47 protein-coding genes and 1 pseudogene (1 of these 48 only partly in view) are annotated in these 57,671 nt (G+C 46.5%); 22 read left to right on the top strand and 26 right to left on the bottom strand.

The window, feature by feature from the left end; genetic code table 11:
- A protein-coding gene (locus L5M38_RS08220) for an amidase (RefSeq protein WP_263178760.1) crosses the window boundary here: on the top strand, nucleotides 1-336 show its final stretch. 1,371 nt of this gene lie to the left of the window's left edge; only the last 336 of its 1,707 coding nucleotides appear in the window; the start codon falls outside the window, past its left edge; it ends in the stop codon at nucleotides 334-336.
- A gap of 180 nt (nucleotides 337-516) precedes the next feature.
- Here the strand turns inward: L5M38_RS08220 and L5M38_RS08215 are convergent, their stop codons facing one another.
- The 3 genes from L5M38_RS08215 to L5M38_RS08205 all read right to left on the bottom strand — a co-directional run bounded on the left by L5M38_RS08215 (nucleotide 517) and on the right by L5M38_RS08205 (nucleotide 3,970).
- On the bottom strand, nucleotides 517-1,581 hold the full coding sequence (locus L5M38_RS08215; protein ID WP_263167095.1) for a methionine synthase: 1,065 nt from the start codon (nucleotides 1,579-1,581) through the stop codon (nucleotides 517-519).
- 70 nt (nucleotides 1,582-1,651) lie between these two features.
- A complete protein-coding gene (locus L5M38_RS08210) occupies nucleotides 1,652-2,611 on the bottom strand; it encodes a DUF1852 domain-containing protein (protein WP_263178759.1) in 960 nt (319 codons plus the stop codon).
- Nucleotides 2,612-3,358: 747 nt separating this feature from the next.
- Complete coding sequence (locus L5M38_RS08205; RefSeq protein WP_198572905.1) at nucleotides 3,359-3,970, bottom strand: LysE family translocator; 612 nt, start codon at nucleotides 3,968-3,970, stop codon at nucleotides 3,359-3,361.
- Nucleotides 3,971-4,069: 99 nt separating this feature from the next.
- Between L5M38_RS08205 and L5M38_RS08200 the strand changes: the two genes are divergently transcribed.
- Nucleotides 4,070-4,942 carry a LysR family transcriptional regulator gene (locus tag L5M38_RS08200; RefSeq protein WP_198572906.1) on the top strand — a complete coding sequence of 291 codons (873 nt, stop codon included), beginning with the start codon at nucleotides 4,070-4,072 and terminating at the stop codon, nucleotides 4,940-4,942.
- Nucleotides 4,943-5,376: 434 nt separating this feature from the next.
- Here L5M38_RS08200 and relA read toward each other — a convergent pair whose 3' ends face one another.
- Both relA and rlmD read right to left on the bottom strand, forming a co-directional pair.
- The gene (relA, locus tag L5M38_RS08195; protein ID WP_263167089.1) at nucleotides 5,377-7,584 is read right to left on the bottom strand and encodes a GTP diphosphokinase; all 2,208 of its coding nucleotides are present in this window, start codon (nucleotides 7,582-7,584) and stop codon (nucleotides 5,377-5,379) included.
- A gap of 152 nt (nucleotides 7,585-7,736) precedes the next feature.
- Nucleotides 7,737-9,089: a 23S rRNA (uracil(1939)-C(5))-methyltransferase RlmD gene (rlmD, locus tag L5M38_RS08190; RefSeq protein ID WP_173243474.1), complete on the bottom strand. Its 1,353-nt coding sequence runs from the start codon at nucleotides 9,087-9,089 to the stop codon at nucleotides 7,737-7,739.
- A gap of 100 nt (nucleotides 9,090-9,189) precedes the next feature.
- Here rlmD and barA point away from each other — a divergent pair, with 100 nt between their 5' ends.
- The 3 genes from barA (at nucleotide 9,190) to L5M38_RS08175 (ending at nucleotide 12,941) form a co-directional block, all read left to right on the top strand.
- Nucleotides 9,190-11,991, top strand: coding sequence for a two-component sensor histidine kinase BarA (gene barA / locus L5M38_RS08185; protein WP_263167085.1), 2,802 nt, complete (start codon nucleotides 9,190-9,192; stop codon nucleotides 11,989-11,991).
- Nucleotides 11,966-12,565: a YjaG family protein gene (locus L5M38_RS08180; RefSeq protein WP_028761381.1), complete on the top strand. Its 600-nt coding sequence runs from the start codon at nucleotides 11,966-11,968 to the stop codon at nucleotides 12,563-12,565. Before barA ends, L5M38_RS08180 begins: the two co-directional genes overlap by 26 nt.
- Nucleotides 12,566-12,707: 142 nt before the next feature.
- The gene (locus tag L5M38_RS08175) at nucleotides 12,708-12,941 is read left to right on the top strand and encodes a DUF3319 domain-containing protein (RefSeq protein ID WP_131523583.1); all 234 of its coding nucleotides are present in this window, start codon (nucleotides 12,708-12,710) and stop codon (nucleotides 12,939-12,941) included.
- Between the two features lie 36 nt (nucleotides 12,942-12,977).
- Here L5M38_RS08175 and lldR read toward each other — a convergent pair whose 3' ends face one another.
- Nucleotides 12,978-13,877 (bottom strand): LysR family transcriptional regulator LldR, encoded by a 900-nt coding sequence (gene lldR, locus L5M38_RS08170; RefSeq protein ID WP_105251752.1) that lies wholly within the window; start codon nucleotides 13,875-13,877, stop codon nucleotides 12,978-12,980.
- Nucleotides 13,878-14,167: 290 nt separating this feature from the next.
- On the opposite strand from lldR, the gene L5M38_RS08165 reads away from it, so the two are divergent.
- Together L5M38_RS08165 and recN are read left to right on the top strand one after the other, a co-directional pair.
- Complete coding sequence (locus L5M38_RS08165) at nucleotides 14,168-15,130, top strand: AEC family transporter (protein WP_263178758.1); 963 nt, start codon at nucleotides 14,168-14,170, stop codon at nucleotides 15,128-15,130.
- Nucleotides 15,131-15,258: 128 nt separating this feature from the next.
- Nucleotides 15,259-16,917: a DNA repair protein RecN gene (gene recN, locus L5M38_RS08160; protein WP_263167082.1), complete on the top strand. Its 1,659-nt coding sequence runs from the start codon at nucleotides 15,259-15,261 to the stop codon at nucleotides 16,915-16,917.
- 143 nt (nucleotides 16,918-17,060) lie between these two features.
- Here recN and L5M38_RS08155 read toward each other — a convergent pair whose 3' ends face one another.
- From L5M38_RS08155 to glyA, 9 genes are all read right to left on the bottom strand, one after another.
- Nucleotides 17,061-17,555: a phosphatidylglycerophosphatase A gene (locus L5M38_RS08155; protein WP_263167081.1), complete on the bottom strand. Its 495-nt coding sequence runs from the start codon at nucleotides 17,553-17,555 to the stop codon at nucleotides 17,061-17,063.
- A gap of 15 nt (nucleotides 17,556-17,570) precedes the next feature.
- Nucleotides 17,571-18,527 carry a thiamine-phosphate kinase gene (gene thiL / locus L5M38_RS08150; protein WP_263167211.1) on the bottom strand — a complete coding sequence of 319 codons (957 nt, stop codon included), beginning with the start codon at nucleotides 18,525-18,527 and terminating at the stop codon, nucleotides 17,571-17,573.
- 78 nt (nucleotides 18,528-18,605) lie between these two features.
- Complete coding sequence (gene nusB / locus L5M38_RS08145) at nucleotides 18,606-19,010, bottom strand: transcription antitermination factor NusB (RefSeq protein WP_006082638.1); 405 nt, start codon at nucleotides 19,008-19,010, stop codon at nucleotides 18,606-18,608.
- An 11-nt stretch (nucleotides 19,011-19,021) separates the two neighbouring features.
- A complete protein-coding gene (gene ribE, locus L5M38_RS08140) occupies nucleotides 19,022-19,501 on the bottom strand; it encodes a 6,7-dimethyl-8-ribityllumazine synthase (RefSeq protein ID WP_006082639.1) in 480 nt (159 codons plus the stop codon).
- A 130-nt stretch (nucleotides 19,502-19,631) separates the two neighbouring features.
- On the bottom strand, nucleotides 19,632-20,735 hold the full coding sequence (gene ribBA / locus L5M38_RS08135) for a bifunctional 3,4-dihydroxy-2-butanone-4-phosphate synthase/GTP cyclohydrolase II (RefSeq protein ID WP_028761388.1): 1,104 nt from the start codon (nucleotides 20,733-20,735) through the stop codon (nucleotides 19,632-19,634).
- A 95-nt stretch (nucleotides 20,736-20,830) separates the two neighbouring features.
- Entirely contained in the window at nucleotides 20,831-21,487 is a 657-nt protein-coding gene (locus L5M38_RS08130; RefSeq protein WP_263167079.1) for a riboflavin synthase, read from the bottom strand.
- 50 nt (nucleotides 21,488-21,537) lie between these two features.
- Entirely contained in the window at nucleotides 21,538-22,716 is a 1,179-nt protein-coding gene (gene ribD / locus L5M38_RS08125; RefSeq protein ID WP_263167077.1) for a bifunctional diaminohydroxyphosphoribosylaminopyrimidine deaminase/5-amino-6-(5-phosphoribosylamino)uracil reductase RibD, read from the bottom strand.
- 145 nt (nucleotides 22,717-22,861) lie between these two features.
- Nucleotides 22,862-23,311, bottom strand: a complete 450-nt coding sequence (gene nrdR, locus L5M38_RS08120) for a transcriptional regulator NrdR (protein ID WP_006082643.1) — start codon at nucleotides 23,309-23,311, stop codon at nucleotides 22,862-22,864.
- Nucleotides 23,312-23,600: 289 nt separating this feature from the next.
- Nucleotides 23,601-24,854 carry a serine hydroxymethyltransferase gene (glyA, locus tag L5M38_RS08115; protein ID WP_105251747.1) on the bottom strand — a complete coding sequence of 418 codons (1,254 nt, stop codon included), beginning with the start codon at nucleotides 24,852-24,854 and terminating at the stop codon, nucleotides 23,601-23,603.
- Between the two features lie 189 nt (nucleotides 24,855-25,043).
- Here glyA and ettA point away from each other — a divergent pair, with 189 nt between their 5' ends.
- Nucleotides 25,044-26,711: an energy-dependent translational throttle protein EttA gene (ettA, locus tag L5M38_RS08110; protein ID WP_028761391.1), complete on the top strand. Its 1,668-nt coding sequence runs from the start codon at nucleotides 25,044-25,046 to the stop codon at nucleotides 26,709-26,711.
- A 184-nt stretch (nucleotides 26,712-26,895) separates the two neighbouring features.
- Here the strand turns inward: ettA and L5M38_RS08105 are convergent, their stop codons facing one another.
- Nucleotides 26,896-27,837 carry a LysR family transcriptional regulator gene (locus tag L5M38_RS08105; protein ID WP_263178757.1) on the bottom strand — a complete coding sequence of 314 codons (942 nt, stop codon included), beginning with the start codon at nucleotides 27,835-27,837 and terminating at the stop codon, nucleotides 26,896-26,898.
- Between the two features lie 275 nt (nucleotides 27,838-28,112).
- Here L5M38_RS08105 and L5M38_RS08100 point away from each other — a divergent pair, with 275 nt between their 5' ends.
- The 7 genes from L5M38_RS08100 to L5M38_RS08070 all read left to right on the top strand — a co-directional run bounded on the left by L5M38_RS08100 (nucleotide 28,113) and on the right by L5M38_RS08070 (nucleotide 37,446).
- A complete protein-coding gene (locus tag L5M38_RS08100) occupies nucleotides 28,113-29,036 on the top strand; it encodes an MBL fold metallo-hydrolase (RefSeq protein WP_113939346.1) in 924 nt (307 codons plus the stop codon).
- A 219-nt stretch (nucleotides 29,037-29,255) separates the two neighbouring features.
- Nucleotides 29,256-29,957 (top strand): DsbA family protein, encoded by a 702-nt coding sequence (locus tag L5M38_RS08095; protein WP_263178756.1) that lies wholly within the window; start codon nucleotides 29,256-29,258, stop codon nucleotides 29,955-29,957.
- A gap of 2 nt (nucleotides 29,958-29,959) precedes the next feature.
- A complete protein-coding gene (locus tag L5M38_RS08090; RefSeq protein WP_263178755.1) occupies nucleotides 29,960-30,430 on the top strand; it encodes a nuclear transport factor 2 family protein in 471 nt (156 codons plus the stop codon).
- Between the two features lie 293 nt (nucleotides 30,431-30,723).
- Nucleotides 30,724-31,926: a metallophosphoesterase gene (locus L5M38_RS08085; protein WP_263178754.1), complete on the top strand. Its 1,203-nt coding sequence runs from the start codon at nucleotides 30,724-30,726 to the stop codon at nucleotides 31,924-31,926.
- 262 nt (nucleotides 31,927-32,188) lie between these two features.
- Nucleotides 32,189-32,983: a substrate-binding periplasmic protein gene (locus L5M38_RS08080; RefSeq protein WP_263178753.1), complete on the top strand. Its 795-nt coding sequence runs from the start codon at nucleotides 32,189-32,191 to the stop codon at nucleotides 32,981-32,983.
- 210 nt (nucleotides 32,984-33,193) lie between these two features.
- Nucleotides 33,194-34,303: an efflux RND transporter periplasmic adaptor subunit gene (locus L5M38_RS08075; RefSeq protein WP_263178752.1), complete on the top strand. Its 1,110-nt coding sequence runs from the start codon at nucleotides 33,194-33,196 to the stop codon at nucleotides 34,301-34,303.
- Nucleotides 34,303-37,446 (top strand): multidrug efflux RND transporter permease subunit, encoded by a 3,144-nt coding sequence (locus tag L5M38_RS08070; RefSeq protein ID WP_263178751.1) that lies wholly within the window; start codon nucleotides 34,303-34,305, stop codon nucleotides 37,444-37,446. Before L5M38_RS08075 ends, L5M38_RS08070 begins: the two co-directional genes overlap by 1 nt.
- A 76-nt stretch (nucleotides 37,447-37,522) precedes the next feature.
- Here the strand turns inward: L5M38_RS08070 and L5M38_RS08065 are convergent, their stop codons facing one another.
- Nucleotides 37,523-38,686, bottom strand: coding sequence for a multidrug effflux MFS transporter (locus L5M38_RS08065; RefSeq protein WP_263178750.1), 1,164 nt, complete (start codon nucleotides 38,684-38,686; stop codon nucleotides 37,523-37,525).
- A 142-nt stretch (nucleotides 38,687-38,828) separates the two neighbouring features.
- On the opposite strand from L5M38_RS08065, the gene L5M38_RS08060 reads away from it, so the two are divergent.
- Nucleotides 38,829-39,596, top strand: a complete 768-nt coding sequence (locus L5M38_RS08060) for an AraC family transcriptional regulator (protein ID WP_263178749.1) — start codon at nucleotides 38,829-38,831, stop codon at nucleotides 39,594-39,596.
- A gap of 75 nt (nucleotides 39,597-39,671) precedes the next feature.
- On the opposite strand, the gene L5M38_RS08055 is transcribed toward L5M38_RS08060, so the two are convergent.
- Nucleotides 39,672-40,583, bottom strand: a complete 912-nt coding sequence (locus L5M38_RS08055) for a DMT family transporter (protein ID WP_263178748.1) — start codon at nucleotides 40,581-40,583, stop codon at nucleotides 39,672-39,674.
- A gap of 192 nt (nucleotides 40,584-40,775) precedes the next feature.
- On the opposite strand from L5M38_RS08055, the pseudogene L5M38_RS08050 reads away from it, so the two are divergent.
- Nucleotides 40,776-41,635, top strand: a pseudogene (locus L5M38_RS08050) (helix-turn-helix transcriptional regulator).
- Between the two features lie 115 nt (nucleotides 41,636-41,750).
- Entirely contained in the window at nucleotides 41,751-42,224 is a 474-nt protein-coding gene (locus tag L5M38_RS08045) for an NYN domain-containing protein (RefSeq protein ID WP_006082658.1), read from the top strand.
- Nucleotides 42,225-42,318: 94 nt separating this feature from the next.
- On the opposite strand, the gene L5M38_RS08040 is transcribed toward L5M38_RS08045, so the two are convergent.
- The 6 genes from L5M38_RS08040 to L5M38_RS08015 form a co-directional block, all read right to left on the bottom strand.
- Nucleotides 42,319-42,795 carry a group I truncated hemoglobin gene (locus tag L5M38_RS08040; RefSeq protein WP_263178747.1) on the bottom strand — a complete coding sequence of 159 codons (477 nt, stop codon included), beginning with the start codon at nucleotides 42,793-42,795 and terminating at the stop codon, nucleotides 42,319-42,321.
- Nucleotides 42,792-43,673 (bottom strand): DUF3034 family protein, encoded by an 882-nt coding sequence (locus L5M38_RS08035; RefSeq protein ID WP_263178746.1) that lies wholly within the window; start codon nucleotides 43,671-43,673, stop codon nucleotides 42,792-42,794. Before L5M38_RS08035 ends, L5M38_RS08040 begins: the two co-directional genes overlap by 4 nt.
- 76 nt (nucleotides 43,674-43,749) lie before the next feature.
- Nucleotides 43,750-46,056 (bottom strand): GGDEF domain-containing phosphodiesterase, encoded by a 2,307-nt coding sequence (locus L5M38_RS08030; protein ID WP_263178745.1) that lies wholly within the window; start codon nucleotides 46,054-46,056, stop codon nucleotides 43,750-43,752.
- Nucleotides 46,046-46,723: a methylamine utilization protein gene (locus L5M38_RS08025; protein WP_263178744.1), complete on the bottom strand. Its 678-nt coding sequence runs from the start codon at nucleotides 46,721-46,723 to the stop codon at nucleotides 46,046-46,048. The genes L5M38_RS08030 and L5M38_RS08025 overlap by 11 nt, the downstream gene beginning before the upstream one ends.
- Before the next feature lie 442 nt (nucleotides 46,724-47,165).
- Nucleotides 47,166-50,324, bottom strand: a complete 3,159-nt coding sequence (locus L5M38_RS08020) for an efflux RND transporter permease subunit (RefSeq protein WP_263178743.1) — start codon at nucleotides 50,322-50,324, stop codon at nucleotides 47,166-47,168.
- Between the two features lie 13 nt (nucleotides 50,325-50,337).
- Nucleotides 50,338-51,576, bottom strand: a complete 1,239-nt coding sequence (locus tag L5M38_RS08015; protein ID WP_263178742.1) for an efflux RND transporter periplasmic adaptor subunit — start codon at nucleotides 51,574-51,576, stop codon at nucleotides 50,338-50,340.
- Between the two features lie 418 nt (nucleotides 51,577-51,994).
- Here L5M38_RS08015 and L5M38_RS08010 point away from each other — a divergent pair, with 418 nt between their 5' ends.
- Entirely contained in the window at nucleotides 51,995-52,618 is a 624-nt protein-coding gene (locus L5M38_RS08010) for a TetR/AcrR family transcriptional regulator (RefSeq protein ID WP_028761413.1), read from the top strand.
- A 93-nt stretch (nucleotides 52,619-52,711) separates the two neighbouring features.
- Here the strand turns inward: L5M38_RS08010 and L5M38_RS08005 are convergent, their stop codons facing one another.
- Nucleotides 52,712-53,599 carry a LysR family transcriptional regulator gene (locus L5M38_RS08005; protein WP_263178741.1) on the bottom strand — a complete coding sequence of 296 codons (888 nt, stop codon included), beginning with the start codon at nucleotides 53,597-53,599 and terminating at the stop codon, nucleotides 52,712-52,714.
- 90 nt (nucleotides 53,600-53,689) lie between these two features.
- Here L5M38_RS08005 and L5M38_RS08000 point away from each other — a divergent pair, with 90 nt between their 5' ends.
- On the top strand, nucleotides 53,690-54,124 hold the full coding sequence (locus tag L5M38_RS08000; protein ID WP_131523267.1) for a PACE efflux transporter: 435 nt from the start codon (nucleotides 53,690-53,692) through the stop codon (nucleotides 54,122-54,124).
- Between the two features lie 327 nt (nucleotides 54,125-54,451).
- Nucleotides 54,452-55,276 (top strand): substrate-binding periplasmic protein, encoded by an 825-nt coding sequence (locus L5M38_RS07995; protein ID WP_263178740.1) that lies wholly within the window; start codon nucleotides 54,452-54,454, stop codon nucleotides 55,274-55,276.
- A 28-nt stretch (nucleotides 55,277-55,304) separates the two neighbouring features.
- Here the strand turns inward: L5M38_RS07995 and L5M38_RS07990 are convergent, their stop codons facing one another.
- Nucleotides 55,305-56,195 (bottom strand): LysR family transcriptional regulator, encoded by an 891-nt coding sequence (locus L5M38_RS07990; protein WP_028761417.1) that lies wholly within the window; start codon nucleotides 56,193-56,195, stop codon nucleotides 55,305-55,307.
- 140 nt (nucleotides 56,196-56,335) lie between these two features.
- Between L5M38_RS07990 and L5M38_RS07985 the strand changes: the two genes are divergently transcribed.
- On the top strand, nucleotides 56,336-57,592 hold the full coding sequence (locus L5M38_RS07985) for an adenylosuccinate synthase (RefSeq protein WP_263167036.1): 1,257 nt from the start codon (nucleotides 56,336-56,338) through the stop codon (nucleotides 57,590-57,592).
- The last annotated feature ends 79 nt before the right edge of the window (nucleotides 57,593-57,671 follow it).

Below are 57,671 nucleotides of genomic sequence, written 5' to 3'. Positions count from 1 at the left end.
CTCGAAGACTGGATGGACGAGCTAAAGCTCGATGCAGTACTGTTCCCAACCGTGGCAGATGTCGGCCCTGCCGATGCGCATGTGAATCCGGCTTCCGCCGATATCGCTTGGAGCAACGGAGTTTGGGTCGCTAACGGAAACCTTGCGATTCGCCATTTAGGCGTGCCGACTGTGACTGTGCCTATGGGAGTGATGGCCGATATTGGCATGCCAGTCGGTTTGACCTTCGCAGGTCGTGCCTATGACGATAACAACCTGCTTAAATTTGCAGGTGCATTTGAGTCAACAGGTGACAGGCGCATGATCCCGCCACGCACGCCAAAGCTTGGTGAATAAGCGCTAAGACAATGCATAAACCTAAGCACTAAATGTATGAGCTTAAAAATGAAAACGGGATTGGCATCAGAATGCCAATCCCGTTTTTTTAATACCGACGTCGATACCTTTTCAACAAAGCTAGACTTATGCTGCTGTAAAACATGCTGCTGTAAAACAGACAACAACACTTAACGCGTCTTATCTTAATGCCAAGAGCTCTTTTCTGACGATCTCTGCACCTGCACTCAAGGCGTTGAGTTTGCCTCTTGCGACTTGATGGGATAAAGGCGTCATGCCGCAGTTAGTACAAGGATAAAGCTTGTCGGCATCGACAAATTTAAGGGCTTTTCGTAGGGTGTCAGCCACTTCCTCTGCGGTTTCAATCGTGTCGGTGGCGACATCAATCGCGCCGACCATGACTTTCTTACCGCGAATGAGTTCAAGTAGCTCCATTGGCACATGGGAGTTGTGACATTCTAGCGAGATAATATCGATATTAGACTTTTGCAGTTTAGGAAACACTTCTTCATATTGGCGCCACTCTGAGCCCAAGGTTTTTTTCCAATCTGTATTGGCTTTGATGCCGTAACCATAACAAATATGCACCGCCGTTTCGCATTTAAGCCCTTCAATGGCTCTTTCTAAACACGCAATACCCCAATCGTTTACCTCATCAAAAAATACATTAAAGGCAGGCTCATCAAATTGGATAATATCAACACCCGCAGCTTCTAATTCTTTGGCTTCCTCATTAAGAATTTTGGCAAATTCCCACGCAAGCTTTTCGCGACTTTTATAATGGTCATCATAAAGCGTATCTATCATGGTCATAGGCCCAGGCAGCGCCCATTTAATCGGTTGTGTGGTTTGCTTGCGTAAAAATTTGGCATCTTCAACAAACACCGACTTTTGACGGCTCACAGGGCCGACAACCGTGGGCACACTTGCATCATAGCGATCACGAATTTTAACGGTTTTACGTTTTGAAAAATCAACGCCGTTGAGGTGCTCAATAAAGGTAGTGACAAAATGTTGCCGCGTTTGCTCGCCATCACTGACAATATCAATCCCTGCTAGCTGTTGATCCTGTAATGACAAACGCAGTGCATCGTGTTTACCGGTAATTAATTCCTCTCCTTGCAACTTCCATGGAGACCAAAGTGTTTCAGGCTCTGCAAGCCATAAAGGTTTAGGCAAACTGCCCGCAGTTGAAGTCGGTAACAGTGTCTGGTTAAGCGATGTTTTATTAAGTCGTGTTGTCATAATAATGATGCCGTATTAGATTAATTATTGAGCGTGACAATTAGGCGCAGAGCGACTAAAGGTAATTAGCTTACCATTGTTCAAAAAACGTTTGATAAGGCTTGATAAAGTGCTCCGCTGCAAATTTGCCTTGCTCATTCGCCAATTGGCTACGTTCTGCTCGGTCATAAACAATTTGAGTCAGAGAATGATCCAGATTTTTCAAATTAGGTTGATAGCATTTTCCGGCAACAGCATTGGCATTATAAATCTCAGGGCGATAGATTTTTTGAAAGGTGCCCATAGTGCTGATGGTGCTTATCAACTCAAGATGAGTGTAATCATTCAGTAAATCACCAAAGAAATAAAAAGCTAAAGGCGCCACGCTATTTGGCGGCATAAAATAGCGCACCTGTAAGCCCATTTTTTTGAAATATTGCTCAGTTAAAGACGATTCATTTGGCTGATATTCAACCCCTAATACGGGATGCTGATTCTCAATTCTATGGTAGGTTTTATTATCCGACACACTGAGGCAGATAACCGGTGGCTTATTAAAATTCTGTTTGTAAGCATCAGAATTAACAAAAGACTGAAATAGCTTGCCATGTAGACCACTAAAATCATCTGGAATACTAAATTTGGCTTGGCCCTTATTATGTTCTGCCAGTAACACGCTAAAGTCATAATCGCGTACGTAAGATGAAAAGTTATTGCCGACAATGCCTTCAATGCGCTTATTGGTTTTATGATCAACAATATTGGTTTTCAATACTTCAATCGATGGGAAGGTTTGACCGCTGCCGTCAATATCCAAATTAACGGAGATAATTTCCAGCTCAACGCTATAACGATCGCCTTTAGGATTATCCCAATGCGCTAAGGCATTAAAGCTGTTATCAATCATCTTTAACGCGTTGCGTAAGTTCGCTTGGCGATGACTGCCTCTGGCCAAATTAGCAAAGTTGGTCGTGATACGCGTCTTGTCTGAGGGATGATAATTTTCATCAAGACAAATGCTGTTAATCGTAAATGTAAAATGCTTATTCATAGTGATCCAGTATCCCATTGCCTGATTTCAAACCTGAGTTTATGCCCTGCGCTTCTAGCTTCTCGACCCGACTCTGATAGACATTATTTGTGTTCTGTCTGAGGTTCTATTTAACTTAAGTGCCGATGACTTAAGTCCTGATGGCTTAGCTAGGGTGCAACTTCAAGCTTGTCTAATATTTCGCTTGGAGTCATTTATACGTGGTTCGGCACATGAACAAAAACGGTTTTATTTCACATAGAACATGAGCCATATTCATGATCAACTAGCATGGCGTTGTTGATTAACCAGAACTCGGGATAGGGAAAAGCAGGAAAGCAGGAAAGCAGGAACAGCAATATGTTTTCGAGTTAGTTCTCCTAGAGCCGGCTTGTAATAGCCGATTACACATATTTTCCCAAAGCTCGTTGTATTACCTGTTGCGCGATATTTATTGTCATTGTGCCCCAGTGACTCGCCGCCTATTTATTTTAAAAGAAGCATCCCTGAGGGCTCTACTAAAACATGTTTTAGTAGGTCACTGGTGCAACAATGCCAATCTTAACTAACCCTCTCGCTGCTCGTTTAGCTAAAAAACTATTGCATCATTGTGAGCTATGACCGATTAATCACTCAGTGCGCAGAGGATAATTTGACTTACATTTAGTCATTCCAAAAATATGGAAGTAAAGACAGATTACACCTCTATCTAAGTGACTAAATTTAGCGTACCAGTACAATACTTACTTATTATGTGAGAGTTGGAATTTAGGCTTTTATTGATAATGTTGCACCAAAAGCAATTAGACCCAAACCACACGCCTGATTAATTCTATGACCAAACTTTTGAATTATGTGACTCGCTTGTACAGATGTGACTAGGTAAGCGACTATACAAAACCAAGCCATATGTAGAAGTGCAATGTAAACGCCATAGCTAATAACGAAAGACATACCTTCATTATTGGCTGAGATTAGTTGGCTAAAGACGCTTAGAAAGAAAAGCATTGTTTTAGGATTCAATACATTACACAAAAAACCTTGAAATATGTACTTTCGAGTATGTGTGGGTTGGTCTGTTGAGTTTTCATAGTCTAATTTCAACTTAGAACTGACTAACCCTGTTACACCGAGATAAATTAAATACGCCGCACCAATGTACTTCACTATGCTAAATAAAACCGCATTCTGAGAAACTAAGTGACTAATCCCTATCACTGAATAGGTAATATGCACACAAACACCAATCCCTATCCCAAGAGCCGTTAATATGCCCGCTTTTCTGCCAAAAATTGCACTGTTTTTAAATACTAAAACAAAGTCAGCACCAGGGCTTACTACGATTAAAAGCCCAAATACTGCAAAACTTATTAACTCCATTTTCTATCCTAACTGTTCATGATTTTAAAATAATTGTATAGATTTATTGGTAAGTTATAATCGAAAAAAAGGCATCCTAAATGTGAGAAAAAGTCACAGATGAGACATTTAAAAGCATTCTATGTATTTCATATTACGGCAGAGTCATCGAGTTACAGTAAGGCAGCAGAAAGACTTCATATCACTCACGGAGCAGTGAGTAAGCAAATTAAATTGCTAGAGAGCCATTTGTCGAAGTTACTGTTTTACAAACAAGGTAGAGGAATGTGTCTCACGCAAGAAGGTGAGCTACTCAAGCTGTACACTGATATTGCGTTTAATGCTCTAGATAATGGAGTTAAGAAGCTAACGAGGGAAAGCAATAAGCATCTTGAAGTTTCCTGTGAGCCCACATTAACTATGCGCTGGCTGATGCCTCGGCTGGCCAGTTTTTTCCAGCTTACGGGTATTGATGTTCGACTATCAACAGCAGGAGGGCCTGTGGATTTATGTGAAACAGGATTATCTTTAGCCATCCGGCGTGATGACTTCGATATTAGCCCAGAATATACGACACACAACTTAGTCAATGAGTGGGTTGGCCCTGTTTTTTCGCCTGAATATTGGAACAAAGCTCAGCACAACTTAGATGATATCGTTTTGCTTCATAGTGAAACGAGACCTTCTGCATGGTCAGATTGGTCATCACGTTCAACACATGCCTTTAATATCAATAAGTCTAAATCCTTTGAGCATTTTTATTTCTGCTTACAGGCGGCCGTTGACGGTTTAGGGGCTGCTATAGGGTCATATCCTCTGATAATCGATGACTTGAAAAACGGGAGACTGGTGGCTCCATTTGGATTTACTCAATCTGGACATCGTTATGTACTGCTCAGCCACACAGAAAGACTGGGAAGCAATGAATTGGAGTTTTTAAACTGGTTAGAAAAGACAATGTCCTTATGCCAGCCTGAAACTCTTAGTTCGTAATTGTAGTGGGTTAGTGAATTTGATCTGCTATTTGTAGGCGACTCGCGTGGTTTGGAGTAGAAAAAGTTATCTGAAAGAGAGGGCTCTCCATCTCGTAGTAACACGAAAATATCCAAAAGTTTCTTATGTTCAATCGAATGACTTCGCTCAAGTCTAATCAGGTTGAACAATTTAACAGAATACTTATGACTTAGTTTTTGAACCTACGGGTTACACTAATACTTGAAAGGTGAGCCATGGTGATTTGCGAGACGACCGTCCGCCCCATGGACGTGGCGGTCGAGCATCCAAGGACGGAGTGACTACGCGTCGGGGAGCAAATGCCATGGCAAACCATGGCTCAGAACGATGAACACTCCCTACCGCCCCAATCCTTTATCTCTTGCTTCTAGATGACTTCTAGATATCGCTCGCTTCGAAAGGCGTTGCTAGTCTTAAAGCCGTCTTGCCTCGATCACGCTATCGACTTGGGTCAGTTTCGATAACACCCGCGATAAACCATCGAGGTTATAAAGCTCTAGTTCCAACTCAATCGCGGCGGTCTGGTTTTTTGTATCCGATGACGAGCTCATGGCTAATACATTGGATTTTTCGGCAGCCAACACTGAGGTTAAGTCACGCAATAAGCCACTGCGATCGTGGGCTAATACCCGCAGACGCATGCGATAACCGCCGGAGTAATTTTCGCCCCAGACCACATCGACGCCACGCTCTGGGTGAACCCGCATTAACTCTTTAACTTGTTCACAATCAGCGCGATGCACAGAAATACCACGCCCTTTTGTAATAAAACCTAAGATCTCATCACCGGGAACTGGCTGACAACAACGGGCGATATGGTTAAGCAAGTTACCCACACCGTTGACTTCAACCTGACCACGTCCACTGGCGGTCGGCTTATGTTGGCCTTTCTTAACTAATTCTTCGACCGCATCTTCTTCTGACACTTCGTCGAGTCGCAGACGGCTTTGAATATGGTTAACCACTTGATGCAGACGCACATCACCGCCACCAATCGCCGCTAGTAAGTCATCCATGCTCGCCATATTAAAGCGCTCGACCGCGATAGCCGCGTCTTTAATTTTAAGGCTCACCCGCGCCAATTCGGATTCAAGCATTTCTTTGCCGGCGACAATATTCTTGTCTCTGTCCTGCTGCTTAAACCAATGCTGGATTTTCGAACGCGCACGCGAGGTGCGGATATAACCTAAGTTAGGGTTAAGCCAGTCGCGCTTAGGATTGGGCTGTTTCGAGGTGATGATCTCGATACGCTCGCCCGTTTCAACCTGATAGGTGAACGGCACAATACGGCCATCGACCTTAGCGCCAATACATTTGTGCCCCACTTGGGAGTGTATGTAATAGGCAAAGTCGAGCACGGTTGAGCCCAGTGGCAAGTCGACGACTTCACCGCTTGGGGTGAACACATAGACTCTGTCTTCAAACACTTGGCTGCGCACTTCTTCGACCAAGTTGCCACTTTCGACCACGTCTTCCTGCCATTGCAGAATTTTACGCAGCCAGTTAATTTTTTCTTCGTAGCCGCTTTGCTTACCGGAATGATTGCCTTCTTTGTATTTCCAGTGCGCGGCTACACCGAGTTCTGCATCTTCATGCATGTCTTGGGTACGAATTTGAATTTCAACGGTTTTGCCCTCAGGCCCCACCACCACGGTATGAATCGATTGATAACCGTTAGGCTTAGGGTTAGCGACATAATCGTCAAATTCCCGTGGAATATGGTGCCAAAGCGTATGCACCACACCTAACGCGCCATAACAATCCTGCAGACGTTCAGTCACGATACGCACGGCGCGCACGTCAAACAACTCATCAAATTTGAGGTGCTTACCCTTCATCTTGCGCCAAATACTGTAGATATGTTTCGGCCGGCCGTAGACCTTAGCGCGAATTTGATCTTCATCTAATCTTTGTTGCAACTGACTGACAAACTTGTCGATAAAGACTTCACGATCCAGTCGTTTGCCATCTAATTGCTTAGCAATGTCTTTATAGGTATCAGGATGCAGATAGCGGAAAGAAATATCTTCCAGCTCCCACTTTAATTGACCAATACCCAAACGGTTAGCCAGCGGCGCGTAAATATCGGCAATTTCACGGGCCAACAGCACGCGAGTTTCTTCGTCGGCATTTTTCACCGCCCGTAGCAAACACACACGCTCAGCCAGCTTAATCACCACGGCGCGCACATCTTCAACCATAGCCAATAACATGCGGCGGATATTGTCGATTTGTGGCTCGGTTGAACGACTATTAGGATTGATTTTCAACGCGCCGATGGCGTTCATGGTCACGACACTCGCCACTAAACGCGCCAGCGGCTCACCAAATTTCTCTTGGATGGCTTCTTCGGTCAATAACCCAGCATCGAGCACCACAAACAAAATTGCCGCCTGCAGGGTTTCAATGTCCATGTTTAGCGGTGCGAGGATTTCAATCATCTCTCGAGCACGTTCGAGCAGTTCTCTCTTCGCCGCAGGACTCTTGGCTGGTAAGGCGTCAATCTGCCCTATCAAAGAGAGCAGCATCTGCGCTTCATCGGCATGACCAACATAGCGAGCTACCCAATCTTCTAAGTGAAAATCGGGATCATTAAAGTGCGCTTCGCGAACAGAGACCATCTAATTTATTTCCTTATCCGTGCTCAGAGAGAAAGTGGGCACCACTTCAGCTCTCCTATCTTCAGCATTGGCGCGAACTTGTCAAACCCAACCGACGTAATAATCACATTTTTTACGTTATTCAAACGCTTTGCTTACTTTGCCAGCGCAAATTACTTGGTTAATTCAAACAGTGCCATGGCTTCGATATGGTGTGTTTGTGGGAACATGTCGATAAGTCCCAATTGCTGTAAGCGGTAACCGCGCTCTAACAGTACTGCGCTATCGCGGGCTAAGCTCGCAGGATTACAAGAAACATACACGACTTTGCGGGGCTTCATCTTCTTTAGCCATTGCAAGCTTTCAAATGCCCCCGCACGGGCGGGATCGAGCAGTAATTTATCAATCTTGCCCATCCAAGGCTCAAGGGATAAATCCGCACTCAAGTCGCCGTGGTAAAAGGTCAGTTTATCCAGATTGTTAGCTTTAGCGTTCACCCGTGCCTGAGTCACCATTTCGGCAACCCCTTCGACGCCAATCACATCCGCGCCCATTTTCGCTAAGGGCAAACTGAAATTACCCATGCCGCAGAACAAATCCAAAATGCGCTCATCTGGCGCTGGCGCTAACCAATCCATCGCTTGAGCGACCATGGCCTTGTTAATCTGTCCGTTCACTTGCACAAAGTTACCTGGGGTGAAACTTAAGCTCACCGCATCCAACTGCGCATTTTCATCTAACAGTTGATAAACAGGTAACACTAACTCAGCGCCGACGCCTTGGAATTGGCCTTCATTATCCTGCAGACAAATATGGATCTGATGCAGCTCAGCAAAGGCGGACAACTTAGCGAGATCTTTATCGTTTAACGCCTTAGTGATACGCAGCACGGCAAAGTGACCATTATCGGCGGCAATTAACTCAAGATGACCTAAGCTGGCTTTAGCTGACAATTGGTTCAGCAACTTAGCAAAGGGGACGATCAAGTCCGATAACGGCTTAGCTAACACCAGACATTGACTGATTGGCACCACATTGCTGCTACTGGCGGCGCGAAAGCCTAAACTTAAGTGCTTGGTATTTTTATCAAATAAAGTTGCAAGACGGGCGCGGCGACGATAATGCCAACCTTCCCCCGTGAGTGCGGGCGATAAAGCACCACCTTCAGTGCCAGCAAACTTAGCCATAATATCCAGCAACGCGGCTTCTTTATGCTCACGCTGACCCGATAATGACATATGCTGTAAGTCGCAGCCGCCGCAGGTGTGGTAGTGTGGACACTCAGGCTCAACGCGCTCAGGACTTGATGAATCGACTTTAATCAACTTGGCACGGGCATAATTTTTCTTTTGCTCGGTGAGCTGTACCGTCACGGTTTCATCGGGCAAAGCGCCAGGGATAAACACGACTTTACCTTGATGTTGTGCTATACCAGCACCTAAGTGATCGAGCTGTTCTACGCTCAGCGATAACTTAGCCGACAACTGTTTGGAACTATTTGGTTTTGCTTTAAAAAATTGCGCCATTTCGGCCTCTAAATCAATAAAATACTGGCAAAGACTGCCCTCTTTCTGGCAGTCTTATAAAATTATCTTAGCCTCTTTCACAGGAAACACCGCCGCTGCTATGAACCCAGTCAACAACATGACCAAATACAGCCTACGTTCTTGGGTTCTTGTACTGGCGCTCGCGCCAACAATCTTGGTCGGTATCCTTCTGGGCAGCTACTTTACCATAAACCGTTTTTATGAGCTCGAAGATACGCTCGTCGAACAGGGCAGCAATATTATCGAGCCGCTGTCGATTGCCAGTGAAATCGGTTTAGTGGCCAATGATCGCGAGGCGACCAAACGCTTACTCGCCGCGGCGCAGCTCAACAAATCTACTCTAGTGAAATCCATCGCGATTTTCGATGCCAATAATCAACTCTTTGTGACCTCGCACTACCACAAAGATTTTGAAATTATGCGTTATAAAGAAGCCCTCAGCACACTGCATAAAACCGAAATAGAGCATGTGGGCGACAGCCTGATTTTACGGACACCGATTTTCTCCACCGGCCCCAGCGCCGCTCCCGCCAATTACGATATCCAAACCGACGATGGTCAGCTCTTAGGTTATATCTCCATCATCATCAATAAAGAACGTGCCCTACTCGAGCAGCATAGAGCCGCCGTCGCCGCCTTTATAATCGTGTTGATCGGGGTGCAGTTGAACCTGCTGTTCACTTTCCGGCTGGTGAAAAACGTCACTCAGCCCATTACTGAAATGGTGCGCGTCGTCGCTAAAATCCGTGAAGGTAAATTGGACGCCCGCTTAGATGGCAACTTGATTGGTGAGCTCGACTTACTCAAACGCGGCATCAATGCCATGGCGGGGTCGCTATCGGAATACCATGATGAGATGCAGCAAAATATCGACCAAGCGACTTCGGATCTGCGGGAAACCTTAGAGCAGATTGAAATCCAAAACGTCGAGTTAGATTTAGCGAAAAAACGTGCCTTAGAAGCCAGCCGAATTAAATCTGAATTCTTAGCGAATATGTCCCACGAGTTACGTACGCCGCTCAATGGTGTTATCGGTTTTGCGCGGCAATTAGTCAAAACACCATTGCATTCGAGCCAAGTCGATTACATCAAGACCATAGAACGCAGCGCCACTAACCTGCTGGGTATCATCAACGACATTCTCGACTTTTCTAAACTCGAAGCCGGTAAAATGGTGTTAGAAAACATGCCCTTCGGCCTTAGGGAAACCATAAGCGATACGATTACCTTGATCTCCGGCAGCGCTCAGGCCAAAGGCCTAGAACTCGTCGTCGATATCGCCCCCAACGTGCCCGACAATGTCAATGGCGATGCCATGCGCGTATGCCAAATCATCAATAACTTGGTTGGTAACGCGATTAAATTCACTGACTCTGGCAGCGTGATGGTCAAAATCGAACTGCAGAGCCAGTCGGACGAACAAGTGGTACTACGCTGTGATGTGGTCGACACAGGTATCGGCATCGATGAAAGCCAGCAGGACTTTTTATTCCAAGCCTTTGGCCAAGCAGACTCGTCGATTTCGCGCCGCTTTGGTGGCACCGGCTTAGGTTTAGTGATCACTAAACGTTTAGTGAATCAAATGGGCGGCCAAATCGGCTTTACTTCATCCCCAGAAAAAGGCTCAAACTTCTGGTTCAGTTTGCCGCTCGGCTTAGGTCAATTCCAAATCGGTGACTCACTGCCGCTCGAAAAACTCAAAGACAAAACTATACTGTTTTACGAACCACGAGTACTCACCCACGCAGTATTAAGCCGCCAATTGAATCAATGGGATACAAAAGTCACCCATCATCAGCATATACCAAGCTTGTTGACTACGCTCACCACGGCTGAAGCGCCATACGACTATGTTCTCCTGAGTTGCCATGGGTTTAGCGATTCAGCACAACTGGTAAGTACACTAAACTTAGCGAAGACCAAAACAGATTGCCTTATAGTGCTATACGATTGCCAAGAACAAGATGCCTTAACCCAATTTATTCGCCCGAATGCCGATGTGGTGTTGTCTCTGCCAGTTAGTGAGCATCAGCTTGCGCGCAACTTACTCTATCCACCGATGGAGTACGACATCATAGCCCCTGCGACAATATCCACACCGGTAGCTCGCCAATCCTTAACCGTGCTAGCGGTAGATGATAACTTTGCCAACTTAAAACTGATTGATACTTTACTCAGCGAATTAGTGACGACTGTGGTTGCCGTCAACAGCGGTGATGAGGCAGTTAAACAGGCGAAGACTCGCACCTTCGACTTGATCTTTATGGATATCCAAATGCCTGGCACAGATGGCATTAGCGCCACGAAGCAAATTCGCCAAGGCTCGATGAACCGCAACACGCCGATAATTGCCGTGACAGCCCATGCCATTGCCGAAGAACGCGAACTGATTTTAGGCAGTGGTATGGACGGATATTTGCCTAAACCTATTGATGAAGCGGCGCTCAAAGATATTATTCATCGCTGGATCACTCGACCTAAGTTCACCCATTTTGACCTGCATACGCTGAACTGGGATTTATGCTTAACCCAAGCCAATCACAAGGCCGATCTCGCCTTAGATATGCTCAGAATGTTGCTCGACTCATTACCGCAAACCGTGGCGACGATTCAAACGGCGCTAAGTCAAAACGATCACCCAGTCATGCTCAGTACTATCCATAAGCTGCATGGTGCGAGCTGCTACTGCGGCGTGCCCACCACACAAAGGTTATGCCAAGAAATTGAATCGGCACTAAAACGTGAAACATCGGTTGAAGATCTCGAACCCGAAATACTAGAGTTACTTGATGAGTTAACTAAGGTAGAATCTGCGGCAAATCAAGTGATATCACAGCTATCAGCGGAAATAACAGATGACCAAAAAAACGGGCTTCTTTAAACGTCTCAAGGCGTTAACACTGCCACAAAAACAACTCTTTGCCACTGCACTTTGCCAACGTATGTTGCCCAACTATCAACTGTTTTCCGAAGTCTGTGAGTTTGGCGATCCTACTGTGTTGAGTACCGCATTAGAACTATTGTGGCAATCCCAGTACGACTCCAAGCTCAAATTCAATGTCGATGTGCATCTGCAACGCTTGGAAGATAACACCCCAGATCCTGCTGATTTTGAAGCCTATGGCGTCTATCCTGCTATGGATGCAGTGGTCGCCATATCGACCTTACTAGGTGCGATTCAAGGCAAAATTGAAGAAGACATAGTCAATATCAGCAAATTGTCATCCAGCACAGTGGCTAACTACATCGAAGCGATCAGCGATGTCGATTTAGTGGATGAAGCATTAGATGATTTCGTTTTCGCCCATGAAGTTATGGAAGAAGAGAAAGAATTACAAAATTCTCTGCTGGAAATTATTGAAGAAAATCCGAAGATCACCGCAGAACTGGTCAAAGGTTTACGCAAAGACATTATCGAAGCTGGCGTATCAAATATCGGTATCAGCGTAGCTTAACTGATGAGGTGCTTGGGGTTACTCAAGCACCTATTATCCATGCAGAATAAGAAAGGGATCATCGTTTTACACCCTCACCAACGAATCCCGTCAAAGATATCCAGTTGCTATAAATAGCATCAATAAAGATTGAGTTATTCCAATGAGAAAGATTGTTTATCAAGGATTTATCTTAACCAATAGCGAAGGACGCACCGACAGTTGGAAACTGACCATCAAAGATCAACAGCGTATCGGTTCTTTATTTGAACTACGGCGTTTAGTGGGATACTTCTTAGAACTCGGCATACTGCCCGCGACACGCTCCAGCCTGCAAGACGCAAAACAAACGCAAAACACCATGAGCAAAAACACCGTAAAACCTAAAAGACGCTAAAAATCAGTTCCCTTATTAAAGAATAACTCGGTTAAATCAACGCATAGAGAATAACTCTGGCGCCTTTGACTGCATAAACTCAATAAAGACTCTTACCTTTAGCGGCTGCTGGCTGCGCTGATGATATAAAATCGAAATTCGCCTCTGCTCACCAATCCATTCCGGCAGTAATACTTTAAGTTTCCCCTCTTTAATCTGCTGTTTTACAAATAGTTCAGGACCATACAAGATCCCGCCATGGCCTAAGGTCGCCTGAATCGCTCCGTGTAAATCAGTGAGGGTGAGCTTAGTCGGGCCATTAAAATAAAAAGACTCGCCGCTTGGATGCTTTAAATGCCAATTAAACAGCGGCCAGACTTTTATCAGTTGATGGGCTTCAAGATCATCGGGATGCTCAAGTTTAGGTGCCTGAGCCAAGTATTCTGGCGTGGCAAACAGGCAATAGTCGAGCTCGCCTAAGGTACTCGACACCCAAGAAGAATCAGGCTGAGCCCCGCCAACAATCGCCACATCTATGCCTTTATCAATCAAATCTACTAACTCATTACTCTGGGAAATATGCAAACGGATATCAGGATACAAACGGCCAAACTCATTCAATGCCTGAATAAACACAATGGAAATAATCGAAATCGGCGCGGCGATGCGCAAGGTTCCCTCGGGTTTATCACTGCCTAAACCACTTAGTTCATCAAATTGAGCAACCACACTCTGGTAGCGTTGAAAGAGCGCCAGCCCTTCCTCTGTCAGTCGCAACTTGCGGGTACTGCGCATAAAAAGCTGTTTATCGAGCTTCTCTTCCAACTTCGCTAACTTGCGGCTCACAGTGGCGATGGGCATATCGAGCTCCTTCGCCGCCTGCGAAAAACTGCCCGCATTGACTAAATGCACAAAAAGATAGACAAGTTGTAGTTCAGCACCTAAATCATCACTCATTGCATATCCTAATTTCACATATTGGGTATTGACGTTAAAACGCTAAATTCACTAAGTGATTGTGTTTTAAACATTGAATTATTCACTTATACGACCATAGCGCAATAGCCTTAGATTGAAATGGTATGTTATTTTGTGGCGAGTTTTACTGCGCTGGCGCTAAATCTGGCTCTAAAGTGACATAAAAAGAAGCAAGTGCTGTAACTCTGTCCACCAAGAATCATAGCGACAGTAAAATGACGACGGTGGGCGAGTTTATTCAAATTTAATCGTAAGGATGAGTGAGGGAAATGACCATTTTAACCCCTCTGTTTGCCGTCTTCGGGATCATGTTGCTCGGCACACTTGTGCAAAAACTAAAACTCTTGCCCGTCGATACGGATCAAGTGCTGAACCAATATGTCTACTACATTGCGTTCCCTGCAATCATGCTTATCGCCCTCGCCCAGCAGCCGATTGATGAAATTTTGCAATGGGGATTTATTGCGGGCTACAGCACGGCTATGGTGATCACTTATCTTGTCTGCCTTGGATTCTCGCTGATTGCTAACCCTAAACAGCATGCAGTTGCCGCCATTCGAGCCCTCAATGCCACCTTTGGTAATACGGCATTTATTGGTATTCCACTACTCATCATCCTCTTTCCGCAGCAACAAAGTGCCTTAGTCGCCGCCGCGATTGCCAGCTTATTATCCGTGCTGATGTTTGCCGTCGCCTTAGTCTCGATGGAACTGGCCACTAACACCCAAAGACAACACCACGCCTTAGTCATAATGGCAATGGCGGTCGGTAAAAACCCTATCGTTATTGGTAGCTTAATTGGCGTCGGCATTTCGGCGCTAGAGATAAAACTGCCGTCAGGGCTGGCGCTAATGATCCAGCAAATAGGCAATACCTCAAGCCCCTGCGCCCTATTTGCTATCGGCATGGTACTCGCCAAAGCGATGCGCTACCAGAAAGATAGCAGCGTATTTAGCCCCAAGAATTTTATCGAACTGAGCCTTATCAACCTCTTCAAGCTGGCTATCCAACCTGCACTCGTCTACTTTATGCTTAACCGTTTTGGAGTAAGTAGTGACTACCTGATCATGGGCGTGATCTTGAGCGCACTGCCCACCGCGGCTAGCGTGTACTTACTTGCCCAGCGTTATAACACTCAGGCTTCTACCAGTGCTCAAGGTATTCTATTTGGTACCTTAGTCACTTTCTTCAGTTTGCCTATCTTAGAAAGATTAGTAAGAATCTATGCATAATCAGTTAATTAAAAATATTTACTACCGATAATGCCGATTATTTACCCAAGCCACTTTACTGTATATAAAATCAGTATATACTGTTTATCAATACAGTGGTTTAGTATGTTTTTCGACAGGAATTCACTATGCTTTGCCAACTCAGCATTAATAACTTCGCTATCGTCCGTTTTTTAGAACTGGATTTTCGCCCCGGTATGACCAGCATCACAGGTGAGACCGGTGCGGGTAAATCGATTGCCATCGATGCGCTAGGCCTATGCCTAGGCAATCGCGCCGATGCCAGCAGTGTTCGTCCCGGAGCCAATAAAACCGAGGTCAGCGCCCGCTTTTCCTTGGATGATATTCCACTGGCAAAACGTTGGTTAGAAGATAACGATCTTGAACTCGATGATGAGTGCATTCTACGTCGAACTATTGGTAGCGATGGCCGTTCACGCGCCTACATCAATGGTAATCCAGTGCCGCTGACGCAGCTAAAATTACTGGGTCAGTTACTTATTGGTATTCACGGCCAACATGCCCACCATGCAATGTTAAAAAGTGAACATCAACTCACCCTGCTCGACAGTTATGCCAACCACAGATTGCTTATCGATACGGTTGCCGCTAGCTTTCAACGCTGCAAGCAAATTGAGGCCGATCTAAAACAACTCGAAGCCTCACAGCATGAACGTATTGCCCGTAAGCAATTAGTGCAATATCAAGTAGAAGAACTCGATGAGTTTGATCTTAAAGTTGATGAGTTCGATGAGATTGAGCAAGAGCACAAACGTCTGGCTAATGGCACTGAGTTGATTGATACCTGTCAGGCGAGCTTAGATATACTCACTGAAGGCGAAGAGAACAATATAGAGTCGCTGCTTAATCGAGTCGTTTCCCTCGCCGAAGATCTGCAAAGCTACGATCCTGCATTAAGCAATATCAACACTATGCTCAATGATGCCTTAATCCAAGTGCAAGAAAGTGCAGGCGAATTACAGCACTATTTGAGTAAGCTTGAACTCGATCCAACCCACTTTGCCTATTTAGAAGAACGGCTATCAAAAGCCATGCAACTGGCGCGTAAACACCATGTCAGCCCAAATAAACTAGCCGAACATAATTTGGCATTAAAGGCAGAGCTGAGCACCTTAGACAGTGACGAAAGTAAACTTGAAGAAATTCAACTACAGGTCGATGCTAGCAGAGCCGCTTACCTTAGCAACGCACAAAAACTCAGCCAAAGCCGGGCTAGATATGCCAAAGAACTCGACAAACTCGTGACTCAGTCAATCCACGAACTGAATATGCCAAAGGGTAAATTTACTATCGAAGTCAATTTCCACCCAGAGCAAATGTCAGCCAACGGCAGTGATAATATTGAATTTATGGTCACCACTAACCCTGGCCAACCTTTACAACCGATTTCGAAAGTCGCGTCTGGCGGTGAGCTTTCACGCATAGGATTAGGGATCCAAGTGATTACCGCGAAAAAAGTTGCCACACCGACATTAATTTTCGATGAGGTGGATGTCGGGATTTCTGGCCCCACCGCCGCAGTGGTGGGCCGCATGTTACGCAGCTTAGGGGAATCGACCCAAGTACTGTGCGTGACTCACTTGCCGCAAGTTGCGGGCAATGGTCATCAACACATGTTCGTCGATAAATTTAATAAGGCAGGCAGTACTGAGACCACAATGAAATCGCTCGATCGTGAGCAGCGTATCCAAGAGCTTGCAAGACTGTTAGGTGGTGATACTATCACCAGCAATACCCTAGCGAACGCAAGGGAACTGCTGCAATAATAAAATCGAGCAGAAAAGGGATAAGCAGCGAATCCCTTCAATCAAGCTTCAATCAAAAAAATGCAAAATCAAGAGTAAGGGTTAGTTGTTGCCCATGTTAACTAACAAGTTAGATTAGCTATCATGTCAGACTAGCGAAAATGTTAGCTAACATACCAGACTAGCCCTTGCAGACAAATAAACGAAAACACGCCCGCTAAGACATCGTCAATCATAATGCCAAAGCCACCATGAACTTTGGCATCGAGCCATCGAATAGGCCAAGGTTTGATAATGTCGAAAAAGCGAAATAGACCAAAGCCGACTAACAACCAACCCCAACCTGCTGGTGCCGCTATCATAGTGATCAGTAGCCCAACCACTTCATCCCACACAATCGCACCGTGATCGTGAACACCCATGTCTTGCGCCGCTTTACCACAGATATAAAATCCTGCGAATACACCCACTAAGGTTAAGCCGATATACCAAGTGAGCGGTAATGGCGCCATCAATAAATAGAGGGGAATAGCAGCTAAGGTACCAAAGGTTCCGGGCGCTTTAGCGGCGAGTCCGCTACCAAATCCGAGTGCCAAAAAGTGGACAGGATTTTTTAATGACAGGCGCGTTAGCACCTGATCCTTTGACAACCATTTCATTAACATGCTCTTCGCTTAAAAGTGCTCGAAACCGTGATAAGGCGGTGTAAACGGTTCGCCATTGAGTTGCAACTTGAGCTTACTGCCCGCACAAATTTGTCCAACGCGAACAAACTTTGCTCCTGCATGGCTCAACGCTGTCTCAAGCGCACCTTTTTGCGCCTCAGGAACGGTGAACAGCAGTTCATAATCTTCGCCCCCCGTAAGCGCATAACCTAAGGCATGCTCCTCGCTGACGGTATCTTGCATCGCCCGTGAAAGCGGGATGCAATTAACGTCCACCACAGCACCGACTGCCGAAGCCTTAAGCACATGACCGATATCCGAGATAAACCCGTCGGAAAGGTCGATTGCACTGGAGGCAAGCGAACGCAAAGCTTGGCCCGCTAAGACTCTTGGTGTTGGACGATAATGGCGATTAATCAGGAATTCTTTATGCTCGGCTCTGGCCTGCTGCGCGCCGCGAATGATATCCAGACCTAAGGCCGAATCTCCGAGCGTGCCCGTAACATAAATCCAATCACCGGCTTTAGCACCATGACGCGTGAGGGCCTTCCCCTGTGGGACTTGGCCGTGCACTGTGATATTAATCGCCCGTGGGCCACGCGTCGTATCGCCGCCAATTAAGGCGATACCATAGTAATCGGCCGCTTCAAATAAACCTTCGCTAAAACCACTGAGCCAAGTTTCATCGACTGCGGGTAACGTCAAGGCAAGCGTCATCCACGCAGGTTCAGCACCCATGGCAGCCAGATCAGATAAATTTACCGCTAAGGCTTTGTAACCTAAGGCAGCGGGAGGCATGTCGGGGAAGAAATGGACATTTTCAACTAAGGTGTCACAGGAGATAGCGATCGACTTGTTTTCTGCGGGTTGCACTAAAGCGCAATCGTCACCGATGCCAAGCTTCACATCACGGCGAGTGGGGCCGCGGTTGCTAAAATAACATTCAATTAATTGGAATTCTTTCACTGTACAGTTTGGCACGACTTACATCGGCCACCTTTGTTAGCAATGAAAAACGGTATCCTAAGATACCGTTTGTCTTTATTACTTGCGTGCAACCAGTTTGTCGAGCAGTCCGTTCACAAACTTATGACTCTCGTCCGCACCGAAAGCTTTTGCCAACTCAATCGCTTCGTTAATCGCGACCTTGTATGGCACATCTTTACGGAAAGTCAGCTCATAGGTCGCTAAACGAACTATGGCTTTCTCTACTGGAGACACTTCATCAATCGGGCGTTCCAGATGCGGGATGATCAGCTCATCCAATTGGGTTTTCTTCGTTGCAACGCCTGAAAATAGCTCACGAAAATAAGCTACATCAACACCGTCGAGACTTTGTTCAGTTAAAAACTCATGCTCGACATCGGCAATATTATTCCCGCTTAGTTGCCATGAATAGATGGCTTGAACGGCTAAACGGCGGGCCTTGCGGCGCTCAGAAGGCTTCATTATTTTTCCTACTATAACAACTGTTGTTCAAGTTCTTGCAGAACATTGACCATTTCAAGCAGGCTTAAAGCAGCTTCGCCGCCTTTGTTACCCGCTTTGGTACCTGAACGTTCAATCGCTTGTTCAATGGTATCAGTGGTCAAAACACCGAAAGCAACAGGCAGATCAAATTCTAAAGCAACTTGAGCTAGACCTTTATTACATTCGCCTGCAACAAAATCAAAATGAGGAGTACCACCACGGATCACCGCACCTAATGCGATAATACCGTCGAATTTACCACTGGCAGCTACGCGACGCGCAGCTAGCGGCAACTCAACCGCACCTGGTACACGGACAACAGTGATATTGTCGTCGCTGACTTGGCCAAAACGTTTCAGCGTGTCAAGTGCACCTTCAAGCAAGCTCTCAACTAAAAAGCTGTTGAAACGCGAAATTACAATCGCAACTTTGGCATTTTTCGCTTCGATATTACCTTGAACTACGTTCATTATCTTACCTAATTTAGCTAAAGCACCCAGCTCGGGGCGAAAAGTGGCGACATGATATCACAGCCAATTGCCCAGAGCCCTATGCAAATTATCAGAAATTGTTAATTTTACTTCAGTGTAACTTTGGGTTTCAGTCCGCCACATACTCAGTCACTTCAAGGCCAAAGCCTGAAAGTGAATGGTAGCGTTTAGGCGAGCTGAGCAGGCGCATCTTAGTCACGCCAAGGCTAGCGAGGATTTGCGAACCCACACCCACTCGGCGCGATGTCCCCTGCCATTTTGCAGAAGCAGGCGCTTGGCCTTGATCTTCGGCTTCAAAGGCTTTCACCTTAGAGAGGATTTCACAGGGATGTTCTTGATTCCCGAGTAAAACCAATACACCACCTTCTGCAGAAATACGCTCCATTGCCTTTTCGAGTGGCCAGCTGCGTTGCTGATCGCGCTCTGAGTGGAGTAAATCGTTGAAGGTATTTTGCAAATGCACGCGCACCAAACAATCTTCTTTCACCTCACCTTTGACTAAGGCAAAGTGCAGTTGATTGTCGATAGTGTCTCTGAAGGTCACCATGTCGAACTCGCCGAAACGGGTCGGTAGTTTGCATTTAGCTTCACGCACAACCGTGGTTTCTTTGGTGTTGCGATACTCGATTAAAGCCGCAATAGTGCCGATTTTGATGCCATGCAACTCGGAGAAAATCTCTAAATCTGGGCGACGGGCCATAGTGCCGTCTTCGTTCAAAATCTCAACGATAACGCCCGATGGCTCAAGTCCCGCAAGACGGGCTAAATCACAGCCAGCTTCAGTGTGGCCTGCGCGGGTTAATACGCCGCCGTCCTGTGCCATTAGCGGGAAGATGTGCCCTGGTTGCACTAAATCAGACGCTTTAGCCTCTTTAGCCACAGCCGCTTTCACCGTTACAGCGCGATCGTGGGCCGAAATACCGGTAGTCACACCTTCTGCCGCTTCAATAGAAACCGTAAAGTTAGTCGAGAACTGGGCGTTATTATTCGTCACCATTAAGGGTAGATTTAACTGCTGGCAACGGGCTTTAGTCATGGTCTGGCAAATGAGCCCACGGCCATATTTCGCCATAAAGTTAATCGCTTCTGGCGTGACCATTTCGGCCGCCATGATCAAATCACCTTCGTTTTCTCTGTCTTCGTCATCCATCAAAATAACCATTTTGCCTTGACGAATATCTTCGATGATCTCTTCTATACTGTGCAGCGCCATTGTAGGACCTTATGATTTTGCTGTTATTATGAAATTCTATACCTAAATAACCTAAGCTGCCGATAAGCTTAAGTTAAATAATCTGCTCCTGTGCACTAACGCACAAAGCCGGCACGGGCTAACATTTCCATGGTGACGCCACCGCTCTTGCTGTCTTTGCCATCATAATTCATCAAACGTTCAAGATAACGGGCGATTAAATCCACTTCGATATTCACCTTATCGCCCGCTTGCAGGTCGATTAACGTGGTTTCACCTGCGGTATGCGGCACTATGGTCAAGCGGAATCGACTGCCGTCCACTTCGTTAACCGTCAGACTCACGCCATCAATGGTGATGGAACCTTTATGGGCAATATAACGCCCAAGCTCTGCGGGGGCGGCTAACCAAAACTCGATAGCTTGACCACGCACTAGGCGTTGTTCAACCACAGCAATACCGTCTACATGGCCGCTGACCATATGGCCGCCTAAGCGTGTGGTTGGGGTAACGGCCTTTTCAAGATTCACCTTAGTGCCCACTTTATAGTTGGCAAACCCGGTTAGACTCACGGTTTCAGCAGAGACATCAGCCACATAACCGTCTGCTAATTGCTGCACAACCGTTAAGCACACACCGTTGGTAGCAATACTGTCGCCTAAACGCACATCGTTTAAATCCAGTTTGCCGCTCGCCACGGTAAGACGAATATCATCGCCTTTACGCTCCAGTTTGCGCAGGGTGCCAACGGCTTCAATAATCCCAGTAAACATGGTTAACTCACTTAATTAAATAAAGAAGTAATAAGGCATAAGACTCAAGGTTAAACGGTTATCTTGCTCCAATTCGATTTAGATAAAGAGGTATCAAGCATAACACTCAAAGTTAAACGGGTATCTGGCCCTAATTTGCGCTCATCGACCAAAGTGAGTGCAGGAATGTGTGCCATGGTTTGATAATCGGGCAATTGCAGCAAATTACGCCCATGCCCACCGAGGATTTTCATCGCTTGGTATAGCACTAACTCATCGGCCAGCCCCTGCGCTAAAAATGCGCCCGCTAAGGTTGCACCCGCTTCCACCAGCACGTGATTACAGCTTTGGCCTAAATAGCTTAATAGTTCAGGCAATGAGACGCGACCTGCAATTGCAGGTAACACGAGGCAACTCACATGGGAGGGCAATTGTGCTTGAAACTCTGTGGGATAAGCCACGGTCGAGACCAAGAGTATGGGCGATACGATAGCCAAGCAGGCGGCCGATAACGGCAAACGGGCACGGCTGTCGAGTATCACTCTTAATGGCTGCAGTAATTGCGCCTCGGTTACACTGTCTTTTAAGCTGCCAAGTTCCTGATAACGCACATTAAGTAAAGGAGCGTCTGCCAGTATGGTTTCGATCCCCGTGACCAGTGCACAAGAACGTAAACGTAATCGCTGCACGTCGCGACGAGATTCTGGACCAGTTATCCATTTAGACACACCGTTAGACAGCGCGGTTTTACCATCGAGACTCGCAGCCAATTTTACTGTAACTCTGGGTAAACCCGATTCCATCCGCTTCATAAAGCCTACATTCAAGGCATAGGCTTCATCGCGATGTAATCCCACATCCACTTCAATACCGGCGTCACGCAGCATTTGAATGCCACGACCACCTACTTGCGGATTAGGATCTTCCACCGCGACCACCACACGTTTAACGCCAATATTGATCAGCGCCAAGGCGCAGGGCGGCGTGCGGCCATAATGGCTGCAGGGCTCTAAAGTGACATAGGCCGTTGCGCCGCGGGCGCGTTCGCCAGCCATACGTAGCGCATGCACTTCGGCGTGGGGCTCACCCGCTTTTTGATGATAACCTTCACCAATGATTTGGTTATCTTTAACGATAACGCAGCCCACACTGGGATTGGGTCTAGTGGTGTAAAAGCCTTTGCGCGCCAATTGAATCGCGCGGCTCATCATTTGGGTATCGAGTACGGACCAACTTATGTTCAAGCTCATGTTCAACCCTGTTGTTAAAGGTTTCGGCTTTCACCAGTCTTGCAAATCTGTTTTTAAAACCTGTCTTGCAGAAGCTATTAATCAAAAGCCTCTTTTAAAGCTAGCGCAACCAAACACCGATAGACTAGCCACAAAAATCGAATAACTACTTTTGCAGCTTGGCGATGGCTTCGCCAAATTCAGACACGTCTTCAAAGGCGCGGTACACAGAAGCGAAACGTATGTAGGCGACTTTATCTAGGCTCATCAATTGCTCCATCATTAAGTTACCCACCATTTCTGACGGCACTTCCCGCTCGCCAGTGGCGCGCAGGGTAGACTTGATTTTGCTGAGTGCTTGCTCGATTTCATCCATAGACACGGGGCGTTTTTCAACGGCGCGCAACATGCCACCTTGGAGTTTTTCTTCATCAAAGGGTTGGCGTGAACCATCGCGCTTAATCACCCTAGGCATGACTAATTCGGCGCCTTCGAAGGTGGTAAATCTTTCATGACATTCGGTGCATTCTCGGCGACGGCGCACTTGGTGGCCTTCTGCCACTAATCGGGAATCGATGACTTTAGTATCTGTCGCGCTGCAAAATGGACAATGCATTGAGCCTCCTGCCAGTGAATGCGAGTAAAGCGTTAATGGCTTTACCTGTTAAAATCTCAGCCAAACACAATAGATTTAAGCCTAAGATTTTACCAATAAAAATGGCCGCTAAATGCGGCCATGGGATTTTATCCTATTTATGGGCTGAGGTTAACTACCTGAGCTTAACAACCTAATGTTAACTACTTGATGTTAAGTACCTGATGCTAAGTGCCTGATGTTATAAGTATCAAGTCAGTCGGCGGTCAATCTCGGCCCTTCATCTACTAAGCGTAGATGCATAGGCAAATTAGCCGTAAACAGGGAAACGTGCACACAGTGCCAGTACTTGGCCCTTAACACGCTCAATCACTGCAGGATTACTTGCATCATCAAGGATGTCACAAATCCAGCCAGTCAGCTCTTTCGATTCCGCTTCTTTAAAGCCGCGGCGCGTAATCGCTGGCGTACCGATACGCACACCTGAGGTCACAAAGGGTGAACGTGGGTCGTTTGGCACTGAGTTTTTGTTCACAGTAATGTTAGCGCTACCTAAGGCGGCATCGGCTTCTTTACCCGTTAAGTCACGACCAATCAGATCAACTAGCATCAAGTGATTGCTGGTTCCGCCAGAGACGATTTTGTAACCGCGCTCAAGGAACACTTCAACCATAGCTTTAGCGTTGTTAACCACTTGCTGTTGGTAAACTTTAAATTCTGGCTCTAGGGCTTCTTTGAACGCCACCGCTTTACCGGCGATAACGTGCATCAATGGACCACCTTGACCACCAGGGAATACAGCAGAGTTCAACTTCTTATACAAGTCTTCATCGTCAGCAGCAGATAGGATCACGCCACCACGGGGACCCGCTAAGGTTTTGTGGGTCGTAGATGTCACAACGTGCGCGTGTGGTACTGGGTTTGGATAAACGCCCGCAGCAATAAGACCGGCAACGTGTGCCATATCGACAAATAAATAAGCACCTATTTTGTCTGCGATTTCACGCATTTTTGCCCAGTCAACGATACCTGAATAGGCAGAAAAACCGCCGATCATCATCTTAGGCTTGTGTTCTAAGGCAATACGTTCCATCTCGTCGTAGTCAATTTTGCCAGACTCGTCGATACCGTAAGGAATGATGTTGTACAGTTTGCCAGAGAAGTTAACCGGTGAACCGTGGGTCAAGTGACCACCATGAGCTAAGTTCATGCCCAGTACGGTATCGCCAGGTTTTAACAATGCCATGTAAACAGCGCTGTTTGCCTGTGAACCTGAATGAGGTTGTACGTTAGCGTAAGTTGCGCCAAACAGTTGTTTAGCACGTTCAATCGCTAAGGTTTCAACTACGTCCACATACTCACAACCACCGTAGTAACGCTTGCCTGGATAGCCTTCAGCGTACTTATTGGTTAACTGTGAACCTTGCGCTTCCATCACGCGTGGACTGGTGTAGTTTTCAGAAGCAATCAGCTCAATATGCTCTTCTTGACGCAGAGTTTCATTCTGAATTGCGTTAAACAGTTCCGGATCATAATCTGCGATATTCATATCTTTTTTCAGCATTGCTTACTCCAGCTGCCAATTCTTATAGGTAGGGTTGCGCGGTATTCTACTCGGAACGCGGTCACAATCCCAGTATTTGAAACATGAAATTCCTGCAGATAGTGCTTGAACTTGGCTCATTGTCGAGTTGAGTTCGGCGCGCAATCGAGTAGAATTAGCCGCATCATTAGTCACTTAAGATAGAGAAAAATGGCTCAGTTTGTTTACAGCATGCTGCGGGTGGGTAAAATTGTTCCGCCTAAGAAGCAGATCCTTAAAGATATTTCTTTAAGCTTTTTCCCCGGCGCCAAAATTGGCGTACTCGGCCTCAACGGTTCAGGTAAGTCGACACTACTGCGCATTATGGCGGGTATCGACACCGAAATTGAAGGTGAAGCGCGCCCAATGCCGGGATTGAAAATCGGTTACCTGCCGCAGGAACCTAAACTCGATCCGAATCAAACCGTGCGTGAAGCGATTGAAGAAGCGGTAGCAGAGGCAAAAAATGCCCTGACTCGCCTCGATGCCGTTTATGCCGCCTACGCCGAGCCGGATGCCGATTTCGACGCCCTTGCAAAAGAGCAAGGCGAACTCGAAGCCATTATCCAAGCCCAAGATGCCCATAACTTAGAGTACGTCCTTGAGCGCGCCGCCAACGCCCTGCGTCTGCCAGATTGGGATGAGAAAATCGAAGTATTATCCGGTGGTGAACGTCGCCGCGTGGCGATTTGTCGCTTGCTGCTTGAAAAACCAGAAATGCTGTTACTGGACGAACCGACCAACCACTTGGATGCTGAATCTGTGGCGTGGCTTGAGCACTTCCTGCAGGAATATGCTGGTACTGTGGTCGCGATTACCCATGACCGTTACTTCCTCGACAATGCTGCTGGCTGGATTTTAGAACTCGACCGCGGTGAAGGTATTCCGTGGGAAGGTAACTATTCTTCATGGCTTGAGCAGAAAGATGCCCGTCTGAAGCAAGAATCAGCCACCGAAAGCGCTCGCCAAAAGACCATTGCCAAGGAATTGGAATGGGTACGTCAAGGCGCGAAAGGCCGCCAGTCAAAGGGCAAGGCCCGTATGGCGCGCTTTGAAGAACTGAACACTAACGATTACCAAAAACGTAACGAAACTAACGAGCTGTTTATTCCGCCCGGACCACGTTTAGGTGACAAGGTTATTGAAGTGAATAACCTGACCAAATCTTACGGTGACCGCGTTTTGATCGACAACCTGTCGTTCTCTGTGCCTAAGGGCGCGATCGTCGGCATTATCGGCGCCAACGGCGCGGGTAAATCGACGCTGTTCCGCATGTTATCCGGCGCAGAAAAGCCAGACAGCGGCAGCATTGAGCTGGGTGATACTGTGCAACTGGCCTCGGTTGAGCAGTTCCGCGATTCGATGAATGATAAGAACACCATTTGGGAAGAAATCTCCGGTGGTCAAGACATCATGCGTATCAACAACATGGAAATTCCGAGCCGCGCCTATGTAGGCCGCTTCAACTTCCGTGGTGGCGATCAGCAAAAAGTCATCGGTACTTTATCTGGTGGTGAACGTAACCGCGTGCATTTAGCCAAACTGCTGCAAGCGGGCGGTAACGTATTACTCCTCGACGAACCCACCAACGACTTAGACGTTGAAACCCTGCGCGCACTGGAAGAAGCGATTCTGGAATTCCCAGGTTGCGCTATGGTGATTTCGCATGACCGTTGGTTCCTCGACCGTATCGCGACCCACATTCTGGATTATCGCGACGAAGGTCAAGTGAACTTCTACGAAGGTAACTACACAGAATACTCGGCATGGTTGAAGAACACCTATGGCGCCGATGTGGTTGAGCCACACCGCTTGAAATACAAGCGGATGATTAAGTAGATCTAGAATCTAGAATCTAGAATCTAGAATCTAGAATCTAGTCAAGCATGTATCTGAGGAGTTTAACTCGAAAGGGTTAAGCTCCTTTTTTATGGCATCCCGTTACGCTATAAGTGCCGCAAGCTTTGGCACTATTTCAAGCTAACACTATTTTAAACTGGCACTATTTCAAACTAACACTATTTCAATTCAAGCTGGCAAAGTAGGCCACCAGCATGTCCATCATCACCCTAAGTGCAGGCTGCATGTGTTTGCGGGATTGATACACGCCATACACACCGAGGGACTGAGGCTTAAACTCAGTTAATAAAGGCACTAGCTGACCCGAGTCTAAATAGGGTTTCGCCGCCCAAACCGGCTGCATAGCAATTCCCTCACCAGCCAGCGTGGAATTAAGCACCACCATGGAATCATTGGCGCTGAAATTCCCATTCACCGGCACGTTAAATACCTGACCTTGGTTTGACTTAGGATCGGAGTTAAGCGCCTGAGCCTGTTTCGCCCCTACATCGGTTTTATAAAAGCGCCACATCACATCGCCAAAATAAGAATAGGTTAAACAGTTATGCTGAGTTAAATCCTCGGGATGCAGCACGGCGGCGCGCGCGGCAAGATAACTCGGTGCGGCGCACACCACAGACTCACACTCCCCTAAGCGTCTAGCGATAAGATTGGGATCGAGTTCATTGGTGATGCGAATAGCCAGATCAATACGCTCGGCGACTAAATCGACGGTTTGGCTGCTCACGTGGAAATTCACGCTCGCCTGCGGATAACTGGCTAAATATTGCTGTACCACGGGCGCTAAAATCTGATGCGCCAAAAACTGGGAGCAACTAATACGCAACAAGCCCCGCGGAATCGCCACAGCGGCGTGGCTTACCGCAGGCACTTCGTTAGCCAGTTCGAGCAGCCGATGGCAATAGTCCAGCACTTGCTCACCCGCGGGCGTTAAGCTGAGGCTACGCGTCGAACGATGCAGCAACCTAGCACCAGACCATTCTTCCATTTCGCTCAAGTAACGGGTCACCATAGAACGCGACATATCTAAGGCATTGGCGGCGCTGATCATGCTGCCGCGCTCAACAATAGTCACAAACACCTTAGCCGCTTCGAGTCTATCCATGATTTATCTCCACTCACATTCAATCATTCGAAGGCTCAATGACATACTCGCGTACCCACATAACTAATAGCTATATAGTTAATAGCTAATAACTAAGAGTGCAATAGTACACGCAGCTATTCGTCCGATTAATGCAACAAATATGGGCAGATACTCGCATTTATCTATTGATTATTGCAACCTATACTTAACTCACTTTTTGCAGCAGCTGCAAATCAATGAATGCTAAATCGAACCTTTTACTCTTTCACCCTGTGACTATAAGTGAGCCCCAAATGAACACATCGACCTATGCAATACGTAACACAGTTAATGCCACATTAAAGGCCTCGTCTAAAATAAGCCTAGCTGCCACCTTGTTGCTGGCAGGGCTTAGCGCGGTCAATGCAGCGCCATTGCAAGTGAGCCATTTTAATCCGGGCGAAAACAGCATCTTTGCCGTGTCATCGAGCTTTATCAGCGGCGAACACGAAATGATGTTAGTCGATGCGCAATTTCAAAATAACGATGCCCAAACATTGGTCGACACCATTAAGGCTAGCGGTAAAAAGCTGACTCAGGTGTATATCAGCCATAGCGATCCTGATTTCTATTTCGGCTTAGCCGTGATTAAAAAGAATTTCCCCGATGCACAAATCGTCGCGACTCAAACCACTGTCGATGCTATTAAAGCCTCAATGGAAGGCAAACTCGCCTACTGGGGGCCGATTTTAAAAGATAATGCGCCAAGCGAATTAGTGTTACCTAAGGCGATTCACAGTGACACTTTTACTATCGACGGTGAGCAAGTGATTATCAAAGGTTTTAATGATAAACACCCTAAACACACTTTCCTGTGGGTGCCATCGGCAAAAACCATTACAGGTGGCGTAGAAGTATTTGATAACACGCATGTTTGGATGGCTGACACTCAAACTGCCTCTGAGCGTCAGGAATGGTTAACCCATTTAGATGCAATGGAAAAACTGCTGCCGACCACAGTGATCCCAGGGCACTATTTAGGCGAAGCGCGATTTAATACCCACGCCATCGGTTTTACCCGTGAATATGTAAAAGCCTTTGAAATCGCGGCAAAAGCCTCGAAAGATTCAGCCGAATTAATCCAAAAGATGCTGGCGCTATACCCACAAATGCCAGCCGATGCAGGGCTTGAGATCAGCGCCAAAGTTTACATGGGCGAAATGACCTGGCCTATGTAAGCCCAGCCATATCTATCTAGGCGATTAGGTACAGCTAGTTAGGTGTAAAAGATAGTTAAGTGCAAATAGTTAAAGACAGGCACGTGAGCGATTGCGTGCCATTTTTTAGCTAAATGACTGCACCTAAATAACGGTACCAATCTAACTATTTTAATCAATAATCTCAAAGGGCTTAAGTCGCTAATGTAGCGACGAACTTAAGCCAAAAGGTTTAACACTATGACTCAGCCAACAACTCATCCAACTAGCACAACCAGCACAACCAGCAGCACAGCAACGGCCAAAGAGCGCACTCTGCACGCCATTATCGACCCTTTATGTGGTTGGTGTTATGCCGCAGCGCCTTTACTCGATGCCGCCGCAAAAGCAGGCTTTACCATTAAGCTCCACGGCGGCGGAATGCTCACAGGCCCAAGACGCAAACAAATCGATGCTAACTGGCGCGACTATGTTATGCCCCACGATCTGCGTATTGCCGAGCTAACCGGACAACCTTTTGGGGAAAACTATTTTGATGGTCTGCTGCGCGATACCACAATCGTACTCGACTCGGCGCCTCCTATTAAAGCCATGCTCGCAGTCGATGCTATGGGTGGCGACAGTTTGGCCTATCTACACTCAGTACAACTGGCCCATTACCGTGATGGTCACAGCGCCAGTGATGAAGGTAATCTCGCAAGGTTAGCCGCTGAACTTGGGCTCGACCCTATGAGCTTTGCGCAACATTATGCCCAAGGTGAAGACAAGCTATATGAGCATATTGTTGAATCCAGAGCATTACTGAATCTGATAGGTGCCCAAGGTTTCCCTTCGATGGCTATAGAGGATAATAACGGCAACATCACCGCCATTAATATCAACCGCTTTTATGGCCAACCCGCCCAGTGGTTAAGCCATCTTGAAGCACAGTTTGAGTCGTAATCATGCCAACGCTTAATAGTGTTCCAACAAGCTCTTTAGTGAGTGAGCCTTCTCAGTTAAATCTTATCGAAACAGCAAGGCAAACTGATGCGAATCTTGCACTTGTCAAAAGTACTTACGCAGGACACAGCTCTGCCGAAAATGCCAAAAATCTTGAGCATGCACTGGCAAATGACGCACGCTGGACAGAGGCGGTAGGTTTTCCCTATGCGGGCACTTACATAGGTTTTAGCGCGATAGCCGCCAATGTGTTCGCCCGCCTCGAAAAAGAATGGGATAACTATCGCGTCGATATCGAAGACTATGTCGCCCAAGGCGATAAGGTTTTTGCCTTCGGCACTTATTCAGGTACTTATGTCAAAACGGGCAAGTATTTTAGCGCCCGAGTCGCCCATTTATGGAAGATACACAGCGGTAAAATCGTCAGTTTTGAGCAGTTTGTCGATAGTCATACCGTAGTCAATGCCATGTAATTGCCAATACCCATAACAACAGTTATGCACGATAGAAATGCCATGATGCAATAACTGAATAATGAGGCGGGCAAGTTTACTTTAGCCCGTCTCACGACTTGCCGATGTTAAGCCTTATCCGTATGATTTAGTGTTTTGAATATCTTGAGCGCTTAGATTAAGCCCTTGGGACTGAACGTTTGAAATTGAGCATTTGAGATTAACTTCGTAAAACTACACATTCGAAGACTCATCAACTCAAGTGTCTAAAATGACAAAATAAATAACTAAAACAAGAACAAGGATGCGGTCTAATGCGAATCAATTCGATGCCAGTCGGGGCCCACCCCATCACACTCTCTAATACCCGACTGAGCCAAACCAGCCAATGGATAATGAAGCAATATAGAAAATTCACGCCCCTATTATGGTTTGTTACCGCACTCCCCTTTACCTCACTGGCGTTGACCTCATTAGCGGCCAATGCAAGTGAAGCCGAGCTAGAGCTAAAAATTCAAGAAAACAGCGTCACCGATGGCCCTTATGTGTTTTTAGATGATGCTCAAAAAGACACAGCCTATTGGATTTGCCAAAGCGAGCTAAAACAAACAAGGATTGCGAAGGCGCAGTTAACTCGCCCTGCCAGTTGCGGTGAATTACCCCAACCGCACCTTCATACACAAGCTGTCACTGTTGAGCCAGATACCTTCACCCATGTCAGCAAAATTGTCGCCCTTAGCGATGTACATGGCCAGTTTGATGTAATGATTAACTTGCTAAAAGCCCATCAGATTATCGACAAAGATAACCACTGGGCCTTTGGTGACGGCCATATGGTGATGACGGGCGACATGTTTGACCGTGGTCATCAAGTCAATGAAGTATTGTGGTTTTTATATTCCTTAGACCAAGAAGCCCAAGTTGCGGGCGGACGCTTACATCTACTCATGGGCAATCACGAGCAAATGGTGTTTCGCGGCGACTTACGCTACGTCAACGAACGCTACCAAGTCTCGGCAGATTTACTCAAACGCAGCTACGATGCGCTCTACAACAAAGACACCGAAATAGGCCAATGGCTTCGCAGCAAACATACCTTAGTCAAAATCAATAATATCTTGTTTATGCACGGCGGCATCAGCCCTGAATGGGTCGAGCGTAAATTAAATATCAGCGATGCTAACCAATTATTTCGGCAGCATTTAGATGATAAAAAAGCCGATTTGAAGCAAGACGATTTACTCAACTTTTTGTTTTTTACCAATGGTCCAACTTGGTATCGTGGCTACTTTAAAGATGAACTGAAAGAGTCGGATATCGATAGCATACTGAGCTATTTCAAGGTCGATCATATCGTCGTAGGGCACACATCGCAGGAACAAGTTCTTGGGCTTTATCATAATAAAATCATTGCGATAGATAGCAGCATTAAGAATGGTAAATCCGGTGAGCTGTTACTTATCGACGCTGGAAAACTCCGCCGAGGTTTGTATCAAGGTGAGCAAGTTTCGCTATAACCTGCCTCACTAATATCTTTTGCCCCAATACGTGAATGAGCTAGCGCCTTAATCCATGAATGCGCTGGGGCAATAAGGCATGAATGAGCAAAGGTAAAATGGACGCCCACCATGGTACTCAATCAGCATAACGCTCAATCGTATGGCGCTCAATCGTATGGCGCTCAATATGCACTCATCTTTATATCCATAAGTTCGCCTGTTCTAATTAACTCTTACTATACTCAAGCCAAGTGCGACTCACCTAAGTGCTGGAGTAGAAATGGGGAAGAAATTACTCACATTATCTAGCTTTTGCTTGTTTCTATTCAGCTTCTATCCCCCAGCATTTGCGGGCAGGGAACTCCAATTAGTCGCCACTAACTATCCTCCTTTTTATGCCGATGCTTTACCTGAACAGGGCGGCGTTGCGCAAGTCGTCAAAGAAGCTTTTAAACGCCAAGGTTACACTGCCAGTCTCAAGTTTTATCCCTTCGCCCGCGCGGCTTTACTCGTTAAAACTGGCCAAGCTGATGGCATCATTGGGCTCTGGTATCGTAAAGAGCGCGAACAATGGGCCCAATATTCCGCGCCTATTCAACCCGTACAAATTGTGTTTTATAAACGCAAAGATTCACCGCTGAGTTTCAGTCAACTTTCAGATCTTAAACCTTTCACTATCGGTATAGGTCGCGGTTACGCTAATCCGCCAGAAATCTTCGCCGCGGGGCTCACCACAGAGGAAGGAAATTCGGATGAGATGAATCTCAAAAAGCTGTTTTTAAAGCGTATTGACTTAGTCTTGATTGGCCATAACTTAGCGAGGTATTTAATTAAAAAAGGACCAAATGAATATGAGGGGGCCTTTGAGCAAGTCGGCCAACCCATAGCGACTGAGGTATTTCACTTAGGGATCTCTTTGGCTGTGGCGGATCATCCGCAGTTAGTGACGGATTTTAATCAAGGTTTAGAGAGTATGCGCCGCGATGGACGATTAGCAGCAATTTTAAGCCAATATCCTCAGGTTGAAACGACTCAAGCGCCGATTGAAAAAACGCGAACTAAAGTCCATCCCTAAAGTCCGTCCAGCTTTTAAAAAGCAATAGCAGCACAAAAAAACAGCAAAACCCTCGTTGAATTGTGCTCAATGCTCAAAAAACACAATTTCTTTCATTTTCGTTCGCTTACCTTTACAAACTTTTACCCAACTGGCGTACGTTATTCACTAGAATAGCGCCATTAGAGCGATTACCTTTTTAAACTGCCTTTGCGCGAGATAATAATTACAATGAAAAAAACCATTATTGCCATTGCCCTGCTTGCGATTATCGCCACAGCGGTGAGTTTTAGTGATGTCCTTCAAGCGGCTAAACCCGAGAACGCGCCACATCTTATGCGTACCGTTCCTGTGGTCACGGGTGAAGTGATTGAATATCCATTAGCGCAATCTATCTCTCTTATCGGCAAACTCGCGGCAGAACGTGCAGTGATCATTGCACCGCAAGTCACAGGTAAGATTAAACAAGTAGCAGTGACCTCAAACCAAGCGGTAAAAAAAGGCCAGTTACTGATCGAACTCGATGATATGAAAGCCCAAGCCGCCGTCGCCGAGGCTAATGCTTTCCTCAATGATGAAAAACGTAAACTCAAAGAGTTTGAAAAACTGATCAGCCGTAACGCCATTACCCAAACCGAGATTGACGCACAAAAAGCCAGTGTTGATATCGCCCAAGCACGCTTATCTTCCGCTCAAGCAGATTTACATTACCACTCGCTGATAGCGCCTTTTGCAGGTAATACTGGCCTGATTAATTTCAGCGAAGGCAAGATGGTCAGCATGGGCACTGAGTTGATGTCGCTAGATGATTTGTCCAGCATGCGCCTCGACTTACAAGTACCTGAGCATTTCCTATCGCAACTGAGTATTGGCATGCAAGTGTCAGCCACCAGTCGCGCTTGGCCGAATGAAATCTTTACTGGCAAAATGGTGGCTATCGATCCCCGCGTCAATGAGGAAACCTTAAACCTCAAAGTACGAGTGCTATTCGATAATCCGAAGAAACGCTTAAAACCGGGCATGATGATGTCGTCAACCATCACCTTCCCAGCGATTTCAGCACCTATGGTTCCAGTACAAGCTCTTGAATATTCAGGAACTAAACGTTACGTATACGTAGTTAGCACCGACCACATTGCCCACCGCACAGAAGTGACACTCGGGGCGCGTATCGATAACCAAGTCTTAATCGAAAGCGGTTTAAACATAGGTGACAAAGTCGTGGTACAGGGCTTAGTCAATATGCGCGATGGCCTGCAAATCAATGAAGTCACGCTCGATGGTAAAGCCTCAGCCCGTGCGACAGAGCTTTCAGGTCCTAAAGCAACGGAGACGAAATAATGTGGTTATCCGATGTTTCGGTTAAACGCCCTGTCGTTGCCATCGTTTTAAGCTTACTGCTATGTGTATTCGGCATAGTGTCGTTCACTAAACTGTCAATACGGGAGATGCCCGACGTCGAAAGCCCTGTGGTCACCATCAGCACCAGTTACTCGGGTGCGTCGGCGGCGATTATGGAAAGCCAGATCACTAAGACTTTAGAAGATGAACTAACAGGGATCAGTGGTATTGACGAAATCACCTCGACCACACGTAACGGTAGCTCACGTATCACAGTTAAATTTCTCCTCGGTTGGAACTTAACCGAAGGGGTCAGCGATGTGCGTGATGCTGTGGCCCGCGCCCAACGCAGGCTCCCAGAAGATGCAAAAGATCCCGTAGTCTCAAAAGACAACGGCTCCGGCGAACCCTCTGTCTATGTGAACTTAAGCTCGAGTGTGATGGACCGTACTCAATTAACGGACTACGCCCAGCGAGTTCTCGAGGACAAATTCAGCTTAATCAGCGGCGTGAGTTCTATCAGCATTTCCGGCGGCTTGTATAAAGTCATGTACGTCAAGCTCAGACCCGAACAAATGGCAGGACGTAATGTCACAGCCACGGATATTATTAACGCCCTGCGTAAAGAGAACATAGAAACGCCCGGCGGCCAAGTGCGCAACGACACCACAGTGATGTCGGTGCGTACCAAACGCTTGTACTACACGCCGAAGGATTTCGACTATCTTGTGGTGCGTACCGCCAGCGATGGCACGGCTATCTACTTAAAAGATGTGGCGGATGTAGCTGTTGGAGCACAAAACGAAAACTCGACCTTCAAAAGCGACGGCATAGTTAACATCAGTTTAGGCATTATTGCCCAGTCCGATGCCAACCCTCTGCTCGTTGCCAAAGAAGTGCATAAAGAAGTTGATCGCGTACAAGACTTCCTGCCCGAAGGCACTAGCCTAGTGGTCGACTTCGACTCGACCGTATTTATCGACCGCTCGATTAACGAAGTGTATAGCACACTTTATGTCACCGGCGCCTTGGTCGTACTCGTGCTGTATATCTTCATTGGACAAGCGCGAGCAACGTTAATCCCAGCGGTGACTGTTCCAGTATCTTTGATCTCGGCATTTATCGCCGCCAACATGCTAGGTTATTCGATTAATCTACTGACATTGATGGCATTAATCCTCTCCATCGGTCTAGTGGTCGATGATGCGATTGTGGTGGTCGAGAACATTTTCCACCATATCGAAAAAGGCGAAGAGCCCTTACTCGCCGCCTACAAAGGTACTCGCGAAGTGGGCTTTGCCGTTATCGCCACTACGGCGGTGCTGGTGATGGTATTCCTCCCAATTTCATTTATGGAGGGCATGGTCGGACTACTATTTACCGAGTTCTCCGTGATGCTGGCGGTGTCAGTGCTGTTCTCCTCCTTAGTGGCACTCACACTTACGCCTGTACTGAGCAGTAAATTACTTAAAGCCAACGTCAAACCGAATCGCTTTAATCGTTGGGTCGACAGCGGCTTTGCTCGCATGGAAAGCGTTTATCGTGTCGCCGTGACTCGAGCGATTAAACTCCGCCTGCTCGCACCGCTAGTCATCCTCGCTTGTATCGGCGGCAGCGCTTGGTTAATGCAACAAGTACCGTCACAGCTTGCGCCGCAGGAAGACCGCGGCGTGTTGTTCGCCTTTATTAAAGGCGCCGAAGGCACCAGTTATAACCGTATGACAGCCAACATGGACATAGTCGAAGACAGACTCATGCCCTTGCTCGGTAAAGGTGTGCTGCGATCCTTCAGCGTACAAGCTCCCGCCTTTGGTGGCCGTGCTGGCGATCAAACTGGCTTTGTCATCATGCAACTAGAAGATTGGGAACACCGCGATGTGACAGCGCAGCAAGCCCTTGGAATTATTAGCAATGCCTTAAAAGATATCCCAGATGTAATGGTTCGCCCTATGATGCCAGGCTTTAGAGGGCAATCGAGCGAACCCGTGCAATTTGTACTTGGTGGTTCGGACTATACCGAACTGTTTAAGTGGGCGCAGGTGCTCAAAGAAGAAGCCAATGCCAGCCCTATGATGGAAGGCGCCGACTTAGACTATGCAGAAACAACGCCAGAACTCATTGTTACTGTCGATAAAGAGCGCGCCGCAGAACTGGGGATCAGTGTCGACCAAGTATCGGAAACCTTAGAAGTCATGCTGGGTGGCCGCACCGAAACGACCTTCGTCGATCGAGGCGAAGAATACGATGTGTATTTACGCGGTGATGAAAACAGTTTCAACAATGTCGGTGATCTGAGCCAAATCTACATGCGGTCAGCTAAGGGCGAATTAGTCACTCTCGATACTGTCACCCATATAGAAGAAATTGCCTCGGCACAAAGATTAAGCCACACCAATAAGCAAAAATCGATCACCCTCAAGGCTAACGTCAGTGAAGGTTACACCTTAGGTGAAGGCTTAAAGTTCCTTGACGCTAAAGCCATTGAATTATTACCTAAAGATATTTCGATTGGTTACACGGGCGAATCCAAAGATTTTAAAGAAAACCAAAGCAGTATCTTTATCGTATTTGGTTTGGCTTTACTGGTTGCCTACTTAGTATTAGCCGCACAGTTTGAGAGCTTTATCAACCCGTTAGTGGTGATGTTTACTGTGCCTATGGGTGTATTCGGTGGTTTCTTAGGACTACTGATCACCAGCCAAGGGATCAACATCTACAGCCAGATAGGCATGATCATGTTGATTGGTATGGTAACTAAAAACGGTATCCTTATCGTAGAGTTTGCTAACCAATTGCGTGACCGCGGTTTTGAACTCGATAAAGCTATTATCGATGCGTCATCCCGTCGTTTGCGGCCAATCCTAATGACAGCCTTCACCACCTTAGTGGGCGCTGTGCCGTTAATTTTCTCGACGGGCGCAGGCTCAGAAAGTCGTATCGCTGTGGGTACTGTAGTATTCTTCGGTATGGCATTCGCCACCTTTGTGACACTACTCGTCATCCCTGCCATGTATCGATTAATCTCGGCAGCGACCCATTCACCGGGTTATGTTGAAGCTAAGCTCGAAGCGGCGATTAAAGCGCAAGAGTTAGCGGCCCAAGAGGTGGCGGCAAAGCAGCAGGTGCTTGCGCCTAAAGCCTAGTGCTAATCATAACTGCAGAAAATCGCATAGCAAAAAGCCAAGGCACTCAGTGCCTTGGCTTTTTCTCATTTACGTCTTAAGCATTTTTTACTTTATTGGCTAAGCCTAAATGTAAACCTAAGCCAACACAAAGCAGTGCACTTAACGTAATCACCATACCTAAATGGTGAACGATTCCCGTGCCGCCTAAACCCAGTCCCAACAGAATGTAATAAAACAGTCCGAAGAGTGCACCAGCAGAGCCCGCATAGATGCGGTAGTTTGCCAAAGCCGAGCTGAGTATGTTCGGAATAGCGATACCGTAAGCAATCACAATCAATAGCATAGGCGCTAAAAAGTAAACATTATTCAGCCCTATAAAGGTAGATTGGATCAGCCAAATCCCCAATCCACCGACAAGTGCAATAGCACTGGCTAAGCGAACCAGTCGTGCACCAGTGTGGCCTTGACCCAGCATTATTTTATTAACATAACTACCAAGGAATGTACCAAAGCCTAACAGTAAGCCACTGGTACCAAAGGCAAGCGTCGATAACCCTTGCGCCTCAAACATAAATGGCGCCAGTGAAAAGTAGCTAAACCACATCAGATTAAACGCCGCCACCAACAAGATGTTCTTAATAATCCCGCTGTCACTAAGCATCTTAATCGCTAACTCGCCTATCGCGATTTTCTGAGTATGTGCGGGTTTGGTTTCGGGTAAAGATTTTACCGACAAAAATAATAATACGATTGCAGAGACCATGAGTGCGACAAACACACCTTTATAACCCCAATACGCACTGAGAACACTGCCCAATAGCAATCCGATAACTGGGCTTATTCCAAGTGACATCCCCATCACAGAAAAAACTTTCGCTAATTCCTCTCCGCTATAACTGTCACGCATCATAGTTTGGGTAATCACAGACCCCACTGCCGCGTCAAAGGCCGACAATATGCGGGCCATCAACAACAGGCTAAAATCACTCACCATCAAGGCTAATGCTGAGCCAATCGCATAACAGACTAATCCCGCGAGCATAGCTTTACGGCGACCAATAATGTCGGCTAAGCGGCCCCAGCAAAATACGCCGATGGCAAAGGCCATAAAGTACACAGATAAGGTTTGCGATGCACCGGCAACCGACACCGCAAAGTGTTCTGCAATATTAGGCAAAGCTGGGCTATAGATGGTTTCCATAATTTGCGGAAACATCATTAGCAGCACAACGAGCCCTAATGGTGGTTTTATATTCATGATTTTTAGTCCATTTCAGTCATCCAAATGAGTTGGTTTACCGAAATGTCGCTCCATACTTGTCAAAGATGGCGCAGTATAGATAAAATCCAAATGTGTCCATTAGCAACACTTAGACAAAAAACATCAAAAAAAGGACAAAATGGCCTTTATTCTACCTGAACAGCAATTTAATCCAGACCAGCTGGATAATCTGGTCATTGGCATTGCCGCAGATATGGGCGAACACGACTCGGGAGTGCATCACCACAGGAAGGCGCAACTGCTGTACGCCCCCACTGGCGTGATGAGATTCACCCTAGCCGATACTCAAATGGTGTTACCGCCAACGCGTGCGGCTTGGTTGCCAGCTGGCGTTAAGCACAGCGTCACCATGCGTAATGTGGTTGCCTATCGCTCACTCTACTTTGAACCTGAAACCGTCAGCTCATTGCCCGATAAAGTCACTATTTTCCATGTAAACCCGCTACTCAAAGCGTTAATCGACACTATGTCGTTTTGGCCATGGGACAAACCAAGAAGCACTCAGCACAATGCCTTTTTGCTGCTCTGCGAAGAATTGGGCCATGCCGCGGAAGAAAATCTGGCTTTACCCCTCCCACAGGATAAACGTTTAAAAACCTGGCTTGCGCAACTGCAGCAACACCAAAAACCGCCAGCTAATCTTAAGGATATGGCAGTAGAAATCGGAGCCAGTGAACGCACAATTAGCCGCATTTTTAGCGCACAAACGGGAATGGCTTATCAAGCCTGGCGCCAGCAATGGCGCTTACTTGCGGCCATAGAACAATTAGCAACGGGAACCTCGGTGGCGCAGGTAGGCTTTAATTTACAATTTTCCAGCGACAGTGCCTTTATCAGCTTTTTTAAGCAATATACCGGCACTACTCCGGCACAATATTTCAAATAAGTACTGCCTCGACTGACTTAAAATCGTCGAATCGAGCCTTGCCTCATATGCACTTTCATGACGCTAGCTGCGACGTTAAGCTTTCACCGCTGGCGTGGCAGAAGACTTAAACCAAGCAAGCGGTTTTTGACGGCGCGTTAACATGTTTCCGAGCGCGACCAGCAAGAGTCCCACGCTTGAATACCAAGTCCACTGATAATCCTCAAACACACTCGATACACTTAACGCCACCACAGGGGTTATCACCAACAGATACGCAGCGGCATTAGCGCCAATTCGCTCAACCAAGATCAAATAAGCGGTAAAGCCAATCACTGAGGCGATAACAGCTAAGTAAAACAAGCTGCCAAGATAGCTGGTTGTCAGCGGTAAACTAAAGCTTAAATCTTTAAACCAGATGATGAGCAGTAACGCCGCACTGCCATAGCACATGGCATAGGCTGTTGAGGTAAAGGGCGACATATTATCGCGCGAGTTGCGCATACTGATCATGTTACCAATCGAGAAAAACCACGTACCTAACAGCGAAAACAATAAGCCCCACACTAAATTTTGTGACCACTGAGTCGCGAGCAAATCGGCACCAAAGAGTAAGCTAATGCCCCCCAGACCGACACCGACGCCTAACCAAAAATTACGACTAGTTGGCGTACCGTAAAAAATGCGGCCATGTATCGCATTAAAAATGGGGGCAGTGGCCATAATCACCGCCGTTAAACCGCTGGCGATATAATGGGTTGCGGTATAAAACGCGATAAAGTTCAAACAAAATAGACACACGCCTTGTAGTGCAAACCAAGGATGCTGCCTAAGCTTTACCGCTTGCAGCTTGTTAAAGGCAAAGCCAATGGCGAACATCAAGAGACTCGCAATCGCAAACCGATAGAAAATCGAGACTTCCGTCGCCACCTCACCGTGCTGCCACTTAATGGCAATCCACGAAAAACCCCACACAAAAATCATCAGCAAATACATCACAGCAGCCATAATGAGTCCCCTACACCTTCATAAAATGCTTAATAAGGCAGACTATACAGCGATGGCTTTCGTCCTTATGTCACCATCTTGTTGGCCATAACACGATATTGCGGTTTTAATCGCGAACGGACGTTGAGCCACGCCCATAAGTGCGATAATTTGGACTGACAAAATGCTTAGCCAGTGAGATAACAAGGACCCATGGAGCCCAAATACATCAGTTTTGATAAATCCGCCAAAACCTGTATTCGTAAACAAGCGATTACGGAGGATTTATCTTGGGCCCATTATCAAAATGCGGGCGAGCGTCTGTATTACCAAAACGATGCACAACATACGCTGAGCATGTACTGGATGGCGGCTACGAAACCCACAGAACCGATATCAAGGCAGACTATGGCGCGCCCAGTAAGTTTTGCCTTATGCCCCAAGGCTGCCAAAGCCATTGGCAACTGGGACAACCGCAGCAGTTTATGCATTTGTATTTTAGCGATGAACATCTTAAAAAATTGGCGGTGCGAGTCTTTGATAAAGATCCACGCCAAGTGCGTTTACCTGAGTTGACCTTTGTCGATAATCCGAGATTAGAGGCGCTGTTTCGGCACCAAGTTGCCGAGCTCGATTGGCAGACGAGTGATCAGCATCTGATGATGGAACAAGTAACCGACACTGTGCTGGTGACTTTGCTGCAAAGTTCCGGCTTTAATTTGTCGGTGGGGTCAATTAAGGGTGGGCTCGCACCTAAAGTGGCTAAAGCGATCAAAGAGTTTATTCATTGCCATTCCCATCGGCAGATTTACTTGTCTGAGTTGGCCGAGCTTGCCCAACTGAGCGAGTACCATTTTTGTCGCATGTTTAAATGCCAATTTGCGATGACGCCGCAGGAGTATTTGCTGCAAGTGCACATTGAAAAGGTCAAACAAAGCTTGAGCCATTCAACGCAATCCTTGACCGATATCGCCCTCAATAATGGCTTTGCCAATCAAAGTCATATGGGGCGTTACTTTAAAAAACTCTGCGGCATGTCAACGGGCGAATATCAAAAATACCATAGAAGCTAACATACGCTTTGGGTTCACAATCTCGACGGCTGAACCCAACACTCTAACATCCTTGAAAACCCTATTGCCTCGATATGCTATAGTGCCCTTACTCCCCTAGCCGCTGGAAAACGCCTTGAAAAAAATCGCTTTATTTGTCGATGTACAAAACATCTATTACACCTGCCGCGAAGCCTATGGCCGCCAATTTAATTATCGTAAACTGTGGCAGCACTTAGGCTACGAGGGAGACATAGCGTTGGCCGTGGCTTATGCCATCCATAAAGGCGACGATGGGCAATTGAAATTCCAAGACGCACTAAAGCACATAGGTTTTGAGGTGAAGTTAAAACCGTTTATTCAGCGCAGCGATGGCTCAGCCAAAGGCGATTGGGACGTGGGGATCACCATAGATATTATGGAAGCGGCGAGTGAAGTGGATACAGTGATCTTATTGTCTGGTGATGGCGATTTCGATTTATTGCTGCAAAAAATTCATCAAAAGTATGGCGTTGAAACCCAAGTGTATGGCGTTCCTACCCTGACGGCTAAATCCTTAAGGGATGCAGCCTCTCAATTTCATCCCATAGATGAGGCGTTATTGCTCTAGTCACAAGACAAAAAATGCGGCTACTCATCACACTAACAGCATCAAACACCTTAGCCATATTTAAAGGCCACTTTTTGATAATACAAACAACACACTAGTGATAGGTAATGTCCGTATACATAGGGGCGAGACGTTTTAGAAAGGCATTACGGGTCGATAGCGGAATATGTTGCTCTTTCATCGATTCAATCAAATGGCCGACTAAGGCATCGAAATCCGCTTGAGTAATATTCAAGCCTCTATGACTGTGCGCCATACTTTCGCCGTGATACACGCAGCCGCCATCGGCAACCAGACAAAAATGTTCAATGGCACGCTCACGAAATAACGCAATATCTGTCTCTTGAAAGTGATGCACTATGCGTGGATCGGTGGCAATACGAGCCAGTAAACCATCGACTATCGCCGATACGCCTGCGTTACCACCTAAATCTTGGTATAAGGTTTGATGGCTTGCGGTTTGGCGACTCGAGTGAGTTTGTGATGCTGAGGTTTCGGTCGTTTGCACCGCACAGCCAGTGAAAAAAAACACTGCGACGAAAGGTATTAGCTTCACCCGTAAACGCCTCATAACGCCCCCTCCACCGACAGGTACCAACCCCGTTGCTCTTCAAACCCCGCAATACTGCCCAAATTCGCATAGGCCGTAACCACGGAAAAATGCTTATTGATAAACCACGCTAAAAACACATCTTGCCAATCATCCTCCTGGGCAAAAGCTAACTCATCGGGTTTCTGGCGATATTCGATACCCAGTGCCACATTATCCGTCAGCAATACCGCGGCAGAGGCTTCGAGCACAAACTGGTAATCATGATTGGCTTGAGTACCAAAACCCAATAAACCCGTTTGATTCGCCTTGGTCGCGCGCACGGTCCCATTGAGTAATACATTTCGTCCCGCTACCGCATCAAAAAATACTTTGCTGGCTGCAATATACACATCTAAACCCCAATCATCCCGCGCCCCAACCGCCTGAGGAATCTCAAAGTCATCGACTCTTTTATACTGGGCACCTAAGGTAATTTGCGGCATAGCCGTATAAAGCAGCTCTCCGGTAAGCTTGTATTTTACGCCGAAGATATCTTGGCCTAACTCGCCGCCCATAGTATCCAAATCAAAGGTTTGCCGCGCAACGCTGAGCTCGAATCGATTATCAAAACTCAATGAAGCGCCAATCACTTTCAGCGTAAAGTCATCGACATAAACGCCTGTCGCCATCGCTGTAGCGGACCATTCATCGCTACTGCCATAACCGTTGATCACCGCCCACGGCACTATGCCACCGCCAGCACTGCCCTCAATCGTCGTCCCGCCGCCAGTCGCAACCACGCGGCTACCTTCGGCAAACGCAGGAACAGTACCCAATAGTAAAAATAGGCAAAACAAGGCCTTAACATAATTCCAAGTTAATGAATTCAACTTCAATGCATTTATGGAAATGTTCACTTGATGCTCCGCTCTAATTCTTTCGACGATGAATCGTTAGTCTAACGTCTTTGCATATTGACTTGAGTAAACGCGCTTATGCATCAGAGGCATTTGGATGGTTAAACGCCTCGAACCACAGATCAAATTCAGCCGCTTTTAAGGGTTTCGAAAACACGTAACCTTGAATGATATCGCAATCAAGATTACGCAATATCTCAACACCTTCTTGTTCTTCAACGCCTTCGGCTACTACGGTAAAACCTAAGCCATGGATCAATTTAATACTCGTATCGACTATCATCACATCTTGGCTATCCGTGAGCATGTCTTTGATAAAGCTGCGATCAATTTTCACCTCATTAACGGGTAAAATTTTCAAATAGGCTAATGATGAATGACCTGTGCCAAAATCATCAATGGCAACAGACACGCCCATGTCACGAAATCGCTGTAATACACTCACCACAGTCTGTGCATCTTTCATCACGGCGCCTTCAGTGACTTCGATACAGAGTGCACCGCTTGGCAGATTATTGTCTTTCAGTAAAATGGCGATTTGATTCGGTAAGCGAGTATCGACTAAATCATGGGCCGACAGGTTAATAGCCAGTTTTAGCACCATACCCCGCCGCTGCCATGTCACTAATTGCTGAATTGCCTGCTTCAATACCCACTGGCTAACAATATCAATGTTGCCTGAATTTTCAGCCAGTTGGATAAATTCATCGGGCGGAATAAACCCTAGCGTAGGATGTTGCCAGCGGATCAATGCTTCGGCGCCAGTGCACTGGTTTAGGCGTAAATCCACTTTAGGTTGGAACACTAAATACAATTGGTTTTGCGCTAAACCTATAGGCAAATCACGGATAATCGTCAGCTCACGCTGGTATTTCTCATCGGCGCCTTGACGATAACTGACGATGCGTTGCTCTTCGAGACAGGCTTGATTGAGGGCAATTTCGGCGCGGCGCACCAATACATCGATATCAGCACCATTACCATCGATTTCAAGTAATCCCGCACGCACGGTAAGAGAAATATTTGAGCCTTGGATTGGAAAGGGAGACTCCAGCATATCCAATGACTTCAGTAAATGTTCGGGGCGAATACCTTGACTATACAGAAGTAAAAATGAGTCACCGTCTAAACGCGCCAGTAAATCCGGTGTCGGTGCTAATTGCTCTAGGCGACGAGCAAAAAGCAGTAATAAAGTATCGGCGTTGGCAAAACCAATAATATCGTTGATATGGCGGAAATGTTTAATATCTAACAACACCATAGCACCGGATAATTTATCGTTAAGATCCGCCAAATGCTGTTTTGCGGCAAAACGATTGAGTAAACCTGTCAAGCTATCGTGGCGAGATTGGTAGACTAAATCCTTTTCCCGCGCTTCAATATCATCGCGCATTAAGGACAAACTCTTGGCCAACACCCTCAGCTCTGCTGGCGCACCTTGAATATTGGCAGGCTGCTTACCTTGACCGATTTTGCGGGCATAATTCACTAGTTGATGCACGGGTTCAGTCAAACTGCCCGACAACCAAATCGCAATCGCAATCGCCAGTGCTAAGGTCAAAGCAAAAATCAGCAGCATATTATTGCGTAGTTGCTGATAACTTTGCTGCCACTTGAGGTTTGATTGATGTAGTAGCGCTAATTGGCTGCCGTTGTGATCATAAAGTTTGATGCCCATAGACAGATGATCTACGGGAATACTTTCACTAGGCATTTTCAGCAAGCTAGGCAATAAGCTCGCCTGCTCAATTACACTTAACTTTTCATTATCTGATAAGGTTGAAGCTATTTCAGTGCGGCCCGTTGCCTGATTGACAAAACTCACATCAATGCCCGTAATAGCTTTAGCTTGTTGGGCGACCTTCTCATCCAATAAAAAACCCATGCCAACCCAAGCGATTAAGGTCGGCGCCTTCACCGGCTGCAGCACAAACTGATAGCTAGCATGATCAAAATTAAGGATAGCTAACGCATTATGATTGCTGGTGGTCATATTAAATAAGGATTGAATATCATCCTGAGTGAGTCCGGGCAAACTCGAGGTCAAGAGATCCCCTTTAGGTGATAACAATACAGCGGCGTCGGCACCAATACGAGATCCATGATTAGATAACACTGACTCAATGGTTTCTTGCTCACCAGTAGCAATCGCGCGCTTAAAACCAAAATCGGCACTGAGTACGGACAAACTTTGACTGAGCTGAATACCGCGATTCGATAACACTTCGAGAAACACATTCGCGCCAATATCGAGGCTTTTCTGTTGCTGTAAAAAGTTATCTTTTTCGGTCGCTGTCAACACAGAAAATGCTGTGGCAAATTGCACTAACGTCAGCACAATAAAGAAAACTAAAATCAACCGAGCGCGAAAACTATTTAGCATGTAATGGCTTACCTTCAGAATCGTAGTGACCAAATCCCGACGGCGGCGACGACGGTTTAGCTTGACGCTCAATGTCTAAAGACAGACTGAGTTGATTAGGACCATTAGCGATCAGTAAATCCGTTGGCTCTGATGCCGCCTTCTGCCATGGATGCCAGCGCTTAACTTTATATTGACCGGCGATAAGTCCCTTAAACTGGAGCTCACCTTTTTCGTCCGTCACCGCGACAATAGGGCTATCTGCCACATAGATAAATGCTTGCATATAATCGTGAATATTACAGCCAAGCGCGACCAAACCGGGTTTATCGAACTGAATCGGCGCTTCGGCCTGACCCACATACAATTTAAGTTCGAAAGGTTTAGCTTCTGAAAAAGAATACACATGGTGACGAGTACGATCTAAGTTGGGAAAATCCACCTTTGCACCTTTAGGCACCGCCAGCACAAAGGGGATAAAGGTTCGATTTTTTTGCGACATTTCATAATGCTCGATAGGTATTGCATTATCGGGCATCACTGCAGGGATCAGCTCCACAACAGTATCGGCAATGGCCTGTTGTTGCAGATCTACTACATTAATATTGAGTTCAGCAGCCATGACTTGAGGCGTGAAATAGATCAAAACGCAAAGTACTAACGCATATAAAACGCGATATAGGATCATCCGTTACCTCGGGCATAGTGATGCAAGGCCAACAAGTACCTTAGCTGAGTTCTGCGTAAAAAAACGATCTAGATTCATCTAGCATTGTACATTACTAATACATTGAATAATCATCAAATTATATAGAAAAGTCGTAAAACAGTAACCATTCTAATCATACTGTGATAATGACGCGCTCAAGTGGCAATAAGTTATAAGCTAACAGAATGGTCTGGTAATAATTATTCATTGTTTCTTATTGATGATCCAGAAAATACCAACGATATTCCTCATTTCTGGTTTTAGTTTTAATCTGGCGAGCAATACCATCACTAAACATCAATTGACCTAATGTTAATTAACCCCAGCTAAAGATAGTCAAATCTAATCGCTCTCGCCGTGAATAAACAAAAAAGGCCTACTCAATGTAGACCTTTCATGTGTTTTCAACTAGAAAACAAGCTTAACCGACTGTTATCTCTTTATACTCATCGGCTTTTTTACCGCCTCTCTTTGCTAAGGCATAGTAAAACAGCGGCGTTAGGATAAGACCAAAAACTGTCACCCCTATCATACCGGCGAATACTGCCACGCCCATGGCTTGGCGCATCTCGGCGCCCGCGCCAGTGGAGAACACCATAGGCACCACTCCCATGATAAAGGCGATAGATGTCATCAAGATAGGACGTAAACGTAATCTTGCTGCCTCTAATATCGCCTCCATAGGTGCCATACCATGGTCTTGTTTCTCCTTTGCAAACTCGACAATCAAAATAGCGTTCTTAGTCGCCAGCCCCACCAGCACTATCAGGCCAATTTGGGTGAAGATATTATTATCCCCACCGTAAATCAGCACACCACTGAGGGCTGAAAGTAAGGTCATTGGGATGATTAAGATAATCGCCAATGGCAAGCTTAAGCTCTCGTACTGGGCGGCTAGCACCATAAACACTAAGATGATCACCAGCGGGAAAACCAAAAGACCCGTATTGCCCGCGAGAATTTGCTGATAGGTCAGCTCGGTCCACTCATAAGTCATACCATTAGGTAAGGTTTCAGCCAAAATTTTCTCAATCGCCGCCTGCGCTTGGCCTGTACTCACTCCGAGCGCTGGACCACCGTTGATTTCAGCAGTCGTGAAACCGTTATAGTGCATCACTCTGTCTGGGCCTGAACTTTGGCTGACGTTGATGAACGAACCTAGCGGGATCATGTCACCATTCAGATTCGGCACCTTTAGCTGGCTTATCTGTTGCGGACTTTGGCGGAACGCCTCGTCGGCTTGCATATTCACCTGATAGGTTCGACCGAACCGATTGAAGTCGTTGACATAGGTCGAGCCCATATAGGTTTGTAATGTCTGGAAGATTTGATCGAGCGACACTGCCTGCTGTTTCGCTTTAGTCCGATCGATATCCAGTTCAAGTTGTGGCACGTTCACTTGATAGCTAGAGAAAACGCCAGCTAACTGAGGATCGGCCCACGCCTTGTACATCACTTGTTGGGTCACCTGATACAAGGCCTCATAACCAAGGTTGGCTCTGTCTTGAATTTGCAGACGGAACCCTCCTATGGTGCCGAGGCCTTGCACAGGTGGCGGCGGGAAGATGGCAATAAACGCGTCTTGAATAACAGCAAATTGCTGATTCAATTGTCCTGCAATGGCATTCGCCGACAGTTCAGGACTGGTACGCGAGTCAAAATCATCGAGCGCAACAAACACCACGCCTGAGTTAGGACTATTGGTAAAACCGTTGATGCTAAGGCCAGGGAAAGCAATCGAGTGCGCGACTCCGGGGTGATTTAGCGCAATCTCAGACATCTTCTTGATCACACTATCCGTACGTTCAAGGGATGCCGCATCGGGCAACTGAGCAAAGGCCACTAAATACTGTTTATCTTGGCCGGGTACATAACCCGTTGGTGTATTGGCAAATTGCACACCCGTTAACGCCACCATGCCTAAATACACTAGGCCAATAATGCCGCCAAAACGGATCACCTTACGCACTAACCAGCCATAACCATCGGATGCACGGTTAAATAAACGATTAAAAGGCACAAATAACCAAGCACCAAACAACTTATCCATTAGACGGGTTAAGCCGTCCTTAGGTGCATCATGGCTCTTGAGTAACTGCGCCGATAATGCCGGACTCAAAGTGAGTGAGTTAATCGCCGAGATAAAGGTCGAGATAGTAATAGTCAAGGCAAACTGTTTATAGAACTGCCCGGTTAAACCGCTCATAAAGGCCGTTGGAATAAACACCGCCGCCAGCACTAAGGTGGTTGCCACAATCGGGCCAGTCACTTCCTTCATCGCCTTTTGCGTTGCCTCTACTGGGCTTAATCCTGCGGCAATATTACGCTCGACGTTTTCGACCACGACGATGGCATCGTCAACCACGATACCAATGGCGAGCACCAGCCCAAATAGCGACAAGGCATTTAACGAGAAACCGAGCAGATGCATAAAGGCAAAGGTACCGACCAAAGACACAGGCACGGCCACCAGCGGAATAATCGATGCGCGCCAAGTTTGCAGGAATAGCACCACCACTAACACCACCAGCAACACGGCTTCGAGCAGGGTTTTTACCACAGCTTCAATCGAGCCACGCACGAACACTGTTGGGTCGTAAACGATTTCGTACGTTAATCCTTCAGGGAATCCTTTAGACAGCTCTGCCATTTTGGCGCGTACATCGTCGGAAATCTGAATCGCGTTAGAACCCGATGCTTGGAATACAGGAATAGCGACCGCATCCTTATTATCGAGTAAAGAGCGCAGCGCATAACTCGTTGCCCCGAGTTCCACCCGCGCGACATCTTTAAGGCGGATCACCTCAGCATTCTGACCAACTTTAATGATAATATCTTCAAATTCAGACAGTTCAGTTAAACGGCCTTTCACGTTAATCAAAAGTTGAAAGTCAGCACTACCACTGGGCTGCGCGCCTAAACTGCCCGCTGCTGCCTGTTGGTTTTGCTCACGTACGGCGGCAATAATGTCTGCGGGCGATAAACCCAGCGCCGAGACTTTATTCGGATCGAGCCAAATTCGCAGACTGTATTCGCCGGCGCCAAACAAGCGTACCGCGCCGACACCGTTAATCCGTGCGAGTTCGTCTTTGACGTTTAGCGCCGCATAGTTAGACAAATACAGCATGTCGTAACGGTTATCCGGCGATAACAAATGCACCACCATGGTGAGATCCGGCGATGATTTTTCAGTAACAATACCTAAGCGTTGTACTTCCTGCGGCAGACGGGGCATAGCCCTATCCACTCGGCTCTGCACTTGGGTTTGAGCCTTATCCACATCCGTGCCAATCGCAAAGGTGATGGTCAAGGTCATGCGTCCATCGGACGTCGCCTGCGATGACATATACAACATGTCTTCGACGCCGTTAATTTCCTGCTCCAGCGGCGAAGCCACAGTTTCGGCAATCACTTTAGGGTTAGCGCCAGGATAGTTAGCGGTGACCACTACGGTTGGCGGTACCACCTCGGGATATTCGGTAATAGGCAACTGCCAAACGGCAATCGCCCCAGTGATAAAAAACAGCAATGACAGTACGGCTGCAAATATCGGTCTTTTAATGAAAAATTGCGACAACATAGTGTGTTATTCCTTAACCGCGGCTCGCCGTTTCGACCGCTTGCGCCGTCAAATGCTCTTGGTTTTTATCGAGTATTAACTGGGCTTGGCGTAGCGCCTCGAGCTTGTCGCTGTCGACCATGTCCACTATGTTTGGCTCAATTTGCATCTTAGGACGTACGCGTTGCATACCGTTGACGACGATCTTGTCATCGGCCATCAAGCCTTGGGTCACGATGCGCAGTCCTTGGACTTTTTCGCCTAAGGTCACGCCGCGATATTCGACCGTGCCATCATGACCGACGACCAGCACAAACTTATTATTGAGATCTGTGCCAACCGCTTTATCGTCAATCAAGATCCCCTCATAGGCGCCACTGCCCGCAGTACGAAGACGCGCAAACAAGCCTGGCAATAGGTTATTGTCTTCATTGTTAAAAGTCGCACGAACTCGAATAGTACCCGTCTGCTTATCCATCGCATTATCCACAAAGTCGACCATGCCAATATGGTGATAATCGCGCTCATTGGCTAAAGCCATGTAAACAGGATTATCGCCAGCACGGGGATCGTTACGTTTGTTCTGCGCAGTTAACTTCACGTATTTAAGGTAGGTTTGCTCGTCCACATCAAAATAGGCATACATGCTGGCGGTAGAGACTAAGCTGGTCAGCACACTCTGCCCTGCGGTGACATAGTTACCCGCAGTGACGTTAGCGTAGGATACGCGGCCATCAATCGGCGCTTGCACTTGGGTATAAGCTAAATCAAGCTCGGCGCGCATGAGTGCCGCTTTCACCGAAGCGACGGCCGCCGCAGTCTGACGTTTGTTCGACTCACGGGTATCGAGTAACTCGGCCGAGACCGCCTTTTGGTCAAATAATTTATGTGCCCGTTCAAAGTCATTAGTGGCCAGTTGCTCTGCAGAGAGTGCGCTAGCAAGATCTGCTTTTAACCGGGCCACTTCCACTTCAAACACGCTTGGATCGATGCGAAATAACACCTCGCCTTTTTTCACTAAGGCGCCTTCTTTAAAATTTACTGAGTCGATATAACCCGACACCCGCGGGATAAGGGTGACACTTTCTGGCGCCTGTAAACGACCGGTAAACTCATCCCATTCGGTGACTCGCTCATGCAATACCTGAGCGACATCCACCTTAGGCGCACTCGGTGCAGGTCCCTGCTGCGCTGTTTGCTCACCACAAGCTGAAAGGACGAAAGCAGCCACAGCCGTTAACATCATTATTCGTAAAGGTTTGTTACTCATCATATTACTATCCTCAAAGTGGCGGGCATTTCACGCTGTTCGAACCACACACATGCAGTTGTGTTACAAACCAAACCAATTAAATACCGACTGGTAAAAAATATTATGTACTGGACGGTAATATATAGCGTAAAATGATGCTGTCAACAAATTTATGTACCGAACGGTATTTAATTAAAAGTGTGCACTTACCCTAGGCAGGCAATGCGTCCAGAGGCAAAAGGCTACGAGTTTGAACTGCAAAGCATTTTGATGAATATTGAAGCAAACACTGACTAACGCAGATAACATGCTGAACTTAGGTGACACCTTGAATGACTAAGTAGACATATCCCCCTAAGTCCATCATAGGTGGCAAGTGTGGCTGGACAGGGACTAAACCCATGTCTATCCTAGGGGCAATTGAGAATTGAGGAGCCTAATGATGTCAACCGTCACCCAGACGCCCTGTGTTGGTCGCCCACGAGCTTTTGACACTGACGATGCATTAGCAAAAGCCTTAGAAGTCTTCTGGCTCAAAGGTTTTGAAGGTACATCGTTAACCGATCTCACCCAAGCTATGGGCATTAATAAACCTAGCCTTTATGCCGCTTTCGGTAATAAAGAACAGTTATTTCTCAAAGCGATAGAATTGTATGAACAGCGCCCCTGTGCGTTTTTCTACCCGGCACTGGAACAGAAAACCGCCTATCAGGTTATCGAGTCAATGCTACTCGGTGCGGCAAGCTCTTTGGTGGATAAAAGCCATCCACAGGGATGTTTGATTGTTCAAGGGGCACTCACCTGTAGTGAAGCAGGACAAGCGATTAAAGACACTTTGATTAATCGTCGCCGCGATGGTGAAATAGCCCTGTGCGAACGACTGCAACGCGCCAAAGATGAAGGTGATTTGCCCGCTGACGCCGATCCCTTGCTGCTTGCCCGTTATATAGGCACTGTATTGCAAGGTATGGCCGTACAAGCGACCAGTGGAATTTGCCCGAATGAACTGCGCAAAGTGGCCGAACTAGTGCTGGCTAACTTTCCGCGTAATGATGAATCCTGATTCACCAATCCTGATCCACAAAAACTAAACCCCAGTAGAGTACTCACTTAACTGGGGTTTTATTTATGCTTTGCTTTATTTCTGTCCAACCATTTATTTCTGTCCAACCAAGAGTTCTCTAAACAGTTGTCTGAGTCGTTTCAATAATGGCAGGCTGCTTTTATCTTGATGCTGGATCACATCGACGTTTGCATACCAGCCTATCTGCTCAAATTCTATGGGGACGCGAGTTAAGTTACCCGATGAAACTAAATTGGACGCCATATGCTCGGGCAATAGACACCAACCATGGCCCTGTAATGCGAGCTCCAATAACACGTAATAGTTATCGGCATACCAAACATCAGGACTGAACGCCTGCTGAAAACTACTGGTTTTAGTATTCCGTGAGCGGATAAGTAATTGTCGATACAGTCGCAATGAGTCCATATTCGGTGCAACTGATTTTGCTAAGGGATGCGAACTCGCCACATAAAGATCGAATTGAATCACCCCAATACTCTCAAAATCTATACTACTTGGCATAGATAATTCACTAAAAATCAATCCTGTAGATGCTCTTCCCGAATGCACCATGTCGATAATATCTATGCTTGAGGCACTGAGAAACTCAAGTTCGATATTAGGGAAATCACCTTCTAACAACCGAATAATTTCAGATATTCTCTGTATCGGAATGCCTTCATCCATCGCAAGGCACACTTCTGAAGATTGACTACTGAAGAGCGATAAGGCGGTATGTTTGAGCCTACGATGTTGAAGAATCGTCGCTCTTGCGTAGGGCAGTAATTTACTACCTTCGGCCGTTAATACCGGATAACGACCCGAACGGTCAAATAACTCAACCCCACAGTCAATTTCAAGATTCATCACATGCTGGCTAATCACGGATTGTGCTTTCTTAAGTTGCCTTGCAGCATTCGAAAATGAACCCGATTCTACGGTTTCCATAAAGGCTTCGAGTTGTTCGAGACTAAACATATCGCTTTTACCGATACTATCTAACTATAACTTATCCCTATACTAGATAAAATTATGGCCATAGTCACATTAAATGAATGGGAAATAGCCATGAAAACGACAGAACGTATCTTTAACGCCTTACTCTTTGAAGCGATTGCACTCGCTATTATTATCCCCGTTTCTACCCTTATATCAGGCAAGGGAACCAGTGAACTCGTCATAGTTGGTATCGCTTTGAGTCTTTATACCGTGGTATGGAACTACTTCTACAACCTAGGATTCGACAGGGTATTTGGGGCAAATCGAGAGCAACGTACTTTGAAAACCAGAATACTGCATACCTTTGGATTTGAAGGGGGACTTATTTTCATTAGCATACCGACCATCGCCTGGTTTCTACAGATAGGTTGGTTGGCAGCCATGGGCTTAGAAGCGGTTTTTTTGATCTTTTTCTTCTTCTACAGCACCCTATTCCATTGGTGCTATGACAAATATCAGCCCTACAAGACTTGGTTTACTATGCAAGCCACTAAGGTCAAATAGCGCAGCTAAGATCAACACACATCACCATCAAACGAACCTCACTAAACAATTTAGCGATTCGTTTGATGGCAACATTGAAACTTATCCATTTCAATTTCTTCTACTTAGCAAGAAAGCTAAGCCAGTTCATGTGTTACCCAGCGTAAAATTCCCCTTAAACACAGTACATAAAAATAATAGACCCGCACACAGTAAACTGAGGTTGTTAAAATATCCTATTAACATCACAAAAGGACTAACTATCAGTAATTAATATTCAAATCATTAGTCTAGATATAATTCTTTATGCTATAAAAGCCATATATTAAGCGGGGAGATGGAAGCAAAATGCGCGCAGGGAACAGAATGAAGCTCAGGATGCAGCAGGCATTAAATTTGCCGTCAGCATTGATACTTAGCATCGTTTTATTGCTCGTATCCATTATTTGTAACATGGCACTCGCTAAAGAAAGCAATGCAATACCAGCAGAATCGCAACCTCAAGCCATAACCTTAGCTGCAGAAGACAGTTGGCCACCTTTCGCCAATCAGTTTGGTCAAGGTATTTCCCATCGTTTAATCCAAGCCGCATTTAAACAGTCGCATATTGAAGTGAATAGCTTAGTTGTGCCCTACTCCCGCGCCTTAATGATGGCGGAAAAAGGTGCAGTTGATGGGGTGTTTAACGTCACCCGCGAGAACAGTACTGAGCAACGCTTCATCTTTGGAAACACCCCATTATTTATCGCCACGGCTTCTTTTTATCAAAAGAAACAAAAACCTATTCTGGCAGACAATAAATGGGCGCTACCTAAAGGCACCGTTATCGGCGTGATTAAAAGCTATGAATATGGCGATGAGTTTCCCACATTAGTTAAACAGCAACAGCTCAATATCGTCACCGTCGCCAACCAACAACAGCTCATCAATTTATTATTGATTGGTCGCATAGATGCCGCCTTGATGTTCGACTTAGTCGCGAAGGAAAACCTGAAAAAAATGGGGGTAGATGATGAGATTATTCCTGCATTTGCTAACCACAGCAGCGATATTTTTTTGGCCTTCTCGAAAGGAAATCCGCAAGCACAAACCTTAGCGACCCAACTCGACGCTGGCTTATCACAGCTAAAAGCCACAGGCCAATACGACAAACTGCTCTTAGTCGCTGACTAATCGCCTATTACTACGAGCGAATGATAGATTACCGCTGCGAGCGAATGATCTCTTGATTCACCCAATATAACAGCTGCTTAATAGCCTTCGACAGGATCTGATTCTGGCGCACAATATAACCTAAACTCGTTGTAGGGAATTGCGGTAGAGGAGTGACTTTAGTGGTGAGATTCGCCTTAGTGTAAACCGAAAACTCCGGTACGATAGCCACACCAAATCCCGCCTCAGCCCAATCGATTTGCGCGTCAACACTACCGACTTCCATTATTCTGTAATTCGATAAGTTCAGCGACGGCAATGCGGGATCGAGCAATTCGCGGGTTCGCGTATCGTGTCCTAATAAAATCAACGTCGGTTGCTCGGCTAAGGGCGTATCCACAGAGGGTTTTGCCTGCTGCCATTGCTGTAAATTATCTCCGATTGCACACCATTTAATCTGTTGTAGCTCAGTAAAATGCAGTGGCTGGCTTTCCTTCTGCGCAATCACAAACCCTAAATCTGCCTCGGCATTTTTCACCAATTCAGAGGCTTGTGATGAGGTTGTGTTGAGCAGTGAGAAATCTATTCCCGGAAACTCCGCCTTAAAGAGCTGAAACGGCTGGATCAACAATAACCGCGAGATAATATCGCTGGCGGCAATGGTCAAGGTGCCTTGGCTAAGGTCATTAATCGCATTGAGATCCGCCTGACAAATTTGCAGCTCCATTAACGTCTTCTGACTGCTCTCTAACAGGCGAAATCCCGCTTGCGTTAATCGAAAGGGATTACGGTCAATCAACTTGACTCGAGTGCTTTGCTCTAACTGCTTAATATGCAAGCTAACATTGGGCTGCGTCATGTGCAGCGCTGTGGCCGCTTTCCCAAAATGCTTGTATTCAGCTAAAGTCACGAAGGTCTTTAACCAATGGATATCGAGCATAACGTCACCTTTTGCAAAGTATTAGAGTTAATGATAGCCAATGATATATGAAATTCTTATTGGGATGATAACCATAATTAATTTCTCTTATTCAAATGACGGGTCTAGCATAGCGTCTTAATCAATGAGGAGATGTTGTTATGCCGTCGATCGTGGTTGTGGGTGCAAATTGGGGTGATGAAGGCAAAGGCCGCATCGTAGATTATTTAGCCGCGGATGCCGCTGCCAGTATTCGCTTTCAAGGTGGTAACAACGCTGGCCATACCGTCGTAAACGACTATGGCACCTTTAAATTACACCAATTACCGAGTGGCATTTTCAACTCTAACTGCGTTGCAGTTTTAGGCCCTGGCATGGTGATCAGCCCTGAAAAACTCAGTGTAGAAATTGCTGAAGTGCAAGCGGCTGGCATTGAAGTCAAATTATGCATTTCTGACCGTGCTACCTTGTGCTTACCTCTACATGCATTAGAAGATACCTTAGAAGAACAACGTCTTGGCGACCTCGCCTATGGTTCAACCCGTCAAGGGATTGCACCAGCCTATGGCGATCGCGTGATGAAAAAAGGCATTTTAGTCGGCTGGTTAAACCAACCTGAAGTGCTGCAAGAGCGCATTCAATTTATGCTCGACTGGAAATTACCGCAGTTAAAAGCACTTTATCCAAGTTGCGATTTTAATCAAACCGCCGCCGAAATGACCGCATGGTTATTAGAAGTGACGGCACCTTGGCGTCCGTTTATTTGTAACGTGACAGAGCCATTAAAAGCATTACAAAAACAAGATGCGAGCTTACTGTTTGAAGCGCAATTAGGTGCTGGCCGCGACTTAGTCTACGGCGAATATCCTTATACCACATCTTCAAACGTGACTGCGGCTTACGCGGGTATCGGCAGCGGTTTACCAGCTCTGCGTCCAGAGCGCGTAATTGCTGTCGCAAAAGCCTTTAGCTCATCAGTCGGCACAGGTACGTTAGTGACCGCAATGGAAGAGCAAGACGCCTTCCGCGAAAATGCCAACGAGTTTGGTGCAACGACAGGCCGTCCACGTGACATGGGTTACTTCGACGCTGTTGCCACCCGTAATGGTGTTGAGCTACAAGCAGCAACCGAAATTGCCCTGACTAAGATTGATTGTCTTTCTGGCATGAAAGATCTGAAAATCTGTGTTGCCTATGCTGGTGAACACACTGAGAACCCAATTTGGCCACAAACTGCTGCGTTAAGCCCAGTGTATGAGCAAATGCCAAGCTGGAGCGAAGATATTACTGGTTGTCGCACCTTCGAAAGCCTGCCAGTCGCCGCACAACAATATGTTGAACGTATTGAAGACTTAATGGGTGTACGCGTTAGCATGGTTTCTGTTGGACCAGAGCGCGATCAAATGATCATTCGCTAGTAAACAACGTTTACCCTACAAAAAAGCCATATTCGCCTCGGTGAATATGGCTTTTTACTTTGATATGGTTTGTCATTGA

This window comes from Shewanella sp. SM101 (assembly GCF_025654465.1).
GTDB classification, from domain to species: Bacteria; Pseudomonadota; Gammaproteobacteria; order Enterobacterales; family Shewanellaceae; genus Shewanella; species Shewanella oncorhynchi.
This window is presented reverse-complemented; position numbering and strand designations above follow the sequence as displayed.

What these genes read in the sequence shown, in the direction of transcription:
- L5M38_RS08215 (WP_263167095.1), bottom strand. Translation starts at nt 1,581, where the DNA reads ATGACAACACGACTTAATAAAACATCGCTTAACCAGACACTGTTACCG.
- L5M38_RS08210 (WP_263178759.1), bottom strand. Translation starts at nt 2,611, where the DNA reads ATGAATAAGCATTTTACATTTACGATTAACAGCATTTGTCTTGATGAA.
- L5M38_RS08205 (WP_198572905.1), bottom strand. Translation starts at nt 3,970, where the DNA reads ATGGAGTTAATAAGTTTTGCAGTATTTGGGCTTTTAATCGTAGTAAGC.
- L5M38_RS08200 (WP_198572906.1), top strand. Translation starts at nt 4,070, where the DNA reads ATGAGACATTTAAAAGCATTCTATGTATTTCATATTACGGCAGAGTCA.
- relA (WP_263167089.1), bottom strand. Translation starts at nt 7,584, where the DNA reads ATGGTCTCTGTTCGCGAAGCGCACTTTAATGATCCCGATTTTCACTTA.
- rlmD (WP_173243474.1), bottom strand. Translation starts at nt 9,089, where the DNA reads ATGGCGCAATTTTTTAAAGCAAAACCAAATAGTTCCAAACAGTTGTCG.
- barA (WP_263167085.1), top strand. Translation starts at nt 9,190, where the DNA reads ATGAACCCAGTCAACAACATGACCAAATACAGCCTACGTTCTTGGGTT.
- L5M38_RS08180 (WP_028761381.1), top strand. Translation starts at nt 11,966, where the DNA reads ATGACCAAAAAAACGGGCTTCTTTAAACGTCTCAAGGCGTTAACACTG.
- L5M38_RS08175 (WP_131523583.1), top strand. Translation starts at nt 12,708, where the DNA reads ATGAGAAAGATTGTTTATCAAGGATTTATCTTAACCAATAGCGAAGGA.
- lldR (WP_105251752.1), bottom strand. Translation starts at nt 13,877, where the DNA reads ATGAGTGATGATTTAGGTGCTGAACTACAACTTGTCTATCTTTTTGTG.
- L5M38_RS08165 (WP_263178758.1), top strand. Translation starts at nt 14,168, where the DNA reads ATGACCATTTTAACCCCTCTGTTTGCCGTCTTCGGGATCATGTTGCTC.
- recN (WP_263167082.1), top strand. Translation starts at nt 15,259, where the DNA reads ATGCTTTGCCAACTCAGCATTAATAACTTCGCTATCGTCCGTTTTTTA.
- L5M38_RS08155 (WP_263167081.1), bottom strand. Translation starts at nt 17,555, where the DNA reads ATGAAATGGTTGTCAAAGGATCAGGTGCTAACGCGCCTGTCATTAAAA.
- nusB (WP_006082638.1), bottom strand. Translation starts at nt 19,010, where the DNA reads ATGAAGCCTTCTGAGCGCCGCAAGGCCCGCCGTTTAGCCGTTCAAGCC.
- ribE (WP_006082639.1), bottom strand. Translation starts at nt 19,501, where the DNA reads ATGAACGTAGTTCAAGGTAATATCGAAGCGAAAAATGCCAAAGTTGCG.
- ribBA (WP_028761388.1), bottom strand. Translation starts at nt 20,735, where the DNA reads ATGGCGCTGCACAGTATAGAAGAGATCATCGAAGATATTCGTCAAGGC.
- L5M38_RS08130 (WP_263167079.1), bottom strand. Translation starts at nt 21,487, where the DNA reads ATGTTTACTGGGATTATTGAAGCCGTTGGCACCCTGCGCAAACTGGAG.
- ribD (WP_263167077.1), bottom strand. Translation starts at nt 22,716, where the DNA reads ATGAGCTTGAACATAAGTTGGTCCGTACTCGATACCCAAATGATGAGC.
- nrdR (WP_006082643.1), bottom strand. Translation starts at nt 23,311, where the DNA reads ATGCATTGTCCATTTTGCAGCGCGACAGATACTAAAGTCATCGATTCC.
- glyA (WP_105251747.1), bottom strand. Translation starts at nt 24,854, where the DNA reads ATGCTGAAAAAAGATATGAATATCGCAGATTATGATCCGGAACTGTTT.
- ettA (WP_028761391.1), top strand. Translation starts at nt 25,044, where the DNA reads ATGGCTCAGTTTGTTTACAGCATGCTGCGGGTGGGTAAAATTGTTCCG.
- L5M38_RS08105 (WP_263178757.1), bottom strand. Translation starts at nt 27,837, where the DNA reads ATGGATAGACTCGAAGCGGCTAAGGTGTTTGTGACTATTGTTGAGCGC.
- L5M38_RS08100 (WP_113939346.1), top strand. Translation starts at nt 28,113, where the DNA reads ATGAACACATCGACCTATGCAATACGTAACACAGTTAATGCCACATTA.
- L5M38_RS08095 (WP_263178756.1), top strand. Translation starts at nt 29,256, where the DNA reads ATGACTCAGCCAACAACTCATCCAACTAGCACAACCAGCACAACCAGC.
- L5M38_RS08090 (WP_263178755.1), top strand. Translation starts at nt 29,960, where the DNA reads ATGCCAACGCTTAATAGTGTTCCAACAAGCTCTTTAGTGAGTGAGCCT.
- L5M38_RS08085 (WP_263178754.1), top strand. Translation starts at nt 30,724, where the DNA reads ATGCGAATCAATTCGATGCCAGTCGGGGCCCACCCCATCACACTCTCT.
- L5M38_RS08080 (WP_263178753.1), top strand. Translation starts at nt 32,189, where the DNA reads ATGGGGAAGAAATTACTCACATTATCTAGCTTTTGCTTGTTTCTATTC.
- L5M38_RS08075 (WP_263178752.1), top strand. Translation starts at nt 33,194, where the DNA reads ATGAAAAAAACCATTATTGCCATTGCCCTGCTTGCGATTATCGCCACA.
- L5M38_RS08070 (WP_263178751.1), top strand. Translation starts at nt 34,303, where the DNA reads ATGTGGTTATCCGATGTTTCGGTTAAACGCCCTGTCGTTGCCATCGTT.
- L5M38_RS08065 (WP_263178750.1), bottom strand. Translation starts at nt 38,686, where the DNA reads ATGAATATAAAACCACCATTAGGGCTCGTTGTGCTGCTAATGATGTTT.
- L5M38_RS08060 (WP_263178749.1), top strand. Translation starts at nt 38,829, where the DNA reads ATGGCCTTTATTCTACCTGAACAGCAATTTAATCCAGACCAGCTGGAT.
- L5M38_RS08055 (WP_263178748.1), bottom strand. Translation starts at nt 40,583, where the DNA reads ATGGCTGCTGTGATGTATTTGCTGATGATTTTTGTGTGGGGTTTTTCG.
- L5M38_RS08040 (WP_263178747.1), bottom strand. Translation starts at nt 42,795, where the DNA reads ATGAGGCGTTTACGGGTGAAGCTAATACCTTTCGTCGCAGTGTTTTTT.
- L5M38_RS08030 (WP_263178745.1), bottom strand. Translation starts at nt 46,056, where the DNA reads ATGCTAAATAGTTTTCGCGCTCGGTTGATTTTAGTTTTCTTTATTGTG.
- L5M38_RS08025 (WP_263178744.1), bottom strand. Translation starts at nt 46,723, where the DNA reads ATGATCCTATATCGCGTTTTATATGCGTTAGTACTTTGCGTTTTGATC.
- L5M38_RS08020 (WP_263178743.1), bottom strand. Translation starts at nt 50,324, where the DNA reads ATGTTGTCGCAATTTTTCATTAAAAGACCGATATTTGCAGCCGTACTG.
- L5M38_RS08015 (WP_263178742.1), bottom strand. Translation starts at nt 51,576, where the DNA reads ATGATGAGTAACAAACCTTTACGAATAATGATGTTAACGGCTGTGGCT.
- L5M38_RS08010 (WP_028761413.1), top strand. Translation starts at nt 51,995, where the DNA reads ATGATGTCAACCGTCACCCAGACGCCCTGTGTTGGTCGCCCACGAGCT.
- L5M38_RS08005 (WP_263178741.1), bottom strand. Translation starts at nt 53,599, where the DNA reads ATGTTTAGTCTCGAACAACTCGAAGCCTTTATGGAAACCGTAGAATCG.
- L5M38_RS08000 (WP_131523267.1), top strand. Translation starts at nt 53,690, where the DNA reads ATGAAAACGACAGAACGTATCTTTAACGCCTTACTCTTTGAAGCGATT.
- L5M38_RS07995 (WP_263178740.1), top strand. Translation starts at nt 54,452, where the DNA reads ATGCGCGCAGGGAACAGAATGAAGCTCAGGATGCAGCAGGCATTAAAT.
- L5M38_RS07990 (WP_028761417.1), bottom strand. Translation starts at nt 56,195, where the DNA reads ATGCTCGATATCCATTGGTTAAAGACCTTCGTGACTTTAGCTGAATAC.
- L5M38_RS07985 (WP_263167036.1), top strand. Translation starts at nt 56,336, where the DNA reads ATGCCGTCGATCGTGGTTGTGGGTGCAAATTGGGGTGATGAAGGCAAA.